At 49.7% G+C, this 57,671-nt stretch carries 48 protein-coding genes and 1 pseudogene (1 of these 49 running past the window's edge); 30 read left to right on the forward strand and 19 right to left on the reverse strand.

Going from position 1 to position 57,671, the window contains the following annotated elements; genetic code table 11:
• Positions 1 to 117 precede the first annotated feature (117 nt).
• Entirely contained in the window at positions 118 to 1,311 is a 1,194-nt protein-coding gene (lamB, locus tag BZG84_RS09735; RefSeq protein WP_077479966.1) for a maltoporin LamB, read from the reverse strand.
• A gap of 410 nt (positions 1,312 to 1,721) precedes the next feature.
• Between lamB and glgX the strand changes: the two genes are divergently transcribed.
• Positions 1,722 to 3,683 carry a glycogen debranching protein GlgX gene (gene glgX, locus BZG84_RS09740; protein WP_158011480.1) on the forward strand — a complete coding sequence of 654 codons (1,962 nt, stop codon included), beginning with the start codon at positions 1,722 to 1,724 and terminating at the stop codon, positions 3,681 to 3,683.
• A 104-nt stretch (positions 3,684 to 3,787) separates the two neighbouring features.
• Here glgX and malG read toward each other — a convergent pair whose 3' ends face one another.
• The 3 genes from malG to malE form a co-directional block, all read right to left on the reverse strand.
• A complete protein-coding gene (malG, locus tag BZG84_RS09745) occupies positions 3,788 to 4,678 on the reverse strand; it encodes a maltose ABC transporter permease MalG (RefSeq protein WP_077457378.1) in 891 nt (296 codons plus the stop codon).
• A 10-nt stretch (positions 4,679 to 4,688) separates the two neighbouring features.
• Positions 4,689 to 6,263, reverse strand: a complete 1,575-nt coding sequence (gene malF, locus BZG84_RS09750; protein WP_077481600.1) for a maltose ABC transporter permease MalF — start codon at positions 6,261 to 6,263, stop codon at positions 4,689 to 4,691.
• 63 nt (positions 6,264 to 6,326) lie between these two features.
• A complete protein-coding gene (gene malE, locus BZG84_RS09755) occupies positions 6,327 to 7,508 on the reverse strand; it encodes a maltose/maltodextrin ABC transporter substrate-binding protein MalE (protein ID WP_077481602.1) in 1,182 nt (393 codons plus the stop codon).
• A gap of 511 nt (positions 7,509 to 8,019) precedes the next feature.
• Between malE and malK the strand changes: the two genes are divergently transcribed.
• Entirely contained in the window at positions 8,020 to 9,162 is a 1,143-nt protein-coding gene (gene malK / locus BZG84_RS09760; protein WP_077481604.1) for a maltose/maltodextrin ABC transporter ATP-binding protein MalK, read from the forward strand.
• A gap of 182 nt (positions 9,163 to 9,344) precedes the next feature.
• On the opposite strand, the pseudogene glgB reads toward malK, so the two are convergent.
• The 3 genes and pseudogenes from glgB to BZG84_RS09775 all read right to left on the reverse strand — a co-directional run.
• Positions 9,345 to 11,198, reverse strand: a pseudogene (gene glgB / locus BZG84_RS09765) (1,4-alpha-glucan branching protein GlgB); the annotation flags it as partial.
• A gap of 168 nt (positions 11,199 to 11,366) precedes the next feature.
• Positions 11,367 to 13,556: a 4-alpha-glucanotransferase gene (gene malQ, locus BZG84_RS09770; protein WP_077678160.1), complete on the reverse strand. Its 2,190-nt coding sequence runs from the start codon at positions 13,554 to 13,556 to the stop codon at positions 11,367 to 11,369.
• A 114-nt stretch (positions 13,557 to 13,670) separates the two neighbouring features.
• On the reverse strand, positions 13,671 to 16,121 hold the full coding sequence (locus tag BZG84_RS09775) for a glycogen/starch/alpha-glucan phosphorylase (RefSeq protein WP_077481036.1): 2,451 nt from the start codon (positions 16,119 to 16,121) through the stop codon (positions 13,671 to 13,673).
• Positions 16,122 to 16,615: 494 nt separating this feature from the next.
• On the opposite strand from BZG84_RS09775, the gene malT reads away from it, so the two are divergent.
• The 7 genes from malT (at position 16,616) to BZG84_RS09810 (ending at position 25,403) form a co-directional block, all read left to right on the forward strand.
• Positions 16,616 to 19,324: an HTH-type transcriptional regulator MalT gene (gene malT, locus BZG84_RS09780; protein ID WP_077481014.1), complete on the forward strand. Its 2,709-nt coding sequence runs from the start codon at positions 16,616 to 16,618 to the stop codon at positions 19,322 to 19,324.
• A 192-nt stretch (positions 19,325 to 19,516) separates the two neighbouring features.
• A complete protein-coding gene (gene pulA, locus BZG84_RS09785) occupies positions 19,517 to 22,414 on the forward strand; it encodes a pullulanase-type alpha-1,6-glucosidase (RefSeq protein ID WP_077481016.1) in 2,898 nt (965 codons plus the stop codon).
• A 103-nt stretch (positions 22,415 to 22,517) separates the two neighbouring features.
• Positions 22,518 to 23,447: a DUF368 domain-containing protein gene (locus BZG84_RS09790; RefSeq protein WP_077481018.1), complete on the forward strand. Its 930-nt coding sequence runs from the start codon at positions 22,518 to 22,520 to the stop codon at positions 23,445 to 23,447.
• 3 nt (positions 23,448 to 23,450) lie between these two features.
• Positions 23,451 to 23,930 carry a hypothetical protein gene (locus BZG84_RS09795; RefSeq protein ID WP_077481020.1) on the forward strand — a complete coding sequence of 160 codons (480 nt, stop codon included), beginning with the start codon at positions 23,451 to 23,453 and terminating at the stop codon, positions 23,928 to 23,930.
• Positions 23,927 to 24,517 (forward strand): SCO family protein, encoded by a 591-nt coding sequence (locus BZG84_RS09800; RefSeq protein WP_077481022.1) that lies wholly within the window; start codon positions 23,927 to 23,929, stop codon positions 24,515 to 24,517. The genes BZG84_RS09795 and BZG84_RS09800 overlap by 4 nt, the downstream gene beginning before the upstream one ends.
• Complete coding sequence (locus BZG84_RS09805; protein ID WP_077481024.1) at positions 24,517 to 24,993, forward strand: copper chaperone PCu(A)C; 477 nt, start codon at positions 24,517 to 24,519, stop codon at positions 24,991 to 24,993. The genes BZG84_RS09800 and BZG84_RS09805 overlap by 1 nt, the downstream gene beginning before the upstream one ends.
• Positions 24,994 to 25,178: 185 nt before the next feature.
• Positions 25,179 to 25,403 carry an LPP leucine zipper domain-containing protein gene (locus BZG84_RS09810; protein WP_077481026.1) on the forward strand — a complete coding sequence of 75 codons (225 nt, stop codon included), beginning with the start codon at positions 25,179 to 25,181 and terminating at the stop codon, positions 25,401 to 25,403.
• A gap of 72 nt (positions 25,404 to 25,475) precedes the next feature.
• Here the strand turns inward: BZG84_RS09810 and BZG84_RS09815 are convergent, their stop codons facing one another.
• Together BZG84_RS09815 and BZG84_RS09820 are read right to left on the reverse strand one after the other, a co-directional pair.
• Positions 25,476 to 26,486 (reverse strand): L,D-transpeptidase family protein, encoded by a 1,011-nt coding sequence (locus BZG84_RS09815; RefSeq protein ID WP_443216374.1) that lies wholly within the window; start codon positions 26,484 to 26,486, stop codon positions 25,476 to 25,478.
• 22 nt (positions 26,487 to 26,508) lie between these two features.
• Positions 26,509 to 26,937, reverse strand: a complete 429-nt coding sequence (locus BZG84_RS09820) for a hypothetical protein (RefSeq protein ID WP_077481028.1) — start codon at positions 26,935 to 26,937, stop codon at positions 26,509 to 26,511.
• Between the two features lie 365 nt (positions 26,938 to 27,302).
• Here BZG84_RS09820 and BZG84_RS09825 point away from each other — a divergent pair, with 365 nt between their 5' ends.
• On the forward strand, positions 27,303 to 27,941 hold the full coding sequence (locus BZG84_RS09825) for a hypothetical protein (RefSeq protein ID WP_077481030.1): 639 nt from the start codon (positions 27,303 to 27,305) through the stop codon (positions 27,939 to 27,941).
• A 3-nt stretch (positions 27,942 to 27,944) separates the two neighbouring features.
• Here the strand turns inward: BZG84_RS09825 and BZG84_RS09830 are convergent, their stop codons facing one another.
• Positions 27,945 to 29,645, reverse strand: a complete 1,701-nt coding sequence (locus BZG84_RS09830; RefSeq protein WP_077481032.1) for an SgrR family transcriptional regulator — start codon at positions 29,643 to 29,645, stop codon at positions 27,945 to 27,947.
• A gap of 208 nt (positions 29,646 to 29,853) precedes the next feature.
• On the opposite strand from BZG84_RS09830, the gene BZG84_RS09835 reads away from it, so the two are divergent.
• Complete coding sequence (locus BZG84_RS09835; RefSeq protein ID WP_077481034.1) at positions 29,854 to 30,369, forward strand: hypothetical protein; 516 nt, start codon at positions 29,854 to 29,856, stop codon at positions 30,367 to 30,369.
• Positions 30,370 to 30,605: 236 nt separating this feature from the next.
• Here BZG84_RS09835 and BZG84_RS16390 read toward each other — a convergent pair whose 3' ends face one another.
• The 3 genes from BZG84_RS16390 to BZG84_RS09850 all read right to left on the reverse strand — a co-directional run bounded on the left by BZG84_RS16390 (position 30,606) and on the right by BZG84_RS09850 (position 33,363).
• Entirely contained in the window at positions 30,606 to 32,363 is a 1,758-nt protein-coding gene (locus BZG84_RS16390; RefSeq protein ID WP_077678161.1) for an LA2681 family HEPN domain-containing protein, read from the reverse strand.
• 227 nt (positions 32,364 to 32,590) lie between these two features.
• Positions 32,591 to 32,806, reverse strand: coding sequence for a DUF3820 family protein (locus tag BZG84_RS09845; RefSeq protein WP_077457216.1), 216 nt, complete (start codon positions 32,804 to 32,806; stop codon positions 32,591 to 32,593).
• A gap of 17 nt (positions 32,807 to 32,823) precedes the next feature.
• Positions 32,824 to 33,363 carry an NUDIX hydrolase gene (locus BZG84_RS09850; RefSeq protein WP_069591215.1) on the reverse strand — a complete coding sequence of 180 codons (540 nt, stop codon included), beginning with the start codon at positions 33,361 to 33,363 and terminating at the stop codon, positions 32,824 to 32,826.
• Positions 33,364 to 33,640: 277 nt separating this feature from the next.
• On the opposite strand from BZG84_RS09850, the gene BZG84_RS09855 reads away from it, so the two are divergent.
• Positions 33,641 to 34,072 carry a DUF3010 family protein gene (locus BZG84_RS09855; protein WP_077480849.1) on the forward strand — a complete coding sequence of 144 codons (432 nt, stop codon included), beginning with the start codon at positions 33,641 to 33,643 and terminating at the stop codon, positions 34,070 to 34,072.
• Between the two features lie 26 nt (positions 34,073 to 34,098).
• Complete coding sequence (locus BZG84_RS09860; RefSeq protein ID WP_077480851.1) at positions 34,099 to 34,623, forward strand: methylated-DNA--[protein]-cysteine S-methyltransferase; 525 nt, start codon at positions 34,099 to 34,101, stop codon at positions 34,621 to 34,623.
• Here the strand turns inward: BZG84_RS09860 and BZG84_RS09865 are convergent, their stop codons facing one another.
• Both BZG84_RS09865 and pdsO read right to left on the reverse strand, forming a co-directional pair.
• Positions 34,624 to 35,052: a GNAT family N-acetyltransferase gene (locus tag BZG84_RS09865; protein ID WP_069588709.1), complete on the reverse strand. Its 429-nt coding sequence runs from the start codon at positions 35,050 to 35,052 to the stop codon at positions 34,624 to 34,626.
• Positions 35,053 to 35,146: 94 nt separating this feature from the next.
• Entirely contained in the window at positions 35,147 to 35,866 is a 720-nt protein-coding gene (gene pdsO / locus BZG84_RS09870) for a sortase-associated OmpA-like protein PdsO (protein WP_157891185.1), read from the reverse strand.
• Between the two features lie 205 nt (positions 35,867 to 36,071).
• Between pdsO and pdsR the strand changes: the two genes are divergently transcribed.
• The 4 genes from pdsR to BZG84_RS09890 all read left to right on the forward strand — a co-directional run bounded on the left by pdsR (position 36,072) and on the right by BZG84_RS09890 (position 40,015).
• The gene (gene pdsR / locus BZG84_RS09875; protein ID WP_077480855.1) at positions 36,072 to 36,770 is read left to right on the forward strand and encodes a proteobacterial dedicated sortase system response regulator; all 699 of its coding nucleotides are present in this window, start codon (positions 36,072 to 36,074) and stop codon (positions 36,768 to 36,770) included.
• Complete coding sequence (gene pdsS / locus BZG84_RS09880; protein ID WP_077678162.1) at positions 36,767 to 39,010, forward strand: proteobacterial dedicated sortase system histidine kinase; 2,244 nt, start codon at positions 36,767 to 36,769, stop codon at positions 39,008 to 39,010. Before pdsR ends, pdsS begins: the two co-directional genes overlap by 4 nt.
• Positions 39,011 to 39,062: 52 nt before the next feature.
• Positions 39,063 to 39,731, forward strand: coding sequence for a glutathione S-transferase family protein (locus BZG84_RS09885; protein ID WP_077480859.1), 669 nt, complete (start codon positions 39,063 to 39,065; stop codon positions 39,729 to 39,731).
• A gap of 77 nt (positions 39,732 to 39,808) precedes the next feature.
• Entirely contained in the window at positions 39,809 to 40,015 is a 207-nt protein-coding gene (locus BZG84_RS09890) for a DUF1289 domain-containing protein (RefSeq protein ID WP_198532242.1), read from the forward strand.
• Here the strand turns inward: BZG84_RS09890 and BZG84_RS09895 are convergent.
• The gene (locus BZG84_RS09895; RefSeq protein ID WP_077480861.1) at positions 39,983 to 40,360 is read right to left on the reverse strand and encodes a helix-turn-helix domain-containing protein; all 378 of its coding nucleotides are present in this window, start codon (positions 40,358 to 40,360) and stop codon (positions 39,983 to 39,985) included. The genes BZG84_RS09890 and BZG84_RS09895 overlap by 33 nt on opposite strands.
• A 151-nt stretch (positions 40,361 to 40,511) precedes the next feature.
• On the opposite strand from BZG84_RS09895, the gene BZG84_RS09900 reads away from it, so the two are divergent.
• The 3 genes from BZG84_RS09900 to BZG84_RS09910 all read left to right on the forward strand — a co-directional run bounded on the left by BZG84_RS09900 (position 40,512) and on the right by BZG84_RS09910 (position 44,849).
• Complete coding sequence (locus BZG84_RS09900) at positions 40,512 to 40,748, forward strand: DUF3283 family protein (protein WP_077480863.1); 237 nt, start codon at positions 40,512 to 40,514, stop codon at positions 40,746 to 40,748.
• 411 nt (positions 40,749 to 41,159) lie between these two features.
• Entirely contained in the window at positions 41,160 to 43,070 is a 1,911-nt protein-coding gene (locus BZG84_RS09905) for a methyl-accepting chemotaxis protein (RefSeq protein ID WP_077678163.1), read from the forward strand.
• Positions 43,071 to 43,178: 108 nt separating this feature from the next.
• Positions 43,179 to 44,849: a pyridoxal phosphate-dependent decarboxylase family protein gene (locus BZG84_RS09910; protein WP_077480867.1), complete on the forward strand. Its 1,671-nt coding sequence runs from the start codon at positions 43,179 to 43,181 to the stop codon at positions 44,847 to 44,849.
• Between the two features lie 8 nt (positions 44,850 to 44,857).
• Here BZG84_RS09910 and BZG84_RS09915 read toward each other — a convergent pair whose 3' ends face one another.
• Positions 44,858 to 46,318, reverse strand: a complete 1,461-nt coding sequence (locus BZG84_RS09915) for a TrkH family potassium uptake protein (protein ID WP_077480869.1) — start codon at positions 46,316 to 46,318, stop codon at positions 44,858 to 44,860.
• A 252-nt stretch (positions 46,319 to 46,570) separates the two neighbouring features.
• Positions 46,571 to 48,376, reverse strand: coding sequence for a DEAD/DEAH box helicase (locus BZG84_RS09920; RefSeq protein WP_077480871.1), 1,806 nt, complete (start codon positions 48,374 to 48,376; stop codon positions 46,571 to 46,573).
• Positions 48,377 to 48,747: 371 nt separating this feature from the next.
• Here BZG84_RS09920 and BZG84_RS09925 point away from each other — a divergent pair, with 371 nt between their 5' ends.
• The 7 genes from BZG84_RS09925 to BZG84_RS09955 all read left to right on the forward strand — a co-directional run bounded on the left by BZG84_RS09925 (position 48,748) and on the right by BZG84_RS09955 (position 55,472).
• Positions 48,748 to 50,730: an exoribonuclease II gene (locus BZG84_RS09925; protein ID WP_077678164.1), complete on the forward strand. Its 1,983-nt coding sequence runs from the start codon at positions 48,748 to 48,750 to the stop codon at positions 50,728 to 50,730.
• A 329-nt stretch (positions 50,731 to 51,059) separates the two neighbouring features.
• Complete coding sequence (locus BZG84_RS09930; protein WP_077678165.1) at positions 51,060 to 52,289, forward strand: GGDEF domain-containing protein; 1,230 nt, start codon at positions 51,060 to 51,062, stop codon at positions 52,287 to 52,289.
• A complete protein-coding gene (locus BZG84_RS09935) occupies positions 52,286 to 52,777 on the forward strand; it encodes a C40 family peptidase (protein ID WP_077482143.1) in 492 nt (163 codons plus the stop codon). The genes BZG84_RS09930 and BZG84_RS09935 overlap by 4 nt, the downstream gene beginning before the upstream one ends.
• Positions 52,778 to 53,176: 399 nt before the next feature.
• Positions 53,177 to 53,530 carry a hypothetical protein gene (locus BZG84_RS09940; protein WP_077481852.1) on the forward strand — a complete coding sequence of 118 codons (354 nt, stop codon included), beginning with the start codon at positions 53,177 to 53,179 and terminating at the stop codon, positions 53,528 to 53,530.
• A complete protein-coding gene (locus tag BZG84_RS09945) occupies positions 53,499 to 53,801 on the forward strand; it encodes an ATP-binding cassette domain-containing protein (protein ID WP_077678166.1) in 303 nt (100 codons plus the stop codon). The genes BZG84_RS09940 and BZG84_RS09945 overlap by 32 nt, the downstream gene beginning before the upstream one ends.
• 44 nt (positions 53,802 to 53,845) lie before the next feature.
• Positions 53,846 to 55,276: a hypothetical protein gene (locus BZG84_RS09950; RefSeq protein WP_131825105.1), complete on the forward strand. Its 1,431-nt coding sequence runs from the start codon at positions 53,846 to 53,848 to the stop codon at positions 55,274 to 55,276.
• Positions 55,269 to 55,472 carry a hypothetical protein gene (locus BZG84_RS09955; protein ID WP_077640001.1) on the forward strand — a complete coding sequence of 68 codons (204 nt, stop codon included), beginning with the start codon at positions 55,269 to 55,271 and terminating at the stop codon, positions 55,470 to 55,472. The genes BZG84_RS09950 and BZG84_RS09955 overlap by 8 nt, the downstream gene beginning before the upstream one ends.
• A gap of 66 nt (positions 55,473 to 55,538) precedes the next feature.
• On the opposite strand, the gene BZG84_RS09960 is transcribed toward BZG84_RS09955, so the two are convergent.
• Positions 55,539 to 56,135 carry a DNA-3-methyladenine glycosylase I gene (locus BZG84_RS09960; RefSeq protein ID WP_077481843.1) on the reverse strand — a complete coding sequence of 199 codons (597 nt, stop codon included), beginning with the start codon at positions 56,133 to 56,135 and terminating at the stop codon, positions 55,539 to 55,541.
• Between the two features lie 219 nt (positions 56,136 to 56,354).
• Between BZG84_RS09960 and folM the strand changes: the two genes are divergently transcribed.
• From folM to BZG84_RS09975, 3 genes are all read left to right on the forward strand, one after another.
• On the forward strand, positions 56,355 to 57,053 hold the full coding sequence (gene folM / locus BZG84_RS09965) for a dihydromonapterin reductase (protein WP_077481841.1): 699 nt from the start codon (positions 56,355 to 56,357) through the stop codon (positions 57,051 to 57,053).
• 20 nt (positions 57,054 to 57,073) lie between these two features.
• Positions 57,074 to 57,442, forward strand: coding sequence for a dihydroneopterin triphosphate 2'-epimerase (gene folX, locus BZG84_RS09970; protein ID WP_198536724.1), 369 nt, complete (start codon positions 57,074 to 57,076; stop codon positions 57,440 to 57,442).
• 110 nt (positions 57,443 to 57,552) lie between these two features.
• A protein-coding gene (locus tag BZG84_RS09975; RefSeq protein WP_069588733.1) for a cytochrome b crosses the window boundary here: on the forward strand, positions 57,553 to 57,671 show its 5' end (the start). Its footprint extends 421 nt past the window's final position; only the first 119 of its 540 coding nucleotides appear in the window; the start codon lies at positions 57,553 to 57,555; its stop codon lies beyond the right edge, outside the window.

The following is a 57,671-nucleotide window of genomic DNA, read 5'->3' on the forward strand; positions in this document are numbered from 1 at the left end:
AGCACCCACTAAGTAATAATAGCCCAGAAATAAATAACACTTTCTTATTCATATAAAACACCTAAAAAAAATAGCCGACAATTGTCGGCTATGAAAAAAGACAGTTTAAAAAAAGACTTACCACCAAGCTTCCAATTGCACACCAGTTACGAACTCTGAGTCACCTTTGTCACCAAACGTATCTCCTTCTTCATCCGTAATATACGTACCGTAGAAGCGAATCTCAGGACGCGACCAGAAGCTGTCACCCATTGCCCATGCTTGAGCTAAAGTAAACTTGTGGCCTCCTTGGTCTGTTCCTTGATTTTCTCCATCAAAGAAGCCGACCTCACCGATAGTGCGCATCGTGTCGTTCCACTTATAAACAGGACGCACAACAGCGGTGAACATATCAGAGTCGCCCTCACCATCTGTTAAGTCCGAGCCATTATGATAAGAGAGCTGATGTCCGAGTTCCATCGATGACCCAACATTCATCACACCCCAGTTGATAATACGGTAGCCTTTCGCATCGTTTTTATCATCGGAGCCGCGGCTGTACCATGCACCAGAACCAAAGCCAGCAATCTGATCACCGTATCCTGCAGAACCATATTGCAAGATTGTTTGGTTGAAACCATTGTCCATATTTTGATGCACAATACCGGTAAGCATAATACCATCATCAGCTGCTTCGGTTCGGCCATCCTTCTCTGTTGCAAAGTTATAGGCCGCAGCGAGCTCTAGACTCGCGTCTTCCCACAAGCCGATATTAGCTAAACGTGCATCAAAAATGTAGCCTGTAGAAGCAGGCTTGTTATCGCCCTCATCGTCCCCACCATCTTGAAGAAATGCTAGAGAAAGTTTTTGATCGCCCAGTGAAATATTTTCAATACCACCACCGGTACCTGAGGTGTTCAAGAAATAGAAGTCAGTAATATGGATATCTTTACGCTGATAATAGCGCTTACCCGCCCAAATAACGGCTTCAGGGTCGGATGCAATCACACCTTTGGCTTGGACATTAAATTGCGCGACGTTTATTTCGCTACTTTCCCAACCACTTTGGCCTTTATCGCTGGAGGCAATCATAGATTCCAGTTTCCATGATTGCTCACCCGTTTGAAGTTCTTCTGAAAAACCGAACTCGTAATAGTTGTCGTCTTCATTACCCAAACGACCAACTTTATTCTTTTCAAAAGCACTATCACCCGCACCATCACCACCGATCGCAGCACCCGCACGAGCATAACCATTAAAATCAACAGCGAACGCTGAGGTGGCAGTGACAGTAGCTGCGACAGCCGCCGCAATTAAACTTACTTTTCTCATACCTTACTCCATTAGGATGGTTGTTAAACTGCATCATGAGATCACCGGCAGTAGGAAAGTGAGCACATCATGCATGGGCGTTGCCCTTTTTTGTGTTAGAAACATCCTATGCTTCCCATTTTTTTTGCGCGTCATCCGTAACGGAAAATATGGGGGGAGGAGCCTTAAGGAGGAGTAAGAGGAAAGAATGTAATTTAGTCGATCTATATCACTAAAACACGGCGTAAAACGTTATTTACTTTCTCAATAGACCCCTACAAAACGCCATATAGATCACCATTAACAGTTTCTCCTCTATTAACAAGAAAGTTAATTACAGCAGAATAGATATTAAGAACTGTGAGCCTAGATTGAATTTATTCTGTGAGGGAGGTGTAATAGCGTTTCTTCTTAATTAGATGGTGTTGTTTATGTCTCTCTGCCATCCGGCGCCTTATACCTTAGGCGCTCAATTATGCGATCAAGGCTGCCGCTTTAGCTTATATGCACCGGATCGTGACGCTGTCACCCTACTGCTTTGGCAACGTGGTCACCAACCTACCCGTATTCATATGCAAGAATACAAGCTGGGCTATTGGACCGCGTATGTTCCGCACGTGAAAGCAGGCGATACTTATAGCTATGAAGTCCTTATTAATGGACAAGCATGGTGCATTGCCGACCCCTATGCGCAAGCCGTTGTCGGCCCAGTGCAATATCAGCCACCGTATACGCCCAATCAAAGCTACAGTTTGGCGCGATGCCAAGTCGTCGATCATCAATTTGATTGGCAGGAAGTTTCACGCCCTGCACACACAATGAGCGAAACCGTCATTTTCGAAACACACGTTAAGGGGCTCACGCAGCTGCATCCCAATGTTGAAGCGCACGAGCGTGGACGTTATCTCGGCTTAATAGCGCCCGACATGCTGCGCTTCTATCAGGACAATCAGATTAATTGCATTCAACTTTTGCCGATTGCTGCTTGTTTACCTGAACCACATTTATTGAGCCAGCAAAAGACCAATTATTGGGGCTACAATCCCTACTTATGGATGGCACCCGATCCTCGTTACGCGCACCATGATGCAGTGACTGAGCTTAAAACCGCCATTCGAGAGCTGCACCGACACGATATTGAAGTCATCCTGGATGTGGTATTCAATCATACGGCAGAAGGGGGAGATGGCGGGCCTATCTTGCATTTCAAAGCGTTAGATCACGCCATGTATTTGCATGATAAACATCAACTCGTCAATTACACTGGCTGCGGCAATACCCTAGATATGCGCCATCCTGCCGCGATTTCCGCGGTGTTAGACAGCTTGCGTCTGTGGGTCACTCACTACCAAATTGACGGCTTTCGCTTTGATCTGGCCGCGACACTGGGCCGAGAAGGTGAACAGTTCAACCCACACGCTGCGTTTTTTACCGCATTGGCACAGGATCCTGTGCTCTCTCAAGTTAAACTTATCGCAGAGCCTTGGGATATAGGTCCAAATGGCTATCAATTGGGGCAATTCCCTTCCAATTGGTCGGAGTGTAACGACAAAATTCGGGATACTACCCGTAGTCTATGGCGCGGTGAAAAACATAGTCTGCAAGATTTTGCGACGCGATTAATGGGCTCGCGCGATCGATTCAGTGCCGCACATTGGCCCGATCACTTATCAGTCAATTACCTGACCTATCACGATGGATTCACTCTGCAAGATGTCGTCAGTTACGCCCAGCGTCATAATCACGCCAACGGTGAAAATAATCGTGATGGACATGGTGACAATCGTTCGGCTAACTATGGTATCGAGGGCCCAACGCAGGATCCGTCTATTATTGCGGTGCGCGAGCGACAAAAGCGCAACCTTATCGCCAGTGTCCTCTTTGCCTTTGGCGTCCCTCACCTCCTGACGGCGGACTTACTGGATCACTCCCAACAGGGTAACAACAACGCGTATTGCCAGGACAATCCGATCAGTTGGTTGAACTGGGGTAACCTCGAATCGTCAATGCCTTGGGCTAATTGGCTATCCACCATGATCAAACGTCGCCAAGCGGTTATGCCCGCGTTTATCGATGCATTTAGCGGCCGAAAGCGCCATCAAAACCGTATTCGTTGGCGACACCCCGACGGTAACGCAATTCAACCGAATGATTGGCCAAACTTGCACGCCGTTGTCTGCCATATCGAAATCGGTCAACATCATCGCCATGCGGGCGATCAGTTACTCTATTGCTTCAACGTCAGCGATCAGCCGCTATCTTTTTGCCTCCCCGACGACAAGCCATGGCAAACAGTGTGTACCACCGAAGAGGCCGATACCGCCACGCGAACTGTCACATCATCATTCACACTGGCGGGCAAAAGCCTCAGCATACTCACCAATCACGCTTAACCGCGTGACCCACATAAAAACTATTCGCGTAAACAGTATTCGCATAAAAAAGGCAACCTCATCAAGGTTGCCTTTGTTCTGGGTCATTGACTGACTTTGCCGCGTTAGCCTTTCACGCCACCGGCGGTCAAGCCACCGACTAACCAACGTTGTGCAAGTAAGAATACCGCGGTGATTGGGAAAGCCGATAAGACAGCTGCCGCGGCGAAATCGCCCCATAAATAGTTTTGTGGATACAAATACTGTTGCATGCCGACAGCGAGCGTATATGAATCCACATCAGACAACAGCAAAGAAGCAACTGGCACTTCACCTACCGCGAAGATAAACGACAAGATGAAGACCACGGCAAGAATCGGCACTGACAATGGCAGCAATACCATACGGAACGCTTGCCATGGCGTCGCACCATCCAATGCAGCCGCTTCCTCCAAAGAACCATCAATGCTTTCAAAATAACCTTTGATGGTCCACACATGCAGGGCAATACCGCCGAGATACGCAAAGATCAAACCGCCGTGGGTATTGAGCCCTAAAAACGGAATGTAGTTACCCAACTTGTCGAAGAGTGCGTAAATCGCCACCAATGCCAGTACTGCAGGAAACATTTGAAAAATCATCATCGCTTTCAAAATGGTTTCCTTGCCTTTAAAACGCATCCGAGCGAAGGCATAGGCTGACGTCGTTGATAACGCAACAATCAAAAGTGACGTCACGCCAGCGACTTTCACCGAATTCCACAGCCATAGTAGAACCGGAAATGGCGGTGGTGTCACCGAGCCATCAGGGTTGGTGACAGGGAAGCCGAGTGCCAGCTTCCAATGCTCAAGAGAAGGGTTGTCGGGAATCAAGCTCCCGGTCGCAAAGTTACCTTCTCGGAACGAAATTGCGATGATCATCAACAAGGGGAAGATAATCAGCGAGAGGAAGCAGCACAGACCTATATGCGTCGCCCACACTCGATACTTTAATGATTTTCCTTGAACCATAGCCATGAGAGACTCCTTAGCTTTCTGTCACTTTGGTAAGACGCAGGTTAATCAAGGCGAGCGCACCCACCAGCAAGAAGATCAATGTTGCGACTGCACTGGCGAGACCGAAGTCTTGGCCACCGCCACCTTCGAATGCAATCCGATAGGTATAGCTGACCAGCAAGTCGGTATAACCCGCCGGCTCGGTAGTACCAATCATGTTCGGACCACCTTCTGTCAACAGCATAATCATTACGAAGTTATTGAAGTTGAAGGCAAAACTGGCGATGAGCAACGGCATTAGAGGCTTGATCATCAGCGGCAACGTAATCCGCGTAAAGTTTTGAATGAAGTTAGCGCCATCGATAGCGGAAGCTTCATAAAGATCATCCGGTATGGCTTTTAATAAACCCATACACAAGATCATCATGTAAGGGAAACCTAGCCAGGTATTCACCAACACTACCATCACACGTGCGAGGAACGGGTCATCAAACCAATTGGGACTGATGCCAAATAAGGCTTCAAGCACCATATTTATCTCACCAAAACTTTGGTTGAATAACCCTCGGAAAATAAGAATAGAAATAAATGCAGGCACCGCATAAGGTAGAATTAATAACACGCGGTAAATTGCACGGCCTTTTAGTTCTTCCCACTGAACGACATTGGCGAGAATAAGCCCAATAATTAACGTAAACACCACCGTTAATAGCGAGAAAACAATCGTCCAAATGAAGATTCCAATAAACGGTTCTTTTATCCCGTCATCGGTCCAAACACGCTCGAAGTTGTCCGTACCAATTTGCACCACGTAACCCGGTGCCACCGTATCACCGATAAACTGACCGGCCTCATCAATCGGTTGATAAAAACCAATTTCATCATTTGGCTTCAACGTATCGCCAGTTTTATTGTTAATCAGTGTGCGGCTATCATCTTGTAAAGTATACAGCGGTTGTTCTGCAGCAAACTTACGCAGCCCACTCATCCGAATGGTATCGCCATTCGGGAACTGAACATCCACCTGACTCAAGGTATCGCGGTTTTTGATCACATCGCGTAGCGTCGCTTTTTCACCCGACAGACTTTCTACCGGCGAAAGCGCTAACGTTTCGTTCGACATCGACGCCATATCAAACGGCGCGGTCGCAAAACGCTCACCCGCTTTATCAATCACTAAACGGGTACCTGATGGAGTTTGATACAAAGCAAACGGATAGCTCTGCCCACTTTGAAAAGTACGCTCAAGTAATACCGATTGCGCGCGCTCGAAAGACAGCTGATTTTTAGCACTATAGTTGGTAAGGGAGAGGCCCACGGTATACACCAAGGGGAAAATGATAAAGAGGATCATCCCAGCAATACCCGGATAGATATATCGCTGAGCATACATCTTCTTATTACCAAAAATGTATAACGCTAGCGCGGTTAGCACCACAGTTAGCATTGCAAACGCAGTTTCACCACGCGAATACATAAGTATGGTGGCGTAACCATTGATGATCGCCACAGTCGCCAACAACGCCCATTTAATGAACGCTTTTGAGCTACTTGGCAAGAAAGAGCCTGACGTTGTCATAGCTGGAGAACCTTGAACTGACTGCATAAGGAACGCTACTCACATTGTTCGGGAACTGTGCGGGGAGGCTGCCCTCCCCGCAGATAGAGCTTATTTCAGCATTTGTTTTTCTGCGTCGTTAAGCGCATCGTCGATGGATTGACGATCGCCAACCACATTAACAACGGCGTTTTTCGCAGCGCCCCAAAATGCGGTCATTTGCGGAATGTTCGGCATCACCTCACCATGCTTCGCATTCTCCATCGTCGCTGCAATACGGCTGTCTTTCGCCAATTCAGCTTGATAAGAATTCAGCGCAACCGCCCCTAAGGGTTTATCGGCATTGATAGTAGATAGGCCGTCATTGGTCAGCACATAGTTTTCGAGGAACTCAACCGCGAGATCTTTATTCGGTGATGCGGTGCTAATGCCGGCGCTGAGCACACCAACGAACGGCTTAGACGCTTCGCCTTGGAAGGTCGGTAATGTTGTCACACCATAGTTAATACCGGATTTCTCGATATTACCCCACGACCATGGGCCATTGATGGTCATTGCCGTATCACCTTGGTTGAACGACGATTCAGAAACGGAATAATCCATATCAGACGAAATCACGCCATCTTTTACCATGTGCTTAATAAAGCCCAGTGCGTCGTGAACACCTTGCTTATTAATGCCGACATCTTTGACATCATAACCTGTGGCCGTTTGTTTAAAGGCATACCCACCATCAGCCGCCATCAATGGCCAAGTGAAGTAAGGTTCTTTCAGATTCCACATGATAGCGGTTTTACCTTGCTCACTGAGCTTACTGTTCAGCTTCGCCACTTCTTCCCAGGTTTTAGGCGGTGTAGGAACCAAATCTTTGTTGTAAATCAGTGATAGAGATTCCACGGCAATGGGGTAACCCACGTACTTGCCTTTGTATTTCACCGCGTCCCATGCAAAATCAACCATCCCGTCTTTCAAACGCGCAGAGGGTTTAATTTCAGCCAATAGGCCCGACTCGGCATAGCCACCGAAACGGTCATGCGCCCAAAACACGATGTCTGGACCATCACCGGTTGACGCTGTTTGTGGGAATTTATCTTGCAAGCCATCAGGGTGAGCCACAGTTACCGGAATACCCGTGTCTTGTTCAAAACGTTTTCCAACTTCAGCAAGTCCGTTATAGCCTTTGTCACCGTTAATCCAAATGGTGAGCTGGCCTTCTTCGATACTCGCCTGAGCCCCAAATGAGCCGAGAGCAATAAGGGTACCGAGGGCAACAGCACTGAGTGATTTCTTCATCTTTCTATCCTTCTTCTACTGAGGTGTAGCACGATTCCTTGGCGGATGAGCTGTATTTCACGGTCTATCATGGTTAATTCACCGCGATTCCTCATCATCCCGTCCTCTACGCCCTACGCCACTGCGAGCGAATTCGTGATCCATATCGCTCGCCGCCAATGATGCGGCTCACAAAAATAAACCTAACGTGATCAAGTTCAACTAATTGTCTGAGAATTTTGTGACGTACGCCCTCAAATTAATTTGGGGAGGAGTTCATCCTCCTCCCCGTCTACTCCCCCTGTAATAATTCTGCTTAGGAGGATGTATGACTGCCGTGATTCGCCCAAACTGAATACCATCAAAAAAGCATTGGTGAGCAATCACACGATATGCTTAAGCTTTAACCCGTTATCTGTTCAACAAATAGGTTAACGGTTATTTAGGTCTTAAGTGACGTGCGATGAAATAACGCAAACACCTATAATGCGTATTAAGCCGAATTAATGAAAAGCGATTGAGGGCGAGCGACATGGCAAGTGTCACGTTTAAAAACGTTTGTAAAGCGTATGACGACGATGTAATGATTTCTAAGAACGTTGACCTAGAGATTAAAGACGGTGAGTTTGTCGTCTTTGTCGGACCTTCCGGTTGCGGTAAATCCACATTATTGCGCTGCGTTGCAGGCTTAGAGGATATTACCTCAGGTGATTTATATATCGATGACCAACGGATTAATGATGTTGAGCCATCCAAGCGCGGGGTGGGGATGGTCTTCCAATCTTACGCGTTATATCCCCATCTTAACCTGTATGACAATATGTCATTCGGTCTGAAATTAGCCAAAGCCAACAAAGCAGAAATAGACCAACGCGTCCATCACGCGGCAGAGATCCTTCAGCTTGGTCACTTGCTGGATAGACAACCGAAATCACTGTCGGGTGGACAACGTCAGCGCGTGGCTATCGGCCGTACTCTGGTTTCACAACCGAAAGTGTTCTTGTTGGATGAACCGCTTTCTAACCTTGATGCCGCATTGCGGGTACAAATGCGCGCGCAAATCACCAAGCTCCAGCGTCAGCTGGGCTGTACCATGATTTATGTCACCCACGATCAAATCGAAGCCATGACCATGGCCGATAAAATCGTGGTCTTGGATGAAGGACGAGTCGCACAAGTTGGCCGACCACTCGAGCTCTACCATTATCCTAAAAACCGCTTTGTCGCTGGCTTTATCGGCTCACCTAAAATGAATTTTATGAGCGTGTTTATTGATGATGTCGAAGCCGAACGCGTTAAAGTGCAAATGAGCAATGGCACCTCATTCTGGATCCCCGTCGATGGCACCACAGTGACACGAGGCGATCGCATGTCACTCGGCATTCGTCCAGAGCATTTGCTGGCGGCGAAGGATGGTGATGCTGTGATTCAAGGCGAAGCCACTATCGTCGAGAAGCTCGGTAACGAGACACAAATTTATATTAGCCTCGACAGTGCCGATGCCGATGTCATTTACCGTCAGCTGGATACGGTTGAAATCGAAGCCGGAGACAAATACGCGATTGGTATTCCTGCCCACCGTTGCCATTTGTTCCACAGCGATGGCCGTGCCTGTAAACGCCTGCACCGTGAAAACGGGGTAATTTTTGATGACGAGGCGGAGCAAGTCGCCTAATCATACCCTCCTCACCAAGGGCCGCTCTCTTAGCGGCCTTTTTGATCCCGCTGACTGCCAAAGACCCTCTCCTTGCGACAGGAAAACAATCGCGATTGACAAGCGCGCTCAGCAGGCTCAAAAAAAGCGCCTCTCAGGGCGCTTTAGCTTTAGATCAATTAATTAACGATACTGACGATCTATCACCCCTCCCACCGATAGAACACGGTCGCTAATGGCGGTAACGTCAGTGATAACGATTGTGCTTGTCCGTGAGCTGCAGTGTTTTGCGTATCGATCTCCGCGGGCAATGGATACCCGCTCCCCCAGAATGCCGCATCATCGGTATTCAGCAGTAGAGAATAATGTCCGGCATGGGGCATCCCCAAGATAAACGAGTCACGCGGTACCGGTGTAAAGTTACTGACCACCAGCACACGCTCCCCATCATCGCTGATCCGCTCATGGGCAATCACGCTCAACGCATGGGCATCTTGTAAGCGCCACTCAAATCCAGCCGGATCGCAATCGAGACGATAAAGCGCAGGCGTTGAGGTATACAAGTGATTGAGGGCCTTCACCAGCGACTGAACACCCTGATGACGTGGATATTCCAACCAGTGCCACTCCAGTTGACCATCATGATCCCACTCAGCGGTTTGACCAATTTCCGAGCCCATAAAGTTGAGCTTTTTCCCGGGCTGACCGTACATGTACCCCAAATATGCGCGTAAATTTGCCGTTTGCTGCCACTCATCTCCCGGCATTTTGTTGAGTAAAGCGCCTTTGCCGTACACCACTTCGTCATGCGAAAGCGAGAGTACATAGTTTTCACTGAAGGCGTATACCAACGGAAAGGTCAGCGTGTCGTGATGATATTGGCGATGGATGGTTTCTTCGCGAATATAGCTCAAGCTGTCATGCATCCAGCCCATGTTCCACTTAAAACCAAACCCCAGTCCGCCTAAGTAGGTAGGCGCAGACACACCGGGAAAAGCGGTAGACTCTTCGGCAATCGTCATCGCATTAGGGAAACGTTGATAAATGGCTTCATTCACCCATTTCAAGGTCGCAATCGCATCATAGTTTTCGCGCCCCCCATCGGGGTTCGGTAGCCATTGATCGTGAGAACGCGAGTAATCGAGATAAAGCATCGATGCCACCGCATCGACGCGCAACCCATCAATATGGAAATAATCTAGCCAATACAACGCGTTGCTGACCAGGAAACGACGGACATGTTCTTTACCCATGTCATAGATATGGCATTGCCAATCGTTATGCCACCCACGGCGCGGATCGGGGTCATGATAAAGCGGCGTGCCGTCGAAATAGGCTAAGCCATGATCGTCACTCGGAAAATGCCCAGGCACCCAGTCCAAGATCACGCCAATCCCTGCTTGGTGGCACTGATCAACAAAATACTTAAAGTCATCCGGCGAGCCATAACGACTCGTCGGTGCAAACAAGCCAACCGGCTGATAGCCCCACGAGCCATAAAATGGATGCTCACTGACCGGCATCAACTCGACATGGGTATACCCCATTTCGACCAAATAAGGCACCAATCGCGCTGCCAACTCACGATAGCCCAGCGGGTTTCCCGTCTCGTCATGCTGCCAAGAGCCGATGTGTAACTCATAGAAAGATAAGGCTTGTTGATGCTTAGCAGTGACAGGCCGCGTCTGCCAAGCTTCATCTTGCCATTGGTAAGCGTGATGGTCGTAGGTTAACGACGCAAACGAAGGGTATTGCTCTGCATAAGCACCGAACGGATCCGCCTTGTGAGGCAGTGAATGCCCATCGGGCCCGGTAAGCGCGTACTTGTAGCGACAATCCGCACCCAAGCTAGGCACAAAGCCGACCCAGTAGCCGTCATCGAGTCGCGTCAGTGGATCAACCTCTGACTGCCAATGGTTCCAATCACCAATGACACTGACAGAGCGCGCGTTTGGGGCATAAACCAGAAAACGGACGCCTTTGATGGGCGTACCGTTAACCGGAAGTGTCATTAGCTTGGCCCCCATCTGATGATAGGCCTGATGAGGGTCGGATAGATGCGCAGCATTAAGCGCATAGTCGTCCGCAGCGATGGCGCCATGCGGCTTAGGATTGATGGTGTCTGGCACGGTTGTCTCCTTATCAAAAAACGCCCTACCCCTGAGGTGTTGGCTGTCACCGAGGATAGAGCGTTAAAACGTGGCATCGTGGTTATAGATCGTGAATCATGCGACCGACTGACGGCTGGCGTGCTGTCGAACGCGGGTTAAATCACGCGCCAGTTGGTTCACTTCCTCTTTGCTAAATAAGGCATCAAGGTTCACCGAAAGCTTACGACGCCAGTTAGGATATTCATCGACCGTCCCCGGAATATTGACTGGCTTGTCCATTTCTAACCAATCTTCCAGTTGCACACTCAACAACGCAGACTGTCCTGCCGCTACATGCAGCTGCAACGCTCGGCTCAGATAACCGTCCATTGGCACATAACGCGCGTCATCACCGACCCCTTCGGGCAACATGCCATGCCAACGCACACTGTCGAGAATGCCTTGTTTGGCTTTTAAACGGCCATCAAACAAGGCTTGCAACTGTGACTCGTCCGGATACAGCCCCAACTCTTGTCCCATTTTCAAATCGTCGCAATGCCAAAAACCTCGGATGGTTGGCATATCATGGGTACACAAGGTAGCCATTGCTTGCTCCGCATAATGGGCAGGGGAAATAAAGCCACCATCGTCTTTCGAGGTTTCAAAGAAAAAGACCTTGTAAGAATGCACCCCCGCATCACGCAGTAAATCGACAATTTCATCGGGAACCGTCCCAAGATCTTCACCAATTACACTGCACTGATGACGGTGCGACTCGAGTGCCAAAATCGCAAGCATGTCTTTAACGGGATAATAAAGGTACGCGCCTTCAGTGGCATTTTTCCCTTTCGGAATCCACCACAAACGAAGCAAACCCAACACATGATCGATGCGCAGTGCGCCGCAGTGTTGCATGTTTGCGCGTAGCAGCTCGATAAATGCTTCATAGCCGGTTTCTTTCAACGCATGTGGGTCAAACGGCGGCAGTCCCCAGTTTTGACCTAATGGCCCCAGCACATCCGGTGGCGCACCGATACTCGCATCCAGCACCAATGGCGAATGATCGGACCACGTTTCGCTGCCCGCATCAGACACCCCAACCGCCAAATCGCGATACAAACCCATCGCCATGCCTTTTTCTTCAGCCAGACGCTGTGCTTCTTCAATCTGCCCTTGTGCAATCCATTGTAAATACATATACAAGTGGACACTGTCTTGGTGTTGCTCAACAAAAGCCTGGGTCGCCGCACTTTCGTAGCGTCGATATTTTTCCGGGAAGACTGGCCAGCCCCAAATGCTGTCATCATCCGCGCGCAAATACTGATGCAATGCATCAAAGGTCGCTTGTTGCTTCAAGCTATCGCCGCCTTGCTCAACAAAGTCGAGAAAGGCACGGCCGCGGGCTGTGTCTTGGGTCAGGTGTCGCTGTTTAAACTCCTCGAAAAGCAAGGGTAAAACGGCCATCTTCAGTGCCGCTACTCCGCTGTAATCGACCCAATGCGTTTCGCGCACGGCCTGCAAACGACGCTGAAAGTCAGCACTGCCCACCAACTGCTGAGCCTTGGCACTTAATGCAAACTCCGACACGGCACTGACATCGATATAGAGTAAGTTCAACCAACGACGTGACGACGGGCTATAGGGGCTGGCTGCTTCTGGATTGGCAGGAAACAGCGCATGAATGGGGTTAAGTCCCACAAAATCTGCGCCACGCGATGCCAGATCACTGACCAACTGCTTGAGATCGCCAAAATCACCAATCCCCCAGTTATGCGGGGTACGCAGCGTATAAAGTTGAATACTCGGCCCCCACATTTTTTTGTGTTGGTCGAGTTCAGGCTGCATGTAGCAACGCGCGGGTGCCACAATTAACGTCATTTCATAGGGGGTTTTGCGGCGTTTTCTCATTACCGATAAACGGTGGTATCCCCAAGGCAAGGTGCAGGGCAAATTAAAGACTAGAGGCCCACCTTCACGACGTTCATCACGCACAATTTGGGATTGTAGATAGCCTTCAAAGCACTCACCTTGCTCGGTATCGATGCGCCAGCTAAAGTCACTCTCTCTGGCACTAGTGCCTAAGTGCAACGCAACCTCAAGGGGTTCATCGTCGCGAATGACTTGAACTGGCGACAAGACGCCTTCTTTGTGTTTTTTCTCTGCTGAGGCCAGTAGCGTTTCATCGTTACGGGTGTCATAGCCAAGTGACGTCAACAAATCGTATAAGGTGCTGTCAGGCACAGAGGCTTCAGTGCCCCAGGCACTGATGTAGCGGTCGGCTAAATTTGCCATTTGTGCGACTGTTTTAAGTGCAGGTTGTTTCATCGCATTCTCCGAGGGGTCCGCCCCCTTCTTTTATCGGCCATTGCAGTTATTGTTATTGTGGGTGGCACCCTATGCCGTGCCACCCATTTAGCATGTCAGCTTGGTATCAAAGGCTTAGCGTTTTACCGCTTTCAGTTGCCAAATGTTAGCCACATAGTCTCTAATTGAGCGGTCAGAGCTAAATTTGCCCACCAGCGCGGTGTTCAAAATTGCTTTATGTGCCCACAGCGTTGAGTCACGATAATCGCTATCAATTTGATTATGGGCACGCACATAGTCGGCAAAATCCGCCAAACACAAGTACGGGTCGCCACTGGCCATCACACTATCGAATACCGGACGGAGTAATCCTGGGTGTCCCGGCGTGAAGGTGTCATCCAACAGACTATCAAGCGACGCTTTTAGCAGCGGCTGCTGATGGTATTCGTGATCAGGGTGATAGCCTTTCTCACGCAATGCATTCACGCCTTCCACGTCGAGGCCGAAGATATAGATATTGTCATCACCCACTTCTTCGCGAATTTCCACGTTTGCGCCATCCATGGTGCCGATAGTCAATGCACCGTTAAGCGCCATCTTCATGTTGCCCGTGCCCGACGCTTCTTTGCCGGCCATCGAAATTTGTTCGGACACATCGGCGGCAGGAATAATGATTTCAGCCATGCTGACTCGGTAGTCAGGGATAAAGACCACTTTAAGCTTGTCACCAACCCGTGGATCGTTATTGATCGTCTCCGCCACCTTATTAATCGCAAAAATGATCGATTTGGCGAGCGCATAGCCCGGCGCGGCTTTAGCAGCAAAGAACACCACACGAGGCGTCATGTCGAAATTCGGCTCGTGGATCAGGCGGTGATACAGCGAAATCACATGCAACAAGTTCAGATGTTGACGCTTGTACTCATGAAGACGTTTGATTTGGACATCAAAGATAGCGTCAGTGCTTAGCGTGATATCTAGATGGGTTTTTACCCAATCGGCAAGACGCTGCTTATTGCGCTTTTTCACTGCCATAAAGGCTTTTTGGAACGCTTTGTCATCAGCATACTGGGCAATTTGCTCCAGTTGCTCGAGATGAGCTGGCCATTGATCACCAATTTTTTCACTGATCAGCGCGGAAAGATCCGGGTTACAGAACTTCAACCAACGACGTGGCGTGATCCCGTTGGTCACGTTTTGGATACGGCCCGGATAAAGCGCATCAAATTCAGGGAAGAGATCGCGTTTTACCAACTCAGAGTGCAACGCCGCCACGCCATTAACTGCGTACGAGCCAATCACACAGAGGTTGGCCATGCGCACCATGCGCTCGCCCTGATCGTCAATCACAGACAGCACTTGCTGTTTGCGGACATCGCCCGGCCATTTCGCAGCAACGTCTTGCAAGAAGCGGTGGTTGATTTCAAAAATGATTTCCATATGACGCGGCAGCAAGTGCGCCATTAACGACTCGCTCCATGTCTCCAGCGCTTCTGGAAGTAAGGTATGGTTGGTGTAAGCAAACGTCTGGCTGGAGATAGACCAAGCATCATCCCAGCTCAAGTGGTGCTCATCCAACAACACACGCATCAGCTCAGGAATGGCGATAGTCGGGTGAGTATCATTCAACTGAATGGTTTCATAATCTGGAAGGGCAGCCAGTGGGTGGCCAGCATCTAAATGGCGACGAAGAATATCCCCAACAGAGGCCGCACTGTGGAAGTATTGCTGCATCAAACGCAACGTTTTACCCGCATCATGATTATCGTTCGGGTAAAGCACTTTGGTCAGGTTGCCTGCATCAATTGCGGCTTGTTGCGCACGGGTATAGTCACCATCATTAAAGGCATCGAGCGCAAATGGCGTCAGTGCTCGACCTTCCCATAAGCGAAGTGGATAAACCGTATTGCTTTGATAGCCCACGATAGGCAGATCCCAAGGCATCGCTTGAATATGAAGGCTAGGAACCCATTCACGGCGCGTGTGGCCGTTTTCTTCAATCACCGCCACATGGCCATAAAAGCCAACCGTTTGGGCAAGGTCAGGACGAACCACTTCCCACGGGTAGCCTTCCGGCTCACGCCACGCATCCGGTGCTTCTTGTTGGGCGCCATCTTTAAATGATTGACGGAACAGGCCATACTCATAGTGCAAGCCATAGCCGACCGCTGGATACTGTTGGGCTGCCAGCGAGTCCATAAAACACGCGGCCAAGCGGCCCAAACCACCATTACCCAGCGAAGGATCGCGCTCTTGCTCAAGCAAATCGGTCAGGCCAAATCCAAACTCGCTGACCACAGCCGCAATTTCATCGTAAAGCCCCATGCTGATCAGGTTGTTGCCGGTTAAACGGCCAATCAAAAACTCCAAGGATAAGTAGTTCACACTCTTCGCTTGTTTGATGGCTAAATCGTTTTCTGTTGCAACCAAGTCACTGGTGGTGTGTTCGGCCAGCGCGCGGCCTAAGGCGAGATACCAATCGCGCATCTCTGCGGTTTCAGGGGTGCGACCAAGCTGCGTCAAATGCTGGGTCATACTGGCTTTAAAAGCGCTTTTATCAAATGCGTGTTGCTGTTTAGGCGTCATGTCATCGCTCTCGTAATGGAAGAAAATCTCGATGACAGTCATCCTGCCCAAGCCTGTCGATGCAAACATCCTCCCGAGACAGGAGGAGGAAAGGAGGAGTTGTCAGGGCGTAGAGAGCCACATCACAAGCTGTGAGTGAGCTTGCTCTCATCAATGGAGGAATTTCGTGATATTGAGGTGATAAAAATCACAATTTGAGGGAACACTGACCAAAATACGGCTGTGAAAAAAGAACAATCCCTTTTGTTAATTTTGTGCGCTAACGCAAATTGTGGGGTCATTCATCGTCTCTGGCGTGTAACAGCTTCCATATACTGTATCCGAACCAATAAAATTAGTGACTTTAATCACAATTGAAAGGCGTAGCTGCACCAAAATAGAGCAACTGCACAATTATCAGCGCTGGATCATAGTTTGTGACAGACCAGTTACATACACTTGCGTACAAGGATAAACGCGGCAAAGCCGCACTCGCTGTAAAGGACCTTCTCGCTATGTGGATCCCGTCAAAACTTACCCGTCCCGGCCGTCTCTACAATGCCATCTTGCGCCCGCGCGTATTGGATATCCTCCAACAAGCGCCGCATTACAAATTGGTATTGTTCCGCTCGCCGGCAGGTTACGGTAAAACCACCATGGCCGCGCAATGGCTCTCCGATCAAACCCATGTCGGCTGGTTCAGCATTGATGACAGCGACAACGACAGCTTCCGCTTTATCAACTACTTGTTGCAAGCATTAAATAAAGCGACCCATGATGGGTGCCCCAATACCGTTAAACTGGCAGAAAAGCGTCAATTTTCATCCCTGCGTGCGCTGCTCTCCGATGTTTTCGCTGAGCTGGCTGGGTTACAGTCCACCTGTTATCTGGTATTGGATGACTACCAATTGATCGACAATGAAGACATCCATGAAGCAATGCGCTTTTTTATTAAGCACATGCCCGATAGCCTGACTTTGGTGGTGACCTCGCGCGCGAATCCGCCGCTAGGGACAGCAAATTTGCGGGTTCGCGACCTAATGATCGAGATCGGCAATGAACTGCTTGCGTTCGATAATGAAGAGACCACTCGCTTTTTTAATCAACGTGTCGCCGATGGTGTCGACGAAACCACCGCGAGCACCCTCTGTGCCTACGTCGAAGGCTGGCCATCTGCCCTACAGTTAATTGCGATTCAGGCTCAGCATCAAAAACGGACTCTGATGCAAAGCGCTGCCTCATGCGCCAGTTTTAACCATGCCCACCTGTGGGATTATTTAGTCGAAGAAGTGTTTGATCTGCTGGACAGTGAAACCCGTCAGTTTTTAATGCAAGTTTCCGTACTGGAAATGTTTAATGACGAGCTGGTCTTTGCGCTTACCGAGCGCGAAGACGCGCTCGGCATGCTCGAATCGCTCAACCGCTACGGCTTATTCATCTATCCGTTGGAAGGAGACAATAACTGGTTCCGCTTCCACCATTTATTCGCAGAGTTTCTCGCCCATGAGCGTCAAGCACGGATCCCTCAACAGCAGCAACACTTAAACCAGCAGGCAGCACTGGCTTGGCTAAAGCTGAATACACCTCATCAAGCATTGCGCCACGCCCGCTACGCCGAAGACGATACCTTGATGGCCGATATCCTCAATCAGCACGGTTGGCGTATGTTTAATCGTGGTGAGCTCTCGACCCTCGAAGCGGCTATCGGCCAAATCAGCAATCAGTTGCTGTTCACTTACCCCAACTTAGGTCTGCTACGCGCGTGGTTAGCGCAGAGTCAACACAGATATCATGAAGTCGGCGAACTTCTCGCAGAAGCAGAGCAAGCCTACCAAGAACGTAATATCACGCTTGATATTGATTATCAGGGAAATGCCAACGCGTTACTGGCCCAAGTTGCCATCAATCGCAACGATCCTGACCAAGCAATGGCGCTGGCCGAGCTGGCACTTAGCCAACTCGATAGCGCGAACTATCGCGGTCGCATTGTCGCCACATCCGTTGTGGGGGAAGTAAATCATGTGGTTGGGCAACTTGATCGCGCCCTGTCAATGATGCAGCAAACCGAGAAGCTCGCGCGCCAGCATCAAGTGTATCACCAAGCGTTATGGGCGATTTTACAACAAAGCGAAATTTTGCTCGCGCAAGGCTACGTGCAAGCCGCATTCGAATTGTTGGATAGCGCTGATAAATTGATTGAAGATCAGCAGCTTCATCAAGTTCCCTTACATGAATTTGCGCTGCGCTTGCGGGCACAAATTCTGTGGTGCTGGCACCGATTGGATGAAGCCGAAGTGTGTGCACATAAAGGACTTCGCGTGCTGGAAACGCAGCCGCCGAGCAAACACTTGCACAGTTATTCCATGCTGGCTCGCGTCGCGATTAGCCGTGGTGAGCTCGATAAAGCGTCAAAGTACATCGACCATATTGAACATCTTCTTCGTGAATCGGTTTACCACGTGGACTGGACTGCCAATGCCTCGCTGTCACTGCTCTTATACTGGCAAGCCAAACATGAGCTCACCAATATCGATGAATGGCTCCATCAAGCCGTGCGTCCCGACACTGCCTGCAACCATTTTTGCCAACTGCAATGGCGAAATATTGCCCGTGCGTACTTACAACTGGGACATCATGACAAAGCCCGCGAGGCGTTGGCCTTCTTACGTAAAGAAGCCGATCGCGCATGCCTAGTCACGGATAAAAACCGCAACCTGATTGTGGAAGCCGTACTCGCCAGCCGCGAGCAGGAAGAAGAATATGCGAAAACCTTACTGCAAGAGGCGCTCACGCTAACCAACCAGACCGGCATGGTGGGTAACTTCTTAATCGAAGGCGAGGCTATTGCGCCCTTACTGCACCAATTGCTTCAACAGCAAGCACTCGGTGCATTAGAGCGTCATCGCGCTCAGCAACTGCTGAAAGAAATTGCCAGTCATCAGCGCAGCCGCGCAGTTCACTTTGATGAGGATTTCGTCGAAAAATTAGTGAAACACCCCAACGTCCCCGAGTTGGTACGCACCAGCTCGCTCACGCAACGCGAGTGGCAAGTCCTTGGGCTCATTTATTCGGGCTTGAGCAATGAACAAATTGCTCAAGAGCTCGATGTCGCTGGCACCACCATCAAAACCCATATCCGTAACCTTTACCAAAAGCTGAATATTGCAAACCGCAAAGAAGCGATTGTCACCGCAGAAAATCTACTGCAACTGATGGGAAGTTAACGGGTGAAGCCTACGCCTTTGGCTGTTTGCTAAGGGCGTAGACGCTGATTATTCTCCGCCTACCTTTCGTGATACGTTATTGAATTATTGAAATATTTTCTTATTCATCAGTTGATTTATAACGCGATCACAGTTGGTACAGTTCACCTTTCAGTAAGCTTGGCCTCCCTACAAAACGTAAAGGTCAAGCTGATGAATCATCCGTTAAACAAACATCCTCTTGCACTGCCTTTTACGATTGCCTCGGCGATTGTATTAACAGGCTGTCCGTTAAATGACGATAATCCTAAGGTCGATACAAACCCAACCGCCAGTGTTCGTGATGCGGGCACTAGCGATGCTAGTGTGCTATTTGCTGACGCCGATACCCTGCTCACTCATCAAACCAACGCCACCTCACTCACCTTGTATTACTCCGCGGATGGCACGATGCGCTATAACCCGGACACACAACAGGTGGAAAACGCCACCGCGAGTGTCGAATCTACCCTTGCGACTAGCGATCATTGGCAGACATCGTTTCCCCATTTGCAAGGTAACGTCAAAGGGTTCGATTTTGACTTTGTTGACGCTGATATTGCGCTGAAGCAATGGCTTAAAGGGCAGCTTCTCGCTATCGCCAAAGACGGTGATACCGTATTAACCGCAACCGATGTGCAACCGGCCCGCGCGCTTGATGCCTTGTACGCAGAACACGCCGAAAAACTTAACTTTGGTGCCATCCCTGACGCTGGACACACTGAATTTCGTCTTTGGGCCCCTACCGCACAGCAAGTTTCGCTGGTGCCCTATCAATCGGCGACCGAACAAAACGCGCCCAAACAGCGCCTAACGCCCATTAAAATGGACTTCGACGCCGAGTCAGGAAGCTGGCATGTTGCCACCACGGCGCTGAATCATGGCGACTATTACCGTTATCAACTGTCGGTCTATCACCCAGCCACACACCGTGTCGAACGTCTCGAAGTTACGGACCCTTACTCACATAGCTTGTCGACCAACTCCAGCTATTCACAGGTGGTCGATCTGAATGCACCCGCGCTTAAACCCAGTGGCTGGGATACGCTGAGTGCGCCTCACTCGCAGCAAAATCCCGCCAACAGCGTGATTTATGAGGCGCACGTGCGTGATTTTTCCGCGCTCGATCAATCCACTCCCCAAAATCTGCGCGGTAAGTACCTTGCTTTTACCCAAAACACCACTGAGCCGGTCAAACACTTAACCGCGCTCGCGCAATCTGGGGTTACTCACTTGCACCTGCTCCCCGTGTTTGATATTGCCTCCATCAACGAAGACGCCGCGCAGCGTATCGATGTCACCGACCACTTCTCCACGCTATGTGACAAAGTCCCCTCACTGAAAGAGACCCCAAGGCTGGCCAGTGAGTGCGACAACAATCAAACCATCCAAGCGGCCTTAACGGATTTAGCCACCCAAGACAGCGCTGACACCCCCTATGTGCAAACGGTAATGGCGGCGATGCGTCAGTACGACAGCTTTAACTGGGGTTACGATCCTTTCCATTACACTGTGCCTGAAGGCAGTTATGCCACCGAACCTGAAGGCACCGCGCGAATCCTCGAGTTTCGTAAAATGATCATGGCCATCAAACAAGATATCGGCATGAATGTAGTGATGGACGTGGTCTACAACCACACCCACCAAGCAGGCTTAGGGCCCTATTCTGTGCTGGATAAAGTCGTGCCTTGGTATTATCAGCGCCTTAACCCCGTCACTGGGGACGTTGAGCAATCCACTTGCTGCTCAAACACCGCGCCTGAGCATCGCATGTTTGCCAAGCTGATCGATGACTCGATTGCCACTTGGGTGAAAGACTACAAAATCGATGCCTTCCGTTGGGATTTGATGGGGCATCATCCGCTAGCCCAGATCGAGCACACACTTGCCGTTGCCCGCGCCATCAACCCAGATGTGTATTTCTATGGTGAAGGTTGGAACTTCGGTGAAGTCGCCAACGATCGCCAGTTTGTCCAAGCCACCCAAGCAAACCTTGCAGGCAGCGGTATTGGCTCATTCTCTGACCGACTTCGAGATGCGGTTCGCGGCGGCGGTCCGTTCGATGGCGGCGAGTACCTGCGCAAAAACCAAGGCTTTGGTAATGGTCAATGGGTCGCCCCCAATGATTTGCAACAGCAAAACAGCGAGGAAAGAGCCGGTGCCCTGCATAATGCCGACCTAGTTCGTTTGGGTATGGCGGGTAACTTAAAAGATTTTCAGTTACAAATTGCCAATGGTGATGTCGTGCGCGGTGACGAGGTCGATTACAACGGTCAACCGGCTGGCTACGCGCAAGATGCTTGGGAGGTTCAAAACTATGTCTCCAAGCACGACAACCAAACCTTGTGGGATAACAATCAATACAAATTCCCTTACGCCATGCCGCTCGCGACACGCGTCCGCGCCCAAGCCGTGTCACTCTCCACTGCACTGCTGGGACAAGGGGTGCCTTTTGTTCACATGGGCAGCGAACTGCTTCGTTCAAAATCCATGCAGCGTGACTCGTATGACTCGGGCGATTGGTATAACCGCGTCGATTTTACCCAACAAACTACGCAGTGGGACCAAGGGCTGCCGCGTGAAGATAAAGACGGCTACAACTGGCCGATGATTGAAACCGTGATTGCCAACCACAACAGCGAGGCCAAACCAACACCACAGGCAATCAGCAACATGGACAGCTACTTTAATGAGCTGGTGGCGCTGCGTGCGTCGTCAGGGCTGTTCCACTTAGGCCAAGGCAGCGTGATTAATCAACGTGTCAGTTTTCACAACACCGGCGCCTCACAAATCCCAGGGCTAATTGTGATGCTTCTTGATAACAGTGGCAGTCTGCACGACAGCTCGATTGATGCAACGCGTGACGGGATTATCGTCGCGATCAATGCCTCGGGCACGGCGGTCAATGACTTTGCCAACATCGACGCCACCGGCTATCAGCTTCACAGCTTACAAACCAATGCGGGCAACAGCTCGATCGCTTATAACCAACAGGCGGCTCACGTAACCAACGGCAAACTCACTGTACCCGCGTGGTCCGTCGCCGTATTCGAGAAACCTCATCAACCTTAACCATCATTTGGGGGAGTGCTGCTCCCCCTTTTATAATTCCCCCTACCCCACAGGGTGAATGTCGGTATAATGCGCGTCTCAGCTTTTATCGATGAATAGCATTATGATCAAGAACCTGGTCTCAACTTACCTCAAAGGCATGGCGATGGGCGCTGCGGATGTGGTTCCTGGTGTCTCTGGCGGTACGATCGCATTTATTACCGGTATCTACACGCAGTTGCTTGAGAGTATTCGGCGTATCACGCCGCGCCTTTTTACACTATGGCGCAAGGAAGGTTTCAAGGCGGTCTGGCAACATGTTAACGGTACCTTTCTTTGTGTACTCTTGGCCGGCATTCTGACCAGCATTGCCAGTTTGGCAAAAGGGATCAGTTGGATGCTCACTCATCATCCCATTCCGCTTTGGTCGTTTTTCTTTGGCCTTATCATTGCCTCGGCCTTTCACATGGCCAAGCAATTACCAACGCCTAAGTTCACCGTTAAAACCCTTATCGCCGGTGCGCTAGGGATTGGGTTTGCTTATTGGATTACCGTCGCCAGCCCACTTCATTTGACCGCAAGCCCGGCGACGGTGTTTCTCTCCGGCGCGATTGCCATATGCGCTATGATCCTGCCCGGTATCTCCGGCAGCTTTATTTTGCTTTTACTTGGCATGTACAGCCCTATTTTGAGTGCGGTTCATCAAGCGCAATTTGGCTTATTGGGATTATTCGCTGTTGGCGCGGTAACCGGCTTACTGACGTTTTCGCACCTATTGTCATGGCTGCTACGCCGCTATTATGCGCTGACCCTCGCGTTTCTGACCGGCCTGATGCTAGGCACCTTGGGTAAGATTTGGCCTTGGAAACATACCCTCACGTGGCGCACGAATTCATCCGGTGAACAAGTGCCTCTGGTGCAAGATAACCTCTTGCCCGGCGCCTACGAGGCCGTGGTGGGACATCCGGCACAAGTTGGCCTTGCGGTGATTGCCATGATAGCGGGCTTTGTGTTGGTATTGCTGTTGGAGCGCTTTGCCCCCAGTCAGGACTAAATCATGGACTCTTCTCTCACCGACTCACGTAGCGGTCATCGCCTGCTGACGATTGCAGGCATCGTCGCAGTATTTGCGCTCGCATTCAGCGCACCAACATGGCTAAACACCCTTGCCGATTGGATTGAGGGAGGCTCCACGGCCTCTCTTAACTATTGCTCATTAAACCAACAAACCTGCCATTATCAAGGCTATCAAGCCAGTTTATCGGACCCGACCGTCCACCCCATGCACGCTAACACGCTGACCTTCACAACATCACAACCTCTCAATAGCAAAACCCTGTTAGTTAAGCTAAAAGGTGTTGAGATGAACATGGGAGAATATCGCTTAGTGCTGAATCAAGTCGACGAAACGCACTATCGCGGCGATTTGATGCTTCCGGTATGTACTGAGCAGACCATGACGTGGGCAGGAACCATTACGGTGCCAGATCAGGGTCAAACACAATTTCCGATCAAAGTGACCATGGAGCGACCATGAGCAAGAAAGCATGGCTAGTGGCATTATTTGCGGTTTGTTTAGGGTTAGGCGCACGCGCATACTATGACAGTTATCAAGTGAAGCAACAGCAAGCACAGGCTGGCGCCTTACAATCAGATGGGCAACCCTTCAACCTTTTCAATGAAGCCGATCCTCGGCCCCGCATTGTTTATTTTGGCTATACACACTGCCCAGATGTGTGCCCTACCTCGCTGGCGGTGTTATCAGCGGCACTCAAGTCACTGCCGCAATCGACACAAGATGCGGTGTCACCTGTCTTTATTACGCTGGATCCAAAACGGGATACCAGTGAAAAAGCGGCCGAATATGCCCATTTCTTTCATCCGGCCATCACAGGTGTGAGTGGCAGTAACGAACAAATTGATCAACTGGCGAAGCGATACGGCGTTTTGTATCAAATTACCGAGCTTGAAGACTCCGCCATGGATTATGCCGTTGACCATAGCTCATACTTTTATTTTCTTTCTCCCAACGGTGAGCTTTTAGCAAAGGTGCCCCACACCTTGAACCCTCAAATGATCACCGCCGCTATTTCTCGAGTGACTGACACCAATAAGGAACCATAATGTCGTTTTTTCGCCTTTTTATCTCAGCCATTGCACTTTTCACTGCATCTTTCAGCCATGCTCATGGTGAATTTTTTATCCATGATGCCTACGCGCGCGCCAGTGCACCGGGCGCTCCTAACAGTGCCGCCTTTATGGTGTTAGACAATCAAAGTGATGTGCTTAAACGTGTTGTTAGTGCCCAAACTCCTGCGGCAAAACGCGTGGAGCTACACGAACACGCCATGGCAGATGGCATGATGAAAATGCGTCAAATCCCACAAATTCTGGTGCCCAGCGGCGAACAAGTTGTCCTTCAGCCGGGCGGCCTGCATGTTATGTTGTTCGACTTGGTGAAGCCTCTGAAAGTGGGCGAACAGATTTCCCTCACCCTAACCACTGCTGATGGCCATTCACTGACCAAGCAAATTCCAGTGAAATCTGTCATGGGAGGCATGCAGCACCACAACGATGAAGGAAATCATCACCACCAATAGCGTTTAACACGTCTTAATGGACGAGTCACACAGCGCGTTAAATGTTAAGTGTGTCAAGGTATGGCCGCCAAGTTGAGGATTCAGCAGCAAAATCTCCTATCACCGTCTATGGTAAAAGTTAGTCGCGCTTGCGCGTGACCCTTTTGACGTGATTGCTATCTCCAACAACAATAGCGAGGTTCTCTATGAAAATCCGTCCAATGGCGCTAGCAGCAATAGCTTCAACTGTATTGCTCGTCGGCTGTACCAGCAACACGGCACTACAACAAAGTGTTGATGATTTATCCGCGAAAGTCGATGCGCTGTCTAACGACGTTTCCATGATGAAAAATGACTCTCAAATGGCGCACGACGAAGCAAAACGCGCTAACGAACGCATTGATAACATGGCACAGTCTTATACCAAATAAGGCAATTCTGAAAAGATAAAAACGGCGCCTTCGCGCCGTTTTTTGTTTATCTGTAGCTATCTTATCCCGATATTAAGGCGTATCCGCTCTCACCAAATCCGACCCTTTTATCTGACCTTGATCATTTAGCGTGTGCCACGTCTTTAACTGCAACGGGCTCAGCTCCGCCACTTCAATCGGCACCCCTTGTTGCACGGCCAGTGCGGCACGATAGCGGCGCGTGGAAATACCCATTCGCTCAAGCTTGGCAATGATCGCCGGATCGGGGGGTAGGAGAATACGTTGCTGCGTTTCTTGCTCCGTGCGCGACAATGGCCGATGGGCTTCCACCATAATTCGTCCATCTGGTTCAATACTGACCTTGGTTGCCGTATCAATGATCCGCACGGGCGTGTTGACATCCACCGCCTCAAAAAGCCAAGCCACATCATCTGGCCGTAACCGGATGCAACCGGCACTCACGCGTAAACCAATACCAAATGACTTATTCGTACCATGAATTAAATACTCACCATTCCCATAACCAAGCCGCAGTGCATGGCGCCCTAACGGATTATCGGGACCAGCAGGGACCACGTCTGGCAACACAATATTGCGTGTCCGCTTATATTCTTCTCGAATACTTTGCGGCGGCGTCCACGTCGGATTTTGACGCTTCTGGCTGACGTAGGTTTGCATCACGGGCGTTTCACGGCCAATTCGGCCGATGCCAATCGGAAAAATATGAACCCGCCGCTCTTGCTCCGTCGCGTCATTCTCTCCTTGCGGCTTGGGCGGATAATAATAGAGCCTAAGCTCCGCTAAGTTGATCACAATCCCTTCGTAGGGCGTGTCAGGCAACAGATGCTGCTGGGGGAGCTTGATCAGCGTACCGGGCTCAGGCAAATACGGATCTACGCCGGGGTTTAGCGTCAATAATGCTAAAAAGCCGATATCATACTGTTTTGCAATGGCCTCAAGATGCTCGCCTTCTTGCACCTCATGCATAGCGGCATAGCCGACGAGCCGACTGCCATCCAACGGTAACGGATAGCTCACCGCCCATGCTGGGGAAACGCTCAGCCCCCACCCGATGGCAAGCACCCAAAGCGCATGATAAAACCGCTTAAAAATACATCCTTGCGCCGGCTGCGCCTTCAAATTCAATATCGCCTTTCTCCTCCCAGTACCATGTGGTACCGGCTTCCGCAAACAACTCTACATCACCGGTGCCTACAGGAAGTGTCACCCCTAGCCCAGCTCTCGGTCCCCATTGATGGGTAGAATCGTCCACCCACTGACCACCAGCATAGATATACATAGGCTCATATTCCATCCGGCCTAGCCATTCCCCTAAATTCCACGTCCCATCGATCGCAATACCAAACTTATCGATCCCAGCTTGAATTTTAAATTGGTCTTGCTTGATGGTCACGCCGGACATCGGCGACCCCAGAAAAACACCGGCCGCCAATCCATCAGCTGCCCGAGCGGGAAAAGAAATCGAAGCGGCAAGTAAACATGCCGAACCACATAGCCAAGCTACTGTTTTCATTATCATCCATCGAGTTCATGTCACAGGGATATCAAGCACTGCAATTACCGTTCCAACTTATAAACCTCAATGTGCCCGAAACCGATCATACTTCGACCAACATTGGTGTACGCATCATGGCTTTTGCCTTTCATCGGGTAAACACAGAGGCAAATCTCTGCCGCCACTATCAAGCCGATGCCTGCATTGCCGATATCTCTTTTAGTGGCAGAACTAGACATACTTCGCCCAATCACACCGACTTGTGATGAGAAAGTGCGCACAGAGTGGCGTTTCTCTCTGATTTATTGGGCGATTTTGGTGATATAATGCATACTTTATGACGTGCGATAAATCAGTCGTGTTTTGGTAGGAGTGGCTCGTTTTTGTTAGATGATCTCGTCTCGCTCGCGCTTCGACAATTTCAACAAGATTGCGTCAAGCTTTGCGAACATCATTACCCCACAGTGCATAACCGCGGGATGCGTGACCCACACATGGGTAAAGCACTGGCACGTCGTTTAATGCGCGTGTTGGAAGCGCACGACCGCCCCGCTCAGTTTCACTTGCTTGACGACAGTCGCCCCCACAGCCAAACCGTTTATCAACTGCAACTGGATGGCGCCGCGGTTTACATTCTTGCCCACCGTCTGCTCAGTGGTAATTTGGCTTGCCGTGATGCACTGGTGCGCGATGTCGCATGGTTGCTCAACCACGGTATTACCAATCCGGCAGAGCCCGGGCGAGTGATCATTGTCAGCGACCACTGGATGGATAGAACCAATGCCAGCAAAGCGATTCCTTCTTGGTGGCTAGGCCATCAACCGATTCATGCCGACTCTTACCGCGCGCAAGGGATTAAACTGACCAGTGCGACCACCAGCCTCGCCGAGACCATCGAACCATTGGGGCTGACCGACGGACGCTATCGCATTTTCCACCCTTTGTTTCGTAAAAAAGATGGCCTGCCGTTGCATAAGTACCTACTACTCACCGCCACCTTTCCGCTCGGTGTCGAAGAATAACTCTTACTCGCTTGGCTTATACCACACCGATTGGAAATCGAACCAACCGACTGCGTTCGATGCCACATCTTGCAAGTCCGGCGTGGCAACCACACCCGTCCAGATATGAAATAACGGCACCACCTGCTGGGCAACCAGCTCACGCGCCAAGGCTTCAGCGCAATCTGGCTTAGCCTGCTCACGCCAACGGGTGGTGTAATGGGTAACTTTATTTAGCAACTCGTCGGTGAACGCATGCAAGAAAAGATCGTGATTGCCCAACCAATTAAATAATCCTTCTTCCCCGCGGATCCCAAAACTGATCGCCCCTAACCAGATGTCGATTTTTCGGCTGTATTTCCCGCCAAAATACGCATCTGGCGACAGCGCCATGGTTTCCACTTGAATGCCTTCTTCAGCTAAATGCGCTTCGATGGCGGTTGCGATCAGCGGATAAAGAGGATGGTCCGCCAAATAGGCCACACTCAATCGCGTCGGGCCCGGTAGCTCTGGCATCGATACTGGCTGGGTGTGATGGATCCAACCGGGCATCAAACCATAAGCATTAAACAAGCGGTATTCACCCATCCCGTTCGCAGCTAAACGCGGCAGCAATTGCAAGGAAGACAACTTGGCATGCAAGTAAGCACGCCAGCGCGCACTTTTCGCCAACCCATCACGACAATTGAGCATCAAATACCCTGCCCCTTGGTCCATTTCAAGCTTTTGGCTTAACGCAGCTGGCGGCTTAACCGCATAGTCCGGCATACGATCCGTACTCGGAGTGAGATAACACATCGCCGCTTCATCAAATACCATCAACTGGATTTCATCCGTTAACGCGCGATAACCAAAGTAATCATCAAAGGCTTGGAGTACCAAGCGATGATCCTGACGCTCAGCCACACGATAGGGGCCTGTGCCAATTGGCTGATCTGCAAATCCTTTTTGCTGATCGCAATCGGCGGGTAAAATAACTGCTTCAGGCAAGGTTAACGCATGATCAAAACGCGGGTCGGGTGACGAAAGCGTTATATCAATGATCCGTGCGGCAGGTGATGTCACTTTAGCGATGTGGGCAAAAAACCGCCGAGACGATAGCGCGGACAAACTCGCCACCACATCATCTTCACGCATCATACGCCCATCATGAAACCGCACGCCGGGGCGCAGATAAAAGCGCCAATGGGTATGGCTAAGCGCTTCCCAATGGTGAGCTAAATCCGCACAGACTTGCTTATTACCCTCTTGGTATTTCACCAGCCCGTTAAAGATTTGCCCCACCAAGTGCTCTTCAGAACGGCGCAGAGGGGTACGTGGATCTAGGCTTTCAAGCTGACGATAATACGGCAAGCGCACAATTTGGCGACCATTTAAGGTGCTCGGCCCCAATTGCTTTTGGATCAACGCCGCAAGCTTGGTCGAATCATTATCTAAACAGGCGAGCGCTTGGTCCATTTTGCCCTGTGCTAACCAATGGGCCGCTTGCTCGTCACGTAGGGCCGACTCGGTGCGCAAAAAAGTCAGCCGTGACAATTTGCCTCGCCCAACGGATGGCGCCCACGTCAGCCAATGCTGCTCCTCCAATTTATTCAGGACCATCCGTGCATTACGCCGCGTACACACCAAAATATCGGCAATCGCCTGTAACGTAGTATCCGAATCTTCCCCGTTAAAGTGATGATAAAGACGGGTAAATTGTGCGCGTAGCCGCTGTCCAGACATAAAAGGGGAACCTAAAGGCAGTATCAGTCGTTATTGATACTTCCTATTTTACGCGACAACGGACAGTCCGTCTGCCCAGTTTGAACGCAATCAGATCGAGGCTGTGATCTCTGGCAGGCTTTATTTTTGCGTGCTGTAGCGCAGCGATTGTTATTTCTGCTCACTCCGCTATGATGCCTGTTGATTGTTGTTATCGCATGTGGTGTTTATGGACGCGTCTGAAATTATTTCCCATTTTGAAGTCAAGCAACGTTGGATGGCCTGCCATGTTAAACAAGCCCAATATCCAACCGCTGAGAGCTTGGCTGGTTTCGAGCGCTACCATGCCGAAGAGACGTTACCCACTCCTGCGACTCGGCCATCTGCCCCAGCCCACGCACCCTTGACACTTTATTGGGTCGATAACCATCCATTGATGCTGCAATACGCCAAGCTACAAGCAGCACAATGGCCGGACGATACCCGCCCCGACATGCTTGCTTACTTCGCGCAGCTTGCCCTGCATGATGGCGTAGAAATTGCCGAAGCCACGGTCTCTTTGTGCATTGGCACCAAACACGGCGAAACCTGCGCCGCCGCCATGCGAGTAGACACCCAAGAAAACGGCCAACCAATCAGCGGTATTTATGATCTGATTGCACCCAGCGACGACGCCCGCTCACAACTTCTACGCGCAATGATGGAGGCGACTGACGACAACCGCCAATGGGTGATTGCCGACTAACCCTGACGCTTAAGCGACTTGAAGGCGCTCGCTATTGAACGAACATTTTACAGGAAAGAGAGTGTTGTGTTTGGGAGAAGGAATCGGGATTTTTTGTGAGCACTTCTGAGTTAAGAAGTGCCATCTGTGAAGGTTCTGGACAGAAATGCGTTAGTGCAAATGAACTAACGCATTTATTTAGGGTAAGAAAAATTATCTTGAAGGCTTAATGCTAGTATCTATTTAATGGATAAGAATCAGGAATTTCCTCTTAGTGTTTCTTTCAACGGAACATCCATTGGCATCATTAAAGATCCGTCATCAGGCTTTTGCAGTTGATCTAGATGGATTGCAAATGATAGATACATAATAGAATTTCTAACTAGTTTTATGAGTGTGAATAGGCGAGATTCAAACTCAGTGTCAGTGATGAGTAGGGAGTAACTAGAACGTTTGTGTTTATCATGAAGCATCTCGTTAACACGTTCCAGCTTACTGTTTAGCTGATTTTTTTGTTGTTCCAGTTCAGATTTTAAAACGGTATCATCCGCTTTCTTAGCTTTGGCTATATCGATATAAAGCTCTTTTAGTTTAGATTTGAGGAGTACAGCTTCATCTTTAAGCTCTTCTTCTAGATGTTTGTGAAGCTCAATGTCACGCTTTGTGAGAGAATGACCAAACTCATCAACAATCTTGAGAGAACGATGCTCCATTGCGTTTCTAATCTCAGAAAATGCCTCAGCATCAGGATCTAACCATCTTGAAGCTGTATCGAGATTTCCACCTTTCTGGTTTGAATCTCGAATGTCTTTAAGAATATAGAATAGAGCGTGCACAAAGCAGTTTTGACTATCAACAAGCTTCTTATGTGGTTTCAGTTTGCCATTTTTCAATTCACCAAAGATATTATGGAAGTACACTCTTGCATCAACATTATTCAGGTCGAAAAATGAATTTAGGAAATAAGCAATTTTATCAAAAATTGAATATAATGTTCTGAAAGCACTTTTATAATGATGCGCTTTTAAATTGGTTATTGTATGAGCTAAGTCATCAACGTGTGGATACGTTTTATTGAAAAAATGCTCTTGATTACTAGGTATGTTTTGAGCTGAAAAAATCAAATAACGTGCATAGCAATAATCATTTTTTATTTCGTCAAAGCTACCGTGATAGACCAGATCTTCATGCATAGCCAATGATGTATTAATCGTTTGCGAGAAGCTAGGCATTGTGAATACGTCTTGATAAACAATTTCTTTTTTACTTACGTCATTTAAGTCATTAAGGAATAGGCGATTATCACCGCACCACGTTAAATAATCGTGTTGTTTACGTGTTTCAGTTTTATCTTTGAAAGTCTCATAACCATCAAAATCAGATAGCTTAAACTTCGATTCAAACCAAGCTTTAAAATCCAAGAACTTACCACCTTCTGCATAAACAATCTTTTGTTCATCATGTAGTAAATCAACATATTCTAACCCCAAGCAGATCAGTTGATACGCTTTGAAATAGTGATAATAAGCATGAGATTCATCATAGACGTGTCGAGCAATAAAAAGCTCGTTTTCAGCTTTATTTATAATTGCAACAGGGTTAGTGTTAAGTTCAATTGCAGTGTCCCAATGAGGAATACAGCATAGACTACGCCCTTGAGAACTAAGCCAGTTTGCTAGGTTTGTCTCGATACAGCTGCGTAAATTTATGTGATTAGCGTTTTGATACGTATTAGATTTTATGATGTATAGAGCTTTTCGGTAGTTAATTACAGCTTTGCTTAAATCTTCGGAGTGCCATTCAGTATTATAGTAGCTGTGAACTGTTGAATAGCAGTTAGCTAACGTGTAGAAATACCTTGCTTCAATAAAGTCATTATCAAAAACAAAGAAAGGCTTATCGATATCTGAAACAAAGCCGATAAGTTCATCTCGGTTATTTGAAAGAATCAACTCATCAGCTCTGTGTTCAAACAAATCGATAGCCGCATCATCAATTAGTACGTTTTCTTCCATAATTTCCCCAATACTGGATAGAGATCAACTTATAGATACTTGACCACATGTTACAGATATTAGATCAATTCGGTCAAATTAAGCAGATAGTAAATGTTAAGAGCAAAAAGCCTAACGAGTTTTGGGGCAAAAACAATTTAAGCAGCCTATAGCTTGCTCCTCGTTACCAGCGTGAGATAAGGGAAAAACAGCCAGGCTGGTGGCCTGACTGTTTGGGTTGAGACAGGTTAAATCCGCTTTAAAGGCTTAACGACGCTTTCTAGGCCTTCAACTTTTAATGCTAAGCACAATTGCATCAGCTCCCCGAGCTCGCCGTCGGGGAATTCTGCTTTGTTTTGAAACCACAGTAAGTATTCTTCAGGCAGATCAATCAATACACGGCCTGCGTATTTGCCAAACGGCATACGCATATTGGCCAATTTAATCAGTTGCTCTTTGTCCATGAAGCATTCCTTATCGACTACGCTGTGGCTTGTTGGGTGTTCTCACGCTGCTGAGCAATCATTTCGAGCAACATGGTTTCACGTACCAGCGATTGCCCGGCTTTGTCGCTGTTTGCCATCACCGCTTTGTTGTGCGCGATCGCGTGAGACAAATTCACCCACACAGGTCGCATGCCGTTATGGATCTCGTAGTGCTCAAACGTGGGAGTACCAAGCTCTCGATCGACTTGGCAGTAGAAGCAGTAAGAAAACATGTGCATCACATCCGCGCCGTCACGATACCAAGGGCGGTATTCTTCAAAGCAGCCAAACGGGCGAATATCACGAATATGTTGTGCACCCGTTTCTTCTTGTAGCTCGCGGATCATCCCCTGCTCTGCGGTTTCACCCTCGTCAATACCGCCACCGGGTAACGAATAATCATCATAGCGTGCGGTGTACATCAAAAGGATCTCATCCCCTTGCAGCGCAATCGCTCGGGCCGCATGGCGTGTGATAATGGTTTTGTTGTCGAGCGGTAACACGCGCTCATCGGTGTGTTGGGCGATAATCTGCATAAAGAACTCAGGCAATACAAAAGCAAAGCGCGCGAGTATAACACACTCGCACGATTCGCCGCAGCGCGTTACAAACCGCGAACGCCGTTACGCCAAGGCGGTGCTTCTTCCCGAACCCCGTGCTCTTTGCTATCCAGCGTGGTGCTAAAAAACCCGTATGGACGAATTTATCGACATTATTGACAGACTCGCCCGTGCAAGTAAGGTTAATCCTGTGACGACGCGAGACCTTTTGCGTATACTGCCCGCCCTTACTGATTAAGACAGAGAGATCATCATGAGAGTTTGTGCTGTTGATTTAAAAGCCAATGAAGCGAACATTGTATTGCTAGACAGCGACAACGGCTTGTTTTCTGTGCCTGAGTGCCGCGCAAAAAAGATCACCGTTGCCAAGCCTGAAGCGCAAGAAAGCATCCAACACTTTCATCGCACCATGAGCAAGCTGGTCGAAGACTATCAGGTAGAAAAGATTGTGATCCGCGAGCGCCCAACCAAAGGCAAATTTGCTGGTAGCAGTGCTGGATTCAAGCTAGAAGCCGCGTTGCAGCTGATTGAGGGAACGGATGCTGAGGTGCTGCCAAGCAGCGTAATGAAGCAAACCCTAAAACGTCACCCGGTTGATGTGAGCTTAAAAGAACTCGGCCTTAAGCAGTTCCAAGAACAAGCGTTTTTAACCGCTTGCGCGTATTGTAACCAGCACACCAACTAATTAAGTGACAACCACAAGGATGTGTTATGAGCCAAATCACTTATGCATCACCACTCGGTGAGTTAACCCTAACCGCAAATAGCGACGGACTCACCGGGTTGTATTTGCCTAAACGCGCACCGCAAGCCGTTAATGCATCGTCTCACTCCGCCCAACGGGTACTGGATGAAGCATGTCGTCAGCTGGATGGTTACTTCAATGGCACGCGCCAGCACTTCTCTTTGCCCCTCGCCCCACAAGGCACGCCCTTTCAGCAACGGGTGTGGCAAGCTCTACAAGCGATTCCTTATGGGCAAACGGCCAGCTATCAGACCATTTCCAACGCCATTGGTAACCCAAAAGCCAACCAAGCGGTAGGCGGTGCGAATGGCAAGAACCCGATTTCTATCATCATTCCTTGCCATCGTATTATTGGTCGCCAAGGGCAGCTGATTGGCTACGGGGGCGGTCTTGCGGCCAAACAAGCCTTGTTGATGTGGGAAGCAACCGGCGAATGGCCAACCACGCTCCCCAACCCGCAAAGTGGTAAAGAGAAAGCCTTTGTCGCTTAGCTACGCTGCTAACGCTTTTATCAGTCGCTCTGGGGTCAATTTAAAACCGCAGTGCAGGTAAAAGCTTTGCGCATCGGCTTTGTGATAACTTGGGACCACTTCAATCTGATCACACCCTCTTGCCTGCAAACAGGTCTCCGCGGCACTGAGTAACTGGCGGCCGAGGGTCATGTCTCGAAAGTGTTCATCCACCATAATGGTGCTGATGCGCCCGACATGGTTGGATTTATCCAATTGTAAGATCACGTTGAACGCCACCACGCCTGCCACCAATCCACAAAGCTCAGCGACTAGCACGTTGGCATCCTCGGCGTGAATCAGATCGGTGAGCGTTTTCTTCATTTGACGCCACGGAAGTGGGTCAGGCTGACAGCGCTCACACAAAGCGCAAATGGCATCGATATCGTGAAGGGTTGCCTGTCGAATCATGGTGTCTTCCTTGGTTGCCGAAGATAAGTCTCTAACATTTGCGATGGGCTAGGCCGTTGCATGGTAGCCCAGCCCCAAAACGATAAAGCGACGATTACTGTGCCTGTGCCATTTGCCCACCTTTCACGCGTGAAAGGGTGACGCGACGGTCAAAGAAAAAGCCTTCATTGTCGGCTTGGTCGGCCAAGGGCTGGCTGTCTCCATACGCAACCGTATCTAGCTGCGCCGGATCGACTCCCACTGATACCAAGTAGTCATAAACCGCTTGCACACGTTGCTCTGACAGCGCTTGGTTGTAGGCTTTGCGACCCCGTGGGTCGGCATACCCGGCCAATTGCCATTGCGCATCCGGCATTTGCTGAATAAAGCCTGCCAGCTCATCGAGCTGAATCATAAAGTGAGGTTCAATGTCGGCCGAGCTGGTTCGAAACTGAATATTCATCGCTAAGTCGATATCCTCGATAGAATGTTGCTCGGAGCGCAAGCGGGCAAGCTCTAATTGAGCTTCGTTGTATTTTTGCGTAACAAGACTCAGCTGCTCATTTTTCGCATTCATGGTTTCAATCGTATCTTGCTGCTCCGTCGCAAGAGTTTCAAAACTCGCGTTCTGGCCCATCACGGTGCCGATAATCGCCCCCGCGACTGCGCCGACCGGCCCGGCCACTAACGCGCCGGCCACCGCGCCGCTGCCCATCCCGATCAGTTCTGGTTTTTTGTCTCGCTCAACATGTGTGGCGGCCATCCCTTGTGGAGTTGCCACGACAAACATAGAAACCGCGAATACAGAGTGTGTGAGTGCTTTTTTGATATCCATAATGTCCTCGAAAATGTGCTTGTTGTGCCGTGCTGGCGATGAGGACATTAAAACAAGCCGCTCAGGCATTTTGCGGGAGCAAAAATGGCAATGTGGCGATCAATTGTGGCAAAAAAATGGCAATTGCGCGGAATCCGGCAAAAGGGGTTTTCTCTGCGCTGAGTTTGGGTATAGTCACTGCAACACTCGTTACCTATCCCGTACCATGAAGCAGATAGCAATTGTTGAAGATGAAGCCGCCATTCGCGATAACTATGCCGATGTGATTCGTCACCAAGGCTATCAGGTCAATACCTACGCCGATCGTCCATCCGCCCAAACCGCTTTTGAGCAGCGTCTACCCGATTTAGCCATTATCGACATTGGTCTGGGGAATGAAATTGACGGCGGCTTTGCGCTATGCCAAGCCTTGCGTGCGATGTCTGCAACAGTGCCGATTATCTTCTTAACCGCTCGGGATAGTGACATTGACACTGTGGTGGGACTGCGAATGGGCGCCGATGATTACTTGACCAAAGACGTCTCACTACCTCATCTGATGGCACGCATTGCCGCCTTGTTTCGCCGCAGTGATCTCTTGGCCCAAGCGCCGGCTAGCCAAATAACGAGTCTGCATTGTGGCCCGCTGAATCTTGACTTGGATCGGATGCGCGTTTACTGGCATGACACTTTAATCGATCTCACTGTGACCGAGTTTTGGATGGTTCATGCCTTGGTTAAACGTCCGGGCCATGTAAAAAGCCGTCAAGCACTAATGGATGAAGCGCACGCGGTGGTGGATGACAGCACCATTACCTCGCACGTGAAACGGATCCGTAAAAAGTTTCTTGCCGTCGATAGCCAATTTAATTGCATTAGCACCGTCTATGGCATGGGATATCGCTGGGATGAGGAACACCCATGAGCCTGAGTCGACTACGTCGTTATGGCTTAAAAGGACGTCGCTGGGTCCGAGAAGGGCTGGCCGGGATCCGTACCAAGATTGTGATTCTCTCGAGTTTTCTGCTGCTGCTGCCCTATTTGGGCTACCAGTACGTGTGGGAGATGGAAAGTGTTTTACGCCAAGGTCAAGAGCAGACGCTAATGGGCACTGCCCGGGCCTTTGCGATGGGGATGAACGATCGCCCCAGCTTATTTACCCAGCATGCCCCACCCTCTACCTTAGAGCCGGGCAAAGATTTGCATGCATTTCGCTTAACCCAGCCGATCCGCTTAGATGGCAACTTAGAGGATTGGCAACCCTATCGCCATCATCAGCGCCTTTATCAACGCAACGGACTGATCTTTAGCCAAGGTGCATACAATAGTGACACGCTTTCTTTGGCGATCATGAGTGGCAGCACCGATACTGCGGTGTATTTCGCGCTCGATATTATCGATAGCACCCCTGCCACGCCGCAAGCGACAGGCGATATCGACAGTCAAGATCACCTCATCTTGGCACTCACCTCACCGCAAGGAGGGTTTTATCGCGTCGCCATCGGACAAGCGCGTGACTCCAACAATGCAAAAATCATCCATCTTGATAACGGTCTTGCCGACAATGCCACCGGCGTAAATATCGAAGGCCCGCCCCAACCACTTCCCATTGCTGCTAAGTGGCGCGCCACCGAGCAAGGCTATCAAGTTGAGATCAAACTGCCAGCGGCTTGGGTCGGCCAGCAGCTCGGCATCGCTTACTACGATGTAGACGACACTTTTAACCGCGGCCTACGCGCGATTATTGGCACCGCATCGACACGTTCAGCGGCAACGCTGGGCAGCTTTATGATGCCCTCGGCCCCCATTCAAGCATTAATTGAGCGGATGAATAATGGCGCCTCCAGTGTTTGGGTGGTTGATCAACACAGTCGCGTGCTAGCAAAAGCGGGGGACATCCAAACCTCCACCGGCGTCTGGCAACCTCGCCAAGCGATCCCAGAGCAGCAAGGCGTCATGGATTGGATAACACAAACGCTGCTACGCCCTTGGTACGATAAACTGCTTGTGACCCCGCCTGAGCATTTTGTCGATGCGATGCAACAAGCCTCGATTTATAAAGGCGTACAGGCGCAGCAAGCCTTACAAGGGCGACCTTACGCCAGTTGGCGCAGTTCAGATGACAACCAAGCGATGATCTTAACCGCAGCCTACCCAATTTGGTTAGACGGTAAAGTAGCGGGGGCGGTGATTGTTGAAGAGACCACCAACGGGATCCGTAGCCTGCGTAATGAGGCCCTCGAAACCCTCTTTTCTGTGATGCTTGCGGTGATTTGTACCGGCGTGCTCTTGCTGCTGTTATTCGGCTCGCATATCGCCAAACGTCTGCGTCGCCTCCAACAAGAAGCTAATCATGCTATCGATAGCCAAGGGCGAGTTACGGGCACAATCACACCGGCAACCAGCCACGATGAAATCGGTTTACTAACCCAAACCATCACCGACATGGTGGGACGCATTGCTGGCTATAACCAGTACCTTGAAAAAATGTCGTCTCGCTTATCCCATGAGCTGAGAACGCCCATTGCGGTAGTGCGGTCGTCATTGGAAAACATGGCGTATACGCAAGCGGACCCTGACCAGCTCACCTACATCAACCGCGCCCAAGACGGGGTGCAACGCCTTGCAGGGATCTTATCGACCTTAACCGAAGCCACACGCCTTGAACAAAGCTTTGATAATGCCGATAAAGAGCCGGTCAATCTCAATGCACTGATAGAAGGCTGCGGGCAAGGCTATCAACTGGCGTATCCGGATCATCGGTTTAACATCACGCTACCAGTGCAAACCGTCAGCGTATTCGCTGTGCCTGACTACCTCGCGCAGTTATTGGATAAGCTCGTGTCCAACGCGGTTGAGTTTGATGATGGCGCCACCCCGATTGATCTTGCGCTGAGCCTTGACGCTGAGCATATTACTATCACAGTAAGTAACGCTGGGCCGCTACTGCCCGAACATATGCGTGATCAGCTGTTCCAATCGATGGTTAGCGTGCGGTCAGAGTCGCATAAATCAGACAAACCGCATCTCGGTTTAGGCCTTTACATTGCGCGTCTGATAGCAGACTTTCACCAAGCGACACTCGTGGCTAGCAATCGCGCCAGCCAAGATGGTGTGACAATGTCACTTATATGGCCAAGTTCGCAGCAGCTTGGCGAGGATTGATCTTCCCCTTTATCGTGTCAATACTGAGGGTTCACTGACAGGGAGAGCTAACATGATTGACTTTTACTCAGCCGCCACACCCAATGGCTACAAAGTCGCGATCGCCTTGGAAGAAATGGGGCTGCCGTATCAATTGCATGCACTCGATTTAATGGCGAACGAGCAGAAACAACCGGAATTTCTGGCGATTAACCCCAACGGTCGTATTCCTGCCATTGTCGATCAGGACAACGACAATTTTGCCGTGTTTGAGTCCGGTGCCATTTTGCTCTATCTCGCGGAAAAGACGGGGCAGTTTCTACCGTCAGACCCTAAAGCGCGCTCGCAAACTATCCAGTGGCTCATGTTTCAAATGGGTGGAGTTGGGCCCATGATGGGCCAAGCGAATGTGTTTTACCGCTATTTCCCAGAGAAAATCCCAGCGGCAATCGAACGCTATCAAAAAGAGGGGCGACGCCTACTCGAAGTGGTTGATGGCCAGTTGCAAAAACATCCGTTCCTTTCCGGCGAAGAGTACACCATTGCCGATATGGCCACCTGGCCTTGGGCGCGCATTCATGAGTGGAGCGGCATTGATATTTCGGGGCTCGATGCCTTAAAAGCGTGGCTAGATACGCTGGCAGAAAGACCCGCCTGCCAAAAGGCCTTACTCACGCCCGCCCCCTCTGACGCGACAGATGAAGAGCGTGCCAAACAAATTCGCGGCATGGTCACACGCTAGGCTGAGCGGTATACTAGACGGGCAGGCACGTCATTGGCCTGCCCTTTTTGTTCTGTCTATGCTGTCGAGGTTTTGTCGTGTTAACGCCCTGTATTGGTTTGTGCCGCCGTGAAGAAGATGTTTGTGTAGGGTGCAAGCGTACCCTCGATGAAATCATTGCGTGGGGCAAAATGACCGACGATCAGCGCGCCGCGATTATGGCTGAGCTCCCACAGCGTCCTGACCCCAAACCGCCTGAGCCCATTCGCCCCTCACGAAACCCGTTCAAACGACGATTCAGCTGATGCCACCAGTGGTTTACGGTATTCAATAATCACTTGGTTACCTTCGTAGTACACGGCTTCAATGTCGCCGTCGACAATGACTTTACTGGTTACCAACACATCTTGGTACGCTTGTTCTCGCTCGCGCAGGCTGGGTAAGATTTTGTTGGGCTCTACGCCCATCGCTTGACAAAATGCGAACACAAAACGGCTATCGAGTGTGGCATCGCCATGAATACAACGAGAAAAGGTAAGGTGGCTGACTTCTAAGCGTTTTGCCATTTCAATTTGCGTGATCCGTGCTTTGGCTTTGTACGACATCCACGTGTCATAGAGGGCTTGTCGATCCTCTTGGTTAAACGTCATCCTAGTGTCCAATCGAAAAAAGAGCATTGGCTGCAAGGGTAACAAGCCACGACCGACGAATGTCAGCCTGCCGTTAAGCGCGAGTTAATCTTGCCGTGTGGCATCGACTTCGCTAGGATCGCGACTACGCGCCCAAACACAAGAGCCCCCTATGGACATTAATTTGGCGAACCTGCCTGCCGATGAAAAACAAAAAATAGAACTCGACAAACAAGCCGCCTACGCAGTTTGGAAAGTGGTCAACAACAAAGCAGAATCGAGCCTATTCGAGCAAGAAGCGTATGCATTGACTGAATGGCAACGGGACTTCTACCTCGAATGTGTCGAAAAGTATCGAGCCCAACCTGACGCCTTCATCATTCCCGAACAAGAACCCCCTGTCAGCTAATCATCCCGCGCCTATTAAGGCGCGTTTACACAAAGCGCTCCGCACGGATAAAAGTAACCGACTTTAAACCAGTTATTCTCCCTGCCAATAAATCATCTGTTTAAAACAGCAAAGATGCCTGTGTTTTATTACACCTCTAGCACACAAGTAACGCCAAATTGTCATACATTTTTTTGTCATTTCGACTAGCTAAATCCACCAACCCGCTCTACTGTTATTCTTATCAAAAAGCATTCATTATTTGGCGAGTTGCCGAACATTTAACTAACTTTAAAACGGTGTTGGCTGGGTGACTCCGCGGTAACCATAATAAAAACCGCATAGAAAAGCGGACAGTGTACGATTACCGCCCGTAGGAAGCACCCTTACTTTTTAGACAGACAAGCGTTAGCTCAGTAAGGGGTAAAAACTATGACGTTGGGGTTTAAATCACGCATTATGGTGGGGGTCGGTCTGTTGGTGACCGTCTCTCTCGTGGTGTTGGGAACACTCAATACGCTCTCGCTACGAAAGAAAATGATTGAGTCACTCACCACACAAACACAAAACAAACTTGATCACCATGTCACAGAGTTAGAGCAGTTGGTTACCTCGCAACTCTCGGCTATTGAAAAAGGTGCAAATCACTTCACAACGGGCCTCACCGCGCAAGAAAACGTGGCACAAGTGAGGATGTTGGCAGACACCGCCGGTATCGCCAATGTGATCATGACGTATGAAACCGGTGATTCGTTTATGTCGAATCATTCGGGCGATGGTGTGACCACCAACCAATTCAACTTCCGCGATCGCGACTGGTATCGGCAAGTCAAAGCCGATCAATCCATTCACTTAACCGGTATTTATACCGACAAAGTGACTGGCGGTAAGGTGATCAGCGCGGTCGCCCCCGTGTTTGAAAATGGCCGTTTCATCGGTGCGTTGCTTGGTGACATTCCACTGGAAAGCGTGATCACTCAGGTAAGCAATATGCGCTTTGCCGGTGGAGCCGCGACACTTACCGATCAAAACGCAGTCTTTTTTGCTAGTGATGATCCGAACGATATCGGCAAAACGCCCTCTCAGGTCAGTGCCACCTTCAGTGATATGGAAAACATGTTCCGCACCGATGAGCGCGGTCACTTGAGCTTTCCCTATATGGGCATTAATTTTGATGGCTATTTCCAGCGCGTTAACCTCACGGAAAATCGCTATTGGACGCTGATGGTGTTTGTGGATCAGCAAACGGCGTTGGCAGACATTCGCAGTGCTAAAATTGAATCTTTAGTGACGGGGATCATCCTGCTGGCGCTGAGCTTGGCAGCGATCTATCTGATCATCAATTACTCATACCGCCCACTGATCAAATTGAAACAAGCGGTGTTAGATCTCTCCAAAGGGAGCGGCGATCTCACCGCACGACTTGAGGTCAATGGCAACGATGATTTGGCCCAAATCAGCCGCGGCTTTAATACCTTTGTCGAAAACCTGCAAAATATGATGCTGAAGGTCTCCCAAGCCAGTCAAATGATTTCGAGCAACATCACTCAGCTGTCGCAAAACACCCAAGAAAACGAGTCTGTTCTCGAGGCGCACTCGGCAGAAACCGAACAAGTGGTGACCGCGATTACTGAGATGAGTGAAAGTGCACGCAGTATTGCTCATAACGTCTCGCAATCGAATGACATCACAGAATCGGCCAGTAAAGAAGCCAGTCAATCGCTTGAAGTGGTCGACAATGCCGTCGTCACCGTGAGTGCACTGGTAGATGAAGTGGAAGATATGTCGGCCCGGATCACCAGCATGAATCAGGATGCAAACAAAATCAGCGACGTGCTCAATGTGATCGGGGAAATTTCCGAGCAAACCAACCTGCTTGCCCTTAACGCCGCGATTGAAGCCGCGCGGGCCGGTGAGCAAGGCCGTGGGTTCGCGGTGGTTGCCGATGAAGTTCGTGCCCTCGCCGCGCGCACGCAAAGCAGCACAACCGAAATTTCAGATATGCTTACTGCCCTTCTTGATGGCACATCGAGCGTGGTTGAGGCGATGGGAAAAACCAAAGAGCAGTGTCAAAGCACGGCCGATAAGACGTCGGAAGTCTCAAACAGCCTGACCATCATGAGCGCCTCCGTGCGTGAAATTGATGATGTCAGCACCCAAATCGCAACCGCGACCGAAGAACAAAGTGCCGTAGCGGAGGAGTTGAGTAAAAACATGCTCTCGATTCGCGACATGGTGAGCAGCTTAGTCGAGAGCGGCAAACAAACCGTTTCCGCAACCGACTCATTATCACAATCGAATCAGGAGCTTGATCGCTTAGTATCCAATTTTAAACTGCAGTAGTTTTGCACGGAGTCCGTTTCAAGCGGCACAAGCACCCTTACGCTTTATTCGGTTGTTGTTATCGTCAGGCAGGGCCCCCTGCCTGACTTCGCAGTTGGAGATGTAGTTATGTCTAGTGCTCACCCCGACGGCTATGCCATCACCCCCACATTTGCTAAACATTACCAAACCATGCGGGCACATTTTTTTAACCGCGACCCAAACCGCTGGCCCATTTATCGTACCCCGGGTTTAGCCCAGTGGCTCGAGCAAGGCATGCTCCCCGCACCAACGTCACCCGATATACATTTGCTTGAGCAACAACATGTGCCGAGCCACAGTGACCTGAGTCATCATATTTTTCCGCCGCTCGCTTTACACGCAGCGACACACTCCAAAGATTGGACCGCACCGCAAGCGGTCGAAAATGTGATTACCGCGCCCTGTGACCCTGCCATTCATGGCGCACTACTGGCTACTTTGGCCAATCCAAACTTGGTATATAGCGAATACGCGGGGTTGTCGGTAGAGCTTGAGCAAACTATCGTCCGCCAAGTCGCCAACTTGATTGGTTATGATGACCAACGCGCCACGGGGCTTTTTACCCAAGGTGGCACCTTTGGCAACCTTTACGGTTACTTGCTTGGGCTGAGAAAACAGTTTCCGCTGTCCGGGCAGCGTGGCCTACAAGGGCAAGACTTTCGGATGATTAACTCATTGGCCGGTCACTACTCCAACATGACGAACCTCGGCCTGTTAGGGACAGATATTCCCAATCAAGTGCTTCGCGTCAAAGTCGATGCGCGTAACCGGATGGATTTGGATGATTTTGCCTACACCTTAAACGGCTGTTTGGCGCAAGGGCTAGCAGTTCCCACCATCTTACTCACCTTTGGGACCACAGACACTTTTGCAATTGATGACATTGAACGCGTGTATCAGATCCGAGAACGTGCTTGCCAGCAATATAACGTCGTCAGCAAGCCTCATATCCATGTGGATGCGGCCGTCGGTTGGCCACTGATCATGTTCAATGATTACGACTTTAACGACAACCCGCTCGGCATTAACACCGTGACCGCGCAAAAGCTCGCTGCCTTGCTCCCGCGGATCCGTGGTCTGCGTTATGCCGACTCCATCACGATCGATTTCCAAAAATGGGGGTTTGTCCCTTACACCTCCAGTTTGGTGATGTTCAAAAATAGCGAAGATATGGAATGCCTCAAACAAGACCCTCACTATTTCTCTTATTTTGAAGCAAGCAAAACCACCCATACCCATTTGCAATCTACCATTGAGTGTTCTCGCGGTGCAGCGGGAGCTTATGGTGCATACTGTGCGCTTAATATGCTGGGCAAGCGAGGCTATCAGACTATGATTGCGCATGGCTTACAAAATGCGGAGTATCTGAAGGGACGATTGAGCGATTTACCTTATTGCAAGGTGGTCGCGAGAGAGAATTTGGGGCCCACAGTGGCCTTTCGCCTGTATCAACCCGCTGATAACCTCGATGTGGATACCCTGTTCGAGCGCGAGCAAAAACTCCATCAGTTAGGCGCGCGTATCGACAGTATTACCCAGCACAGCTTATTTCACCGCGAGCACTTTTTGGCTCGGCAAGGTCGAAAGCTTCATACCAATTGGGTTGAATCCATTGCCCACACGGAGTTCGACACCGATGGCCAGTGCTTGTTTATTCCCGGCGAAAAAGCCGTGTTCCTTAATCCGTATACCGAGCAGCGCCATATCAGTGAATTTGTCGATGCCCTAATGGCAACGGAGACTGAACAGCCCGCCTAAACGCGGGCTTACCAACGCCAAAAGTGCGGCATAAACAGAGCCAAGACGGTGAAATATTCTAACCGCCCCAAAATCATTGCGGCATTGAGAATCCAAATACCGGTATCAGTCACCGGCTGGAAGTTGCTGCCAACCTCTCCAAAACCTGGGCCCAATACATTGATACACGCGACGACCGCAGTAAATGCAGACCAAAAGTCGAGGCCTGTCATCATCATCAACAAGGTGAAAACGCCAGTGGTCAGCGCAGCCAGAGACATAAAGGCCATGACCGCTTGCGTCACGTCGTTGGACACGACTTTGTCTTGATAACGGATCGGCAGCATCGCTGAGGGATGAATCAATTGGTGCAACTGGCGACGAATAATTTTAAACGTGATGATATCGCGAATAATTTTGTTCCCGCCGGCGGTAGAGCCAGAGCAGCCGCCCAAATAAGCACAGAATACCAAGAACAATCCCGTCGCCGCAGGCCAAGAGCTTAAGTCAGCAGCACCAAACCCCGTGCTGGTAATAAAAGACACCACATGAAACGCGGCAAAGCTTAGCGCAACCCATACCGATTCATAGCGTGATTCACCGTATAAATACAATCCCAACATCAGGGATAAGCAGGCAACGACAATGAGGAAGACTCGTGATTCTTCATCGTCGAAATACAAACGCACACCCCGCCAACCGATGCGAAAAATACGAAAGTGCAAACCGAAGTTAATCGCGCCAAGCAGCATAAAGACATTGGAAATCATCAACATCAAATGGCTTTGAAAGTGCCACATACTGGCATCATGGGTCGAGAAGCCACCGGTTGAAACGGTTGAGAAACTATGGGCAATGGCATCGTAAGCACTCATCCCCGCCAAATAATACGCAAGGGCACACGCTAACGTGATCACCACATACACGCCCCATAAATAGTGGGCCGTTTTGGAGATCCGCGGGGACAATTTCTCGTCTTTGATGGGTCCTGGGGTTTCTGCTTTTAACAGCCGCATCCCGCCCACGTTCAACATGGGTAGCACCGCGACTACAAAGATAACGACGCCAAGTCCGCCCATCCATTGTAAAAACTGGCGATACAACAGGAAAGAGGCGGGCATGTCATCTAGCCCACTGAGTACGGTGGCACCAGCAGTGCTGAGTGCACTGATCGACTCAAAGGTGGCATCCGAAAAGTTCACCCCAGTCACCAGTTTAATCGGGATCCCACCCAATATACCGACCAAAATCCACGTAAAGGTCGAGAACAATAAGGCATCACGGAAGGTGACTTGGCTTAACTTACTTTTGCGAAATAGCCAAGAGATAACCAAAGAGGCCATCATCATCAGTAAAGAGGGATAAAAAAACTGTGTCGACACATGATCGCGAAATAGGAATAGCGACAGAAGTCCAAACACAAATTGGACAATACCCATCCATAAAATAGGCATGCCCAATAGACGCAGTGTGTTTTGAAAGTTAATCATGACATGGGAAACTCATCATTAACGCGCCAGTGGCCTGCAAGCCCTTCGAACCACTCGCGTTATCACGCCATTAAAGGCGACAACGGTAAAAGTGCACATTAAACCGCGCACCGTTAAAAGTATATAGCTGGCACATCGGGAATGTCCCACAATGCCACAGGCATATCAGCGTCGTTAATACCCTGCCAACAAGGCATTACGTCGCAGACATGGATCAAAAAAGCCGGGCATTGCTACCCGGCTTTCTATTATTTACTGCGCTTGGCGACGCTCACCGCGGAATGAGCCGCGATCATTGCCACGGTCACGGTTGAAGCGACGTTCGCCACGACCACGGTTGTCACGGTCTTGACGACCACGGCCACCGCCATTGCGATCGCTTGGGCGACGGTCACGGATCACATTGCCTTCAACGCGTTGTGCGTTGGTTTCTTTCTGGCGAATACGTAGCTTCTGAAGCTGCGCAAAGACTTCTTTTGGCATGGTCTTAGGCAACTGTACGTAAGTGTGTCCCGGTGCCAGTTTGATCGCACCAATGTTGTTTTTATCTAGACCCAGCTCGTTAGCAATCGCGCCCACGATGTCTTTAACTTGTACGCCTTGCTCACGACCCACGCTTAACTGATAGGTATCCCAGTCTGCAGGGTTGGTTTCACGGCGATCACGACCATTTTGGCGATCATCACGACGACGCTCACGACGTTGGTTTTCACGTTCCATCGCCGCAATCATTGGATCAGGGCCTTTGTAGAACAATGGACGCTTGCCTTGCTGACGCTGAAGTAGCATCGCCGCTAAGGTAGTCGCATCAACTTCGATGTCGTTTTGTAGCTGTTCAATCAAGCTGACGAAAGGTGCGATTGAGTCAGCATCTTTTTTCTCAGCCAGTTCGCTAGCCAAACGGGCTACGCGAGATTCCGCTACTTTATCGCGGTTCGGCAACTGGATTTCGTCCATGCGCGTCTGAGTGACACGCTCAATGGTACGCAGCATACGCATCTGGTTGGTGCGTACCAACAAGATCGCTTTACCTGCACGTCCAGCACGACCGGTACGACCAATGCGGTGAATGTAAGATTCAACATCAAACGGAATGTCATAGTTAAAGACATGGGTGATACGTGGCACATCAAGACCACGCGCAACAACGTCAGTTGCCACCAAAATATCAATCACGCCACGTTTGATGTGGTCAACCGTACGCTCACGTTGAGACTGTGGAATATCACCGTGCAGCGCAGCGGCTTTAAAGCCACGTGCAGACAACCAGTCCGCAAGACGCTCGGTATCTTGACGAGTACGAACGAACACAATCGATGCGTCTGTGTCTTGCGTTTCCAAAAGACGGCTCATCGCTTCGTCCTTTTCTACGCCTTTCACGACCCAGAATTGTTGCTCAACTTTCTCAACCGTACGGTTGCTTCCCGCAACGTCGATGCGAGCAGGCTTACGCAAGAAACGATCAACGATTTGTTTAACGATTGGAGGCATGGTGGCAGAGAACAACACGCGTTGTGCCGACTCAGGTGCTTGCTCCATGATCCAAGTGACGTCGTCTACGAAGCCCATTTTGAGCATTTCGTCAGCTTCGTCGAGAATAAAGGTATGTACTTCATCCAGCTTCAAACGATCGCGGTTAATCAAATCTTTCACACGACCTGGGGTACCCACGATAATGTGCGCGCCGCTTTTCAGCGCTTTCATTTGATCAACGATCGACGCACCACCGTAGATCTCAAGAATTTTGAGGCCTTTGATGTTTTGCGCCAAGGTTTTCATCTCAGCGGCAACCTGAATGGCCAACTCGCGAGTCGGCGCCATCACGATGGCTTGAGGTTTATGCTGGCTTAAATCAACTTTGTTCAACAGCGGCAAAGAAAACGCCGCGGTTTTGCCCGTACCCGTCTGCGCTTTACCTAGCGCATCACGGCCTTCTAGCAGCACAGGAATAGACGCAGCTTGAATCGGTGTTGGCGATTCAAAGCCCATGGCGTCAAGTGCAGATAAAAGGGTGTCGGCCAGATCTAACTGGCGAAATTTGGTTACAGATTCTTGCATTGGGATCCCAATCTATGAGTGTAGCGAAACGGGGCCCCTTCAGCGTTCTGCTCAACCAGCTACACTGCTCTTTCACAGTGTAAGTCACCAGCGCCACGGGCCTCGGTAATTAAGGGTGTGCATTCTGCGCTATTCAGGCGAAAAAAGCCAGAAAAAGTTGAACAACTTCACAAATTTTGCCGCTTTCGCGCACTCATGTGGCACATTGTTTATCTCGCATACAATCCCTGTATGGTTACGCATCAACCGATTACTGGCGATTCACTTGGATCCACGACATACCACACCATCGATAGCAATTTCCGGTCACGGGTTGGTTTTGGGTGAGCGAATACGTATAGTGTGGCGATTCGAAAACCGAGACCGATGTTATGTTTCAAGACAATCCCCTGCTAGCGCAACTTAAGCAACAGATCCAAGAAACCCTGCCCAAGAAAGAGGGAACGGTGAAAGCCACTGAAAAAGGCTTTGGCTTTTTAGAGGTGGACGATAAAACCAGCCTCTTTATTCCACCACCGTATATGAAGAAAGTGATGCACGGTGATCGTGTTGAAGCCTTCGTTCGCACAGAAAAAGAGCGTGAGGTCGCAGAGCCGGATGCCTTGATTGAGCAAAGCATTGACCGCTTTATTGGTCGCGTCCAGTGGATTCGTAACCGTCTCAATATTGTGCCGGATCATCCGCAAATCAAAGATGCGATTCGTGCCAAAACCCAGCGCGGCTTATCGCAAGACGAGCTCAAAGATGGAGACTGGGTTGTCGCATCCCTGATCCGTCACCCACTCAAAGGCGACGACAACTTCTTCTGCCAAGTCAGTGAAAAAATCACCGATGCCAATGACAAGATTGCACCTTGGTGGGTCACGCTAGCAAAACATAACTTACCAAACCAAGAGCCTGCGCCTAAAGAGGCATGGGAGATGTTAGAGCAAGGTTTAGAGCGCCGCGATCTGACCGCGCTTCCCTTCGTGACCATTGATAGCGAATCGACCAAAGATATGGACGATGCGTTATATGTAAAAGCCAACGAGCAAGGCGACTTTACCATGACAGTTGCGATTGCCGATCCGACTGCGTATATCGATGCGGATGACGACCTTGATCAAGTGGCCCGCAGCCGCGGCTTCACCATTTACTTGCCTGGTCGCAACATCCCAATGTTGCCTCGCGATCTGAGTGACGACTTGTGTTCACTACGTGCCCACGAAAAACGCCCGGCGCTTTGCTGTACCTTCAATATCGCTGCCGATGGCACCATTGCCGATGACGCCGAGTTCTTCTCTGCATGGATCCAATCACACGGCCAGCTAGCCTACGACAAGGTGTCGGATTACATCGAGCAAGGCGAACAGGCGGCATGGCAGCCAGAGAGCAGCGACATCGCGGATCAAATCCATCAGTTGCACCAGTTTGCACTTGCCCGCATTGAATGGCGTGAAACGCATGCGGTGACCTTCCCCGATCGCCCTGACTATCGCTTTGAGCTCAGCGAAGATAACGATGTGATCGCGATTCATACTGACGCGCGCCGCATCGCTAACCGTATCGTTGAAGAGGCGATGATCAGCGCTAACATTTGTGCAGGTCGCAAACTGCGTGAATCCTTCGGTTTCGGTATTTTTAATACTCACGCAGGCTTTAACAGTGACAAGCTGAACGATGTGGTCGAGTTGGTCAAAGCCCATGACGGAGAAGCCGAGAGCGAGAGCTTGGCAACCGTTGAAGGCTTTAGCGCATTGCGCCGTTGGTTAAACAGCCTCGACAGCACCTATCTCGACAACCGCCTGCGTCGTTTCCAAGCGTACAGTGAAATTGGTCATGAGCCTGCTCCTCACTACGCGATGGGCCTTGATGTCTACGCTACATGGACATCGCCTATCCGCAAGTACGGCGATATGATTAACCACCGCTTACTCAAAGCGATCATTCGCGGCGAAACCGAAGCCAATGCCCCTGCGGATACGGTCGGTGAAGAACTGGCTGGTCATCGCAAACACCACCGCATGGCCGAGCGCGATGTCGCTGATTGGCTGTACGTCCGTTTGTTAAAGCCAGAAGTGGAAGCACAAACCCGTTACACAGCGGAAATCTTTGATATTAACCGCGCGGGTATGCGTGTTCGCCTACTCGAAAATGGCGCACCGGCGTTTATTCCATCGTCGCTGATCATCGATAACAAAACCCGCATTGCCTGTGATAAAGAAACAGGCACAGTGACCATTGATGGCAACGTTGAGTTTAAGCTAGGCGACAGCCTGGAAGTGGTGATTGCGGATATCAAAGAGTCAACTCGCTCCATTGTGGTAAAACCAACCCAAGTGTTTACCCTGCCTGAGCAAGCGAAAGACGCGTAATTTCGTCCTCTTTCTTGTGGCTCTCTACGGCGAGTCAACTCCCCTTCAAAGCCAAGCCTTGTCGCTTGGCTTTTTTATTGGGCGTATTGCGCTTGAAATGATAAGTTAATCATTAGTTTTGCGCTATCTAACGGAAACGCGCCAAGGTCATCGAGCCACCATCCCATCGATAACAAGCCTTGATGGCGCATCGGAGGAAAAAGCACAAGGCTGGTCACAGTCTGTTTGTTTAAGGTTCTGATTTTGGCACTCTTTCACCATGCGCAAACTATGATAACTAAAACACAATCATTGATTTTTCACACTCGCCACGCAGTATATAAGGTGTCATGGGGCTGTTACATTCACCGTTAGCACGTTTGGGCGTGCCGCTACTTATCTTCCTTGTTTTTGCTGCAGGTTATCACCCGTTGCTGGCCTCGCTTTCGCCATACCTAAACTTACTCTATGCCGCGCCCTTCTATTTATTATTTACTGCCCTGCTATTAAGTCACTTGTTCAAGAGTGCGCGTGTTGGCATGACTGTGGTGATATTACTTATTAGCTACACCGTCATTTTAACCCGGCTGCAATCGCCACTGACTGACGGCACAACCTATTTGGAATATGTACTTCTGGTTGTATTGTTGCCGATTAATTTGCTCTATATTCGCATCACCCGCGATAGAAAGCTGACCTCGCTGTTTGGCTTGTTATTCTTTGCCGCGATGGCACTCGAGATTGGCTGGGGCGCGCTGTTAGTGATGCAATATGGTGAATTGGCGACCTGGCTGTATCAGCATCCAGTGTTTGTGCGCATTCCCGCCTTTAGCCCACTCCCCCTACTTTTGATCGTGATGCTACTGATTGCACTGTGTATGGCCGCGATACGTGTTTTACATAAAAACAGTGTCGACGATCATGCCACCTTTATCGCGCTCACCTGTACATCGGTCACGGTGATCTTTTTTGATATGGCCTATGTGTCATCGTTTAGTTTTGCCATTGCCGGCTTACTCCTCATTGCCAACCAAGTCGCGTTTAGTCATCAATTAGCCTTTTTAGACGGTTTAACCGCCATTCCAAGTCGTCGGGCACTGCAAGATGAATTAAAGCACCTCGGTCGCCGTTACACTATCGCCATGCTCGATGTGGATCACTTTAAGCGCTTCAATGATACCTATGGCCATGAAACCGGTGACGATGTATTAAAACTGGTGGGGAGTTTGCTATCACAATGCGAAGGTGGCGCAACCGCTTTCCGCTATGGCGGGGAAGAATTTACCCTTTTATTCAAGGGGAAAACCACCGATCAATGCCTGCCTTTTCTTGATGCATTGCGAGAGGATATCGCCCAGTACCCGTTGGTACTTCGTGAAGAAAACCGTCCTACCAACCCGAATGAAGGCAAGCAAAAACGAGGGCAGAAAGAAGACACCGCAACCGTTCATGTGACTGTGAGTATCGGTTTCGCCGATGCCTCGCAAGCCAGCCAACCGGATGAAGTGTTGCAACTGGCCGATCAAGCACTGTATAAAGCTAAACAAGCGGGAAGAAACTGTATTCGAGGAAGCGAATGATAAAGCTAGGGTTAGTGTCTACCTTCATCCTGTTACTAAGCGCATGTAGCAGCTCACCATCCGACCCGGACTCAAGCACAACGCCCGTCTCCTCGGCTCCCTCACACTCCGCAAGCAGCCAAGCATTGCACTACGCACTGACGCAGCACTATCAGCAATGGCAAGGCACGCCTTATCGTTGGGGAGGTACCTCACGCCAAGGCATCGATTGCTCGGCCTATACCCAGCGCGTTTATCGTGATGCGCTATCCACGCCCTTACCGCGCACAACTCATGGCCAAGCAAAGGGCGGCTATCCGGTTGATTATAAGGATGCCCAATTGGGTGATTTGGTTTTCTTCCACATTCGCCCCGGCTTGCGCCATGTTGGTATCTATCTCGGCAACCAGCAATTTATGCATGCATCTACGTCACAAGGAGTGACAGTGTCACGCCTTGATAATCCATATTGGCAAGCACGCTTCTGGCAATTCCGTCGTTATTTCTGAGGCGAGGCTTTTGACTAAGTGGCAAGATGGCCTTTTAACCTCTCTTATATCCCGAATTCGTTTTGAATCGACATATATGTTCACAAACCGATCTTTTCTGTAGAAAGCTATTCAATTTCTCAATCCATGCGATCCATTTAACGAAATGTGCAGGCTAAAGTGTGCCTTATGTCTCATTTCTATTTATTTTGATCATGGTTTAATATTTGGAAATCAAATAACACCAAAAATAATAATTTTGTTCAGAGAAGAGTACCTAGAAAAAAAAGAAACCAGTTAAATTCTCTGTATGGAAGTCCATTAACGGTTGGAAATAAGAATATCAGATTAGGTATTTTTATAAGCTTAGTTGTCTTTATTATTCTCGCGATTTCGTTGTTTATTATTGAATTACCTAGAGTGATCAACGCTGACGGTGAACTTACCTATAGCAATGGCATCATCACTATTACCAGCAATGCAACTGGCAGTATTAGTGGCTTTAATTTTGACAATGGTAATCTGGTGGATAAAGGGCAGTCGTTACTGTTTATAACCAGTGATGAGTACGACCAATATGGCAACTCGAAATACACCAAGCTGTTGTCATTACTCAATGACACAAAAGAAAAAATACAAATGGATAAAGTGGTACTGAAAGAGAAATACGCTCTGTCTAACGACAATATTCGCCAAGAATTAACCTTAATTGAAAAAAGCCGTCATAAAACCGCGCGAACAGATGGTGAAAGCCGCTCAGCTAGCCTATATTGATAATGAAATCAAAAAATTACCACTCGGATATGACACTCTGATCAGCGACATGGGCGCCTTACTCAGCGGGGGCCAGAGGCAACGCTTACTGCTCGCGCGTGCTCTGTATCTTCAGCCAAAAATTCTGCTGTTAGATGAAGCGACCAGCCATCTTGACACACTTAGCGAACAAAAGATCAATGCCAATATCGCTGAGCTGAACATCATTAAAATCATGGTCGCCCATCGACAAGAAACCATTGCTTCTGCGGATAAGGTTTATCCATTATGATCCTACGTTATTTGTACCACGTTATCCTCGTGCTATTTGCTCTTATGAGTACAGTCACTGACGCGAAAACGCAACTTTCTTACCCGACTCAAGATGACTGGATGCACCACACGCAAGTGATTAGTCAATACTGGATGCAGCCCGATGCCTATGGCACACCACGAGGACGATTCCCAACCTTTCGCTGTGACAACGGCCGCCTGCCCTCACCAGAGGCTCTGTGTCAGGAATTGGTGGATGTGAGAGCTAAAGACAAGTTAGGCCGGCGTTACACTCGAATGCAGTCTCGTCAGATCTACACCTATCTGGCTTTGTTCCATATTACTGGGGAGCCCGACGCCCTCTCTATCGCTTCGGCGGGTGTTCAAGAACTGTTAAAGATGAGACTACCACAAGGAGGGTTTGCGCTTTACGTAGACATTAATAATAAGGTCAGCGAAGAACCTGCCTCCGCGCAAGATGCGGCTTATGCTCTATTAGGCCTAGCCATGTATGATTACCTCACTCGCGATGCGGCCGTGCACCACATCCTACTTCAAGAAATCGATACCCTGTTTAAGCGCTACTACGATCCAGAGAACAAGGCTTTGAACTGGTGGCCACGCTCGACGTCTAGCACTCCACAACGCGAGCTAGTCGCACAACTCGATCAACTCACGGCCTATTTGAACCTAGTCAGCTCGGTTAGTACGCCACAAGAGAACATCCAGTTAAGCCAGTACCGCCAATGGGTGGTTGATGCGCTCATCGATCAGTATGTAGATCTCAAGCAATGTCGCGTCTTCAGCGCATTACATGACAATGGCACGATGTTATCCGAACATGAGCATAATGACTTTGGCCATGCTGTCAAAACTTGGTGGAACCTGCTCCTCAATCGTGACTTACTGACTCACGAGGATCAACAAAAGGTACAAAACTGCCTAGCACAAACTCTTAACCAAGCGACTCGTGAGCTGCCCGTCACCGAGCTGATGTCATACCTCCCCAACACCAAGCGCGACAAATGGGCTAACGCAGGTACCCAAATCACTTGGAAAGGCTATCACGATGAAAACTACATCAACTCTTGGCAATGGGTCGAGCTGGATCAGGGGCTCATCATCGCCAAATTAGTCGGGGAAGATTCATTGCAGGCAAGCTTGGCCAGTACCACTTGGCAGTTTCTTGATGCGTGGGTGGATAAGGTCCACGGTGGCGTAGGCCTAAACCCACACACTAATAAGCAGTTCGACTGGCTAAATGGCTATCATCACACCGAACATGCACTGTTTGGGCTACTCGCCACTCAACGTATCTACGCTCACCCAGTCACACTGTATTTCGCCTTTACTTCTGAGCAATCGGACGCGTTTTTTCCCTACCTGCTCGGCGGTCGGGTAGTCAACATCACCCCACTCCCCCTGCCCAACCGTCGCGGTAGTAAAGTAGTATTTGATCGTATCCACGTCCCAAAAAAATTAGCCCATGATTAAATATGAGAAAAAAGACAATCGCTCCCAAGAGAGCGCATACTTGGTCGGTTCGGATAATTGGTTTACTGTCCGAGCCGCGCAGGAGATTGCCAAGTCGCCCCGCCGCATTATTGTTCTCGTGGTCTTGGCCGTGCTCTGTTTATTCGCGCCAGCGATCGGCGCTATCAGCCAGTTCATTCAGGCATGGCTGAATTAACTTGAGCATCTCAGCTTGGTATTTTCTCCACGCAAATTGGCAAGCACGCTTCTGGCAATTCCGTCGTTATTTCTGAGGCGGGGCTTTTACCGAGTCAGCCAGTCCGCAACAGGGTTGATAGCGCGGACATGTGACGACATGATCATTGACCATGCCAAGCGCTTGCATCAGCGAATAGCAAATCGTCTCGCCCACAAACTTAAAGCCACGCTTTTTCAAAAAGCGACTCATGGCACGGGATTCGTCGGTCGCGGTGGCGACATCGGCATCCGATTGGTGGTGGTTTACGATCGGTACACCGCCAGTAAACTGCCACAGCGCCTTCGCCAAGGATCCATACTCTTCCACCAGCGTCACCGCCGCTTGCGCATTGGTAAACACAGACGCCACTTTCAAGCGATTACGGACAATCTCGTGGTTGGCCATGATCTCAGCAATATTCGGCTCAGCCACGTTTGCCAGTTGATAGAAATCGAAATCAGAAAAAGCGGCGCGATACGCGGAACGCTTTTCTAAAATCAGCCGCCAACTTAATCCTGCTTGCGCGCCCTCTAAACAAATGAACTCAAAGATCGCTTGATCATCAAATGTCGGCACGCCCCACTCGGTATCGTGATAATGCTGCTCCGACTCACTCTGTTGTGCCCATTGGCAAGGTTCCATGACAATTTCCCTCAAAGTTGGTTGCATGATGGTAATGCATTTGTTCCGATTGTCCGCGATTTTGTTGTTCATGCCACGAAATCAGCGAGTTAACTCGGTATAAATCTGTCGATTTCGTTAACATGTCGCTATCTTTGATCGCTACAAGTCCATGAAACGTAACATACTCGTTGTTGTCAGAGTGCATTCACTCTCAGTGGTAACCATAAAGGAAAACACGTGACAAAAAAGCATATTCTTATCACAGGGGCAGGACAACGGATCGGCTACGCGCTTGCTTGTCACTTTCTTGCGCAAGGGCATCAAGTCACTGTGTCATATCGGACACCGCGTCCTCAAGTGAGTGAGCTTATCGAGCGAGGCGCTCATTGTATTCAGGCGGACTTTTCTAACGATGCCGGCATCCATGCATTTATCCAAGCCATTGACGCGCACAATCCGGTGTTTGATTGTTTAATCCACAATGCCTCATCGTGGGACAGTGAAAAACAAAGCCAAGATTTCGCGGCTTTGTTTGACAGCATGATGCAAATCCACGCCAAAACGCCTTATCTGATCAATATGGCGGCAACTCGATGGATGAATAGCGGCGACATTATTCACCTGACCGATTACGTGGCCCACAAAGGCAGCGCAAAACACCTTGCCTATGCCGCGAGTAAAGCCGCGCTTGAGAACCTCACCCTATCGTTTGCCCAACAACTCGCCCCCGACATCAAGGTAAACAGTATTTCCCCCGCGCTTATCATGTTCAACGACGGCGATGACGATGCCTACCGTGAGAAAGCGCGCAAAAAATCGATTTTGGGCACAGTGCCCGGCGAGCAGGAAGTGATCAACGCCTGCGACTTTATTCTTGCCAGTCAGCATATGACGGGCCAATCCCTTAAACTCGATGGCGGACGCCATTTAGCGTAATTGCCTAACTGGAAAGCACAATGATGAATGACGCTGTGATCAAAATTACCAACCTACGTTTGCGTACATATATCGGCTTTAACCCCGAAGAGCAGGAAAAGAAGCAAGATGTGGTGATTAACGTAGAAATTCACTATCCCGGCCACAAAGCCAGCCAAGAGGATAATGTTGATGACGCACTGAACTATAAAGTGATCACCAAAGCGATTATCGACTATGTTGAGAATGGCCGCTTTTTGTTGTTGGAAAAACTGGTCGCCGGCGTGCTCGACATTGCACGCGATCACCACTGGGTGCGTTACGCCCAAGTGACTATTGATAAGCCGCATGCGTTAAGGTTTGCCGACTCCGTCTCACTGAGCCTCAGTTGGACAGAGCGCGATTCGTAACCGTGTAAAGAGTTCGTTAGAATAATTCGAACATCTTGTTCAAGGTAACTTGGTTCTGAATCCCATTTTACCTTATATACTGTGTTGGAATTGTTATTAGGACAGGGACTATGACAGCGAAAACGAGTTACGATCCTGTAATGCGGGTGCTGCACTGGCTTTCTACTCTGGTCATTATCGGCTTGTTTGCCGTGGGCCTGTGGATGGTCGACCTTAGCTATTACAGCAG

The sequence above is a fragment of the Salinivibrio sp. PR932 genome, from assembly GCF_001996125.1.
In the GTDB taxonomy this organism is placed as follows: Bacteria; Pseudomonadota; Gammaproteobacteria; order Enterobacterales; family Vibrionaceae; genus Salinivibrio; species Salinivibrio proteolyticus.

Excerpts from the sequence above, each read along its gene's own strand:
- lamB (WP_077479966.1), bottom strand. The coding sequence starts at position 1,311 with ATGAGAAAAGTAAGTTTAATTGCGGCGGCTGTCGCAGCTACTGTCACT.
- glgX (WP_158011480.1), top strand. The coding sequence starts at position 1,722 with ATGTCTCTCTGCCATCCGGCGCCTTATACCTTAGGCGCTCAATTATGC.
- malG (WP_077457378.1), bottom strand. The coding sequence starts at position 4,678 with ATGGCTATGGTTCAAGGAAAATCATTAAAGTATCGAGTGTGGGCGACG.
- malF (WP_077481600.1), bottom strand. The coding sequence starts at position 6,263 with ATGCAGTCAGTTCAAGGTTCTCCAGCTATGACAACGTCAGGCTCTTTC.
- malE (WP_077481602.1), bottom strand. The coding sequence starts at position 7,508 with ATGAAGAAATCACTCAGTGCTGTTGCCCTCGGTACCCTTATTGCTCTC.
- malK (WP_077481604.1), top strand. The coding sequence starts at position 8,020 with ATGGCAAGTGTCACGTTTAAAAACGTTTGTAAAGCGTATGACGACGAT.
- malQ (WP_077678160.1), bottom strand. The coding sequence starts at position 13,556 with ATGAAACAACCTGCACTTAAAACAGTCGCACAAATGGCAAATTTAGCC.
- BZG84_RS09775 (WP_077481036.1), bottom strand. The coding sequence starts at position 16,121 with ATGACGCCTAAACAGCAACACGCATTTGATAAAAGCGCTTTTAAAGCC.
- malT (WP_077481014.1), top strand. The coding sequence starts at position 16,616 with ATGTGGATCCCGTCAAAACTTACCCGTCCCGGCCGTCTCTACAATGCC.
- pulA (WP_077481016.1), top strand. The coding sequence starts at position 19,517 with ATGAATCATCCGTTAAACAAACATCCTCTTGCACTGCCTTTTACGATT.
- BZG84_RS09790 (WP_077481018.1), top strand. The coding sequence starts at position 22,518 with ATGATCAAGAACCTGGTCTCAACTTACCTCAAAGGCATGGCGATGGGC.
- BZG84_RS09795 (WP_077481020.1), top strand. The coding sequence starts at position 23,451 with ATGGACTCTTCTCTCACCGACTCACGTAGCGGTCATCGCCTGCTGACG.
- BZG84_RS09800 (WP_077481022.1), top strand. The coding sequence starts at position 23,927 with ATGAGCAAGAAAGCATGGCTAGTGGCATTATTTGCGGTTTGTTTAGGG.
- BZG84_RS09805 (WP_077481024.1), top strand. The coding sequence starts at position 24,517 with ATGTCGTTTTTTCGCCTTTTTATCTCAGCCATTGCACTTTTCACTGCA.
- BZG84_RS09810 (WP_077481026.1), top strand. The coding sequence starts at position 25,179 with ATGAAAATCCGTCCAATGGCGCTAGCAGCAATAGCTTCAACTGTATTG.
- BZG84_RS09820 (WP_077481028.1), bottom strand. The coding sequence starts at position 26,937 with ATGAAAACAGTAGCTTGGCTATGTGGTTCGGCATGTTTACTTGCCGCT.
- BZG84_RS09830 (WP_077481032.1), bottom strand. The coding sequence starts at position 29,645 with ATGTCTGGACAGCGGCTACGCGCACAATTTACCCGTCTTTATCATCAC.
- BZG84_RS09835 (WP_077481034.1), top strand. The coding sequence starts at position 29,854 with ATGGACGCGTCTGAAATTATTTCCCATTTTGAAGTCAAGCAACGTTGG.
- BZG84_RS16390 (WP_077678161.1), bottom strand. The coding sequence starts at position 32,363 with ATGGAAGAAAACGTACTAATTGATGATGCGGCTATCGATTTGTTTGAA.
- BZG84_RS09845 (WP_077457216.1), bottom strand. The coding sequence starts at position 32,806 with ATGGACAAAGAGCAACTGATTAAATTGGCCAATATGCGTATGCCGTTT.
- BZG84_RS09850 (WP_069591215.1), bottom strand. The coding sequence starts at position 33,363 with ATGCAGATTATCGCCCAACACACCGATGAGCGCGTGTTACCGCTCGAC.
- BZG84_RS09855 (WP_077480849.1), top strand. The coding sequence starts at position 33,641 with ATGAGAGTTTGTGCTGTTGATTTAAAAGCCAATGAAGCGAACATTGTA.
- BZG84_RS09860 (WP_077480851.1), top strand. The coding sequence starts at position 34,099 with ATGAGCCAAATCACTTATGCATCACCACTCGGTGAGTTAACCCTAACC.
- BZG84_RS09865 (WP_069588709.1), bottom strand. The coding sequence starts at position 35,052 with ATGATTCGACAGGCAACCCTTCACGATATCGATGCCATTTGCGCTTTG.
- pdsO (WP_157891185.1), bottom strand. The coding sequence starts at position 35,866 with ATGGATATCAAAAAAGCACTCACACACTCTGTATTCGCGGTTTCTATG.
- pdsR (WP_077480855.1), top strand. The coding sequence starts at position 36,072 with ATGAAGCAGATAGCAATTGTTGAAGATGAAGCCGCCATTCGCGATAAC.
- pdsS (WP_077678162.1), top strand. The coding sequence starts at position 36,767 with ATGAGCCTGAGTCGACTACGTCGTTATGGCTTAAAAGGACGTCGCTGG.
- BZG84_RS09885 (WP_077480859.1), top strand. The coding sequence starts at position 39,063 with ATGATTGACTTTTACTCAGCCGCCACACCCAATGGCTACAAAGTCGCG.
- BZG84_RS09895 (WP_077480861.1), bottom strand. The coding sequence starts at position 40,360 with ATGACGTTTAACCAAGAGGATCGACAAGCCCTCTATGACACGTGGATG.
- BZG84_RS09900 (WP_077480863.1), top strand. The coding sequence starts at position 40,512 with ATGGACATTAATTTGGCGAACCTGCCTGCCGATGAAAAACAAAAAATA.
- BZG84_RS09905 (WP_077678163.1), top strand. The coding sequence starts at position 41,160 with ATGACGTTGGGGTTTAAATCACGCATTATGGTGGGGGTCGGTCTGTTG.
- BZG84_RS09910 (WP_077480867.1), top strand. The coding sequence starts at position 43,179 with ATGTCTAGTGCTCACCCCGACGGCTATGCCATCACCCCCACATTTGCT.
- BZG84_RS09915 (WP_077480869.1), bottom strand. The coding sequence starts at position 46,318 with ATGATTAACTTTCAAAACACACTGCGTCTATTGGGCATGCCTATTTTA.
- BZG84_RS09920 (WP_077480871.1), bottom strand. The coding sequence starts at position 48,376 with ATGCAAGAATCTGTAACCAAATTTCGCCAGTTAGATCTGGCCGACACC.
- BZG84_RS09925 (WP_077678164.1), top strand. The coding sequence starts at position 48,748 with ATGTTTCAAGACAATCCCCTGCTAGCGCAACTTAAGCAACAGATCCAA.
- BZG84_RS09930 (WP_077678165.1), top strand. The coding sequence starts at position 51,060 with ATGGGGCTGTTACATTCACCGTTAGCACGTTTGGGCGTGCCGCTACTT.
- BZG84_RS09935 (WP_077482143.1), top strand. The coding sequence starts at position 52,286 with ATGATAAAGCTAGGGTTAGTGTCTACCTTCATCCTGTTACTAAGCGCA.
- BZG84_RS09945 (WP_077678166.1), top strand. The coding sequence starts at position 53,499 with ATGGTGAAAGCCGCTCAGCTAGCCTATATTGATAATGAAATCAAAAAA.
- BZG84_RS09950 (WP_131825105.1), top strand. The coding sequence starts at position 53,846 with ATGAGTACAGTCACTGACGCGAAAACGCAACTTTCTTACCCGACTCAA.
- BZG84_RS09955 (WP_077640001.1), top strand. The coding sequence starts at position 55,269 with ATGATTAAATATGAGAAAAAAGACAATCGCTCCCAAGAGAGCGCATAC.
- BZG84_RS09960 (WP_077481843.1), bottom strand. The coding sequence starts at position 56,135 with ATGGAACCTTGCCAATGGGCACAACAGAGTGAGTCGGAGCAGCATTAT.
- folX (WP_198536724.1), top strand. The coding sequence starts at position 57,074 with ATGATGAATGACGCTGTGATCAAAATTACCAACCTACGTTTGCGTACA.